Annotated in this window: 62 protein-coding genes, 2 tRNA genes and 3 pseudogenes; 41 read left to right on the forward strand and 26 right to left on the reverse strand. The window is 34.5% G+C overall.

Features of this window, described 5'->3' with window-relative positions:
- Nucleotides 1–133 precede the first annotated feature (133 nt).
- The 8 genes from EL158_RS03195 (at nt 134) to EL158_RS03230 (ending at nt 7252) form a co-directional block, all read left to right on the forward strand.
- Nucleotides 134–1786, forward strand: a complete 1653-nt coding sequence (locus EL158_RS03195; RefSeq protein WP_027304304.1) for an L-lactate permease — start codon at nt 134–136, stop codon at nt 1784–1786.
- 6 nt (nt 1787–1792) lie between these two features.
- A complete protein-coding gene (locus EL158_RS03200; RefSeq protein ID WP_126361486.1) occupies nt 1793–2533 on the forward strand; it encodes a (Fe-S)-binding protein in 741 nt (246 codons plus the stop codon).
- Nucleotides 2530–3951: a LutB/LldF family L-lactate oxidation iron-sulfur protein gene (locus tag EL158_RS03205; protein ID WP_027304302.1), complete on the forward strand. Its 1422-nt coding sequence runs from the start codon at nt 2530–2532 to the stop codon at nt 3949–3951. Before EL158_RS03200 ends, EL158_RS03205 begins: the two co-directional genes overlap by 4 nt.
- Nucleotides 3944–4600, forward strand: a complete 657-nt coding sequence (locus EL158_RS03210; RefSeq protein WP_027304301.1) for a LutC/YkgG family protein — start codon at nt 3944–3946, stop codon at nt 4598–4600. Before EL158_RS03205 ends, EL158_RS03210 begins: the two co-directional genes overlap by 8 nt.
- Before the next feature lie 131 nt (nt 4601–4731).
- A complete protein-coding gene (locus EL158_RS03215) occupies nt 4732–5367 on the forward strand; it encodes a bacteriohemerythrin (protein WP_027304300.1) in 636 nt (211 codons plus the stop codon).
- Nucleotides 5367–5978: a bacteriohemerythrin gene (locus tag EL158_RS03220; protein WP_027304299.1), complete on the forward strand. Its 612-nt coding sequence runs from the start codon at nt 5367–5369 to the stop codon at nt 5976–5978. Before EL158_RS03215 ends, EL158_RS03220 begins: the two co-directional genes overlap by 1 nt.
- Nucleotides 5979–6051: 73 nt before the next feature.
- Nucleotides 6052–6690: a hypothetical protein gene (locus tag EL158_RS03225; protein ID WP_126361489.1), complete on the forward strand. Its 639-nt coding sequence runs from the start codon at nt 6052–6054 to the stop codon at nt 6688–6690.
- Nucleotides 6623–7252 (forward strand): DUF2972 domain-containing protein, encoded by a 630-nt coding sequence (locus EL158_RS03230; protein WP_126361492.1) that lies wholly within the window; start codon nt 6623–6625, stop codon nt 7250–7252. Before EL158_RS03225 ends, EL158_RS03230 begins: the two co-directional genes overlap by 68 nt.
- Before the next feature lie 23 nt (nt 7253–7275).
- Here the strand turns inward: EL158_RS03230 and EL158_RS03235 are convergent, their stop codons facing one another.
- The 3 genes from EL158_RS03235 to mqnF form a co-directional block, all read right to left on the reverse strand.
- Nucleotides 7276–8346 carry a Cj0069 family protein gene (locus tag EL158_RS03235; protein ID WP_027304296.1) on the reverse strand — a complete coding sequence of 357 codons (1071 nt, stop codon included), beginning with the start codon at nt 8344–8346 and terminating at the stop codon, nt 7276–7278.
- A 63-nt stretch (nt 8347–8409) separates the two neighbouring features.
- Nucleotides 8410–9291: a signal peptide peptidase SppA gene (sppA, locus tag EL158_RS03240; protein ID WP_027304295.1), complete on the reverse strand. Its 882-nt coding sequence runs from the start codon at nt 9289–9291 to the stop codon at nt 8410–8412.
- Nucleotides 9279–10499 (reverse strand): aminofutalosine deaminase family hydrolase, encoded by a 1221-nt coding sequence (gene mqnF / locus EL158_RS03245; protein ID WP_027304294.1) that lies wholly within the window; start codon nt 10497–10499, stop codon nt 9279–9281. Before mqnF ends, sppA begins: the two co-directional genes overlap by 13 nt.
- Before the next feature lie 92 nt (nt 10500–10591).
- Between mqnF and aroQ the strand changes: the two genes are divergently transcribed.
- From aroQ to flaC, 22 genes are all read left to right on the forward strand, one after another.
- Entirely contained in the window at nt 10592–11062 is a 471-nt protein-coding gene (gene aroQ, locus EL158_RS03250; RefSeq protein WP_004274742.1) for a type II 3-dehydroquinate dehydratase, read from the forward strand.
- Nucleotides 11055–11534: a 2-amino-4-hydroxy-6-hydroxymethyldihydropteridine diphosphokinase gene (gene folK / locus EL158_RS03255; protein WP_027304293.1), complete on the forward strand. Its 480-nt coding sequence runs from the start codon at nt 11055–11057 to the stop codon at nt 11532–11534. Before aroQ ends, folK begins: the two co-directional genes overlap by 8 nt.
- A 3-nt stretch (nt 11535–11537) precedes the next feature.
- On the forward strand, nt 11538–12899 hold the full coding sequence (gene flhF, locus EL158_RS03260; protein ID WP_027304292.1) for a flagellar biosynthesis GTPase FlhF: 1362 nt from the start codon (nt 11538–11540) through the stop codon (nt 12897–12899).
- The gene (gene flhG, locus EL158_RS03265; RefSeq protein ID WP_027304291.1) at nt 12892–13758 is read left to right on the forward strand and encodes a flagella biosynthesis ATPase FlhG; all 867 of its coding nucleotides are present in this window, start codon (nt 12892–12894) and stop codon (nt 13756–13758) included. Before flhF ends, flhG begins: the two co-directional genes overlap by 8 nt.
- 9 nt (nt 13759–13767) lie before the next feature.
- Nucleotides 13768–14127, forward strand: a complete 360-nt coding sequence (locus EL158_RS03270; protein ID WP_027304290.1) for a hypothetical protein — start codon at nt 13768–13770, stop codon at nt 14125–14127.
- Nucleotides 14105–14800: an RNA polymerase sigma factor FliA gene (locus EL158_RS03275; RefSeq protein WP_027304289.1), complete on the forward strand. Its 696-nt coding sequence runs from the start codon at nt 14105–14107 to the stop codon at nt 14798–14800. Before EL158_RS03270 ends, EL158_RS03275 begins: the two co-directional genes overlap by 23 nt.
- Nucleotides 14800–15882 carry a flagellar motor switch protein FliM gene (gene fliM, locus EL158_RS03280; RefSeq protein WP_004274736.1) on the forward strand — a complete coding sequence of 361 codons (1083 nt, stop codon included), beginning with the start codon at nt 14800–14802 and terminating at the stop codon, nt 15880–15882. The genes EL158_RS03275 and fliM overlap by 1 nt, the downstream gene beginning before the upstream one ends.
- A complete protein-coding gene (gene fliY / locus EL158_RS03285) occupies nt 15879–16724 on the forward strand; it encodes a flagellar motor switch protein FliY (RefSeq protein WP_027304288.1) in 846 nt (281 codons plus the stop codon). The genes fliM and fliY overlap by 4 nt, the downstream gene beginning before the upstream one ends.
- A complete protein-coding gene (locus EL158_RS03290; RefSeq protein ID WP_027304287.1) occupies nt 16724–17392 on the forward strand; it encodes a hypothetical protein in 669 nt (222 codons plus the stop codon). Before fliY ends, EL158_RS03290 begins: the two co-directional genes overlap by 1 nt.
- The gene (locus EL158_RS03295) at nt 17325–17951 is read left to right on the forward strand and encodes a DUF2972 domain-containing protein (RefSeq protein WP_034955996.1); all 627 of its coding nucleotides are present in this window, start codon (nt 17325–17327) and stop codon (nt 17949–17951) included. The genes EL158_RS03290 and EL158_RS03295 overlap by 68 nt, the downstream gene beginning before the upstream one ends.
- A 59-nt stretch (nt 17952–18010) precedes the next feature.
- A complete protein-coding gene (locus EL158_RS03300) occupies nt 18011–19183 on the forward strand; it encodes a pyridoxal phosphate-dependent aminotransferase (RefSeq protein ID WP_027304285.1) in 1173 nt (390 codons plus the stop codon).
- A 74-nt stretch (nt 19184–19257) separates the two neighbouring features.
- Nucleotides 19258–19692 (forward strand): ribose 5-phosphate isomerase B, encoded by a 435-nt coding sequence (gene rpiB / locus EL158_RS03305; protein WP_004277111.1) that lies wholly within the window; start codon nt 19258–19260, stop codon nt 19690–19692.
- On the forward strand, nt 19692–20024 hold the full coding sequence (locus tag EL158_RS03310) for a hypothetical protein (protein ID WP_004277112.1): 333 nt from the start codon (nt 19692–19694) through the stop codon (nt 20022–20024). Before rpiB ends, EL158_RS03310 begins: the two co-directional genes overlap by 1 nt.
- Nucleotides 20021–20569 carry an adenine phosphoribosyltransferase gene (apt, locus tag EL158_RS03315; RefSeq protein WP_027304284.1) on the forward strand — a complete coding sequence of 183 codons (549 nt, stop codon included), beginning with the start codon at nt 20021–20023 and terminating at the stop codon, nt 20567–20569. The genes EL158_RS03310 and apt overlap by 4 nt, the downstream gene beginning before the upstream one ends.
- An 80-nt stretch (nt 20570–20649) precedes the next feature.
- The gene (locus tag EL158_RS03320) at nt 20650–21267 is read left to right on the forward strand and encodes a DedA family protein (RefSeq protein WP_225532304.1); all 618 of its coding nucleotides are present in this window, start codon (nt 20650–20652) and stop codon (nt 21265–21267) included.
- Nucleotides 21264–22715: a leucyl aminopeptidase gene (locus tag EL158_RS03325; protein ID WP_027304282.1), complete on the forward strand. Its 1452-nt coding sequence runs from the start codon at nt 21264–21266 to the stop codon at nt 22713–22715. Before EL158_RS03320 ends, EL158_RS03325 begins: the two co-directional genes overlap by 4 nt.
- Nucleotides 22712–23815, forward strand: coding sequence for a redox-regulated ATPase YchF (gene ychF, locus EL158_RS03330; protein ID WP_027304281.1), 1104 nt, complete (start codon nt 22712–22714; stop codon nt 23813–23815). The genes EL158_RS03325 and ychF overlap by 4 nt, the downstream gene beginning before the upstream one ends.
- Before the next feature lie 52 nt (nt 23816–23867).
- Complete coding sequence (locus EL158_RS08835) at nt 23868–23996, forward strand: hypothetical protein (RefSeq protein ID WP_263864754.1); 129 nt, start codon at nt 23868–23870, stop codon at nt 23994–23996.
- A gap of 14 nt (nt 23997–24010) precedes the next feature.
- Nucleotides 24011–25414, forward strand: coding sequence for a DUF8374 domain-containing protein (locus tag EL158_RS03335; RefSeq protein ID WP_167541487.1), 1404 nt, complete (start codon nt 24011–24013; stop codon nt 25412–25414).
- Nucleotides 25415–25491: 77 nt separating this feature from the next.
- Nucleotides 25492–26604 (forward strand): peptide chain release factor 2, encoded by a 1113-nt coding sequence (gene prfB, locus EL158_RS03340; RefSeq protein ID WP_027304279.1) that lies wholly within the window; start codon nt 25492–25494, stop codon nt 26602–26604.
- Complete coding sequence (locus EL158_RS03345; protein ID WP_027304278.1) at nt 26601–27074, forward strand: DUF4149 domain-containing protein; 474 nt, start codon at nt 26601–26603, stop codon at nt 27072–27074. Before prfB ends, EL158_RS03345 begins: the two co-directional genes overlap by 4 nt.
- A 29-nt stretch (nt 27075–27103) precedes the next feature.
- A complete protein-coding gene (gene flaC / locus EL158_RS03350) occupies nt 27104–27853 on the forward strand; it encodes a flagellin C (protein WP_027304277.1) in 750 nt (249 codons plus the stop codon).
- A gap of 9 nt (nt 27854–27862) precedes the next feature.
- Here the strand turns inward: flaC and EL158_RS03355 are convergent, their stop codons facing one another.
- From EL158_RS03355 to EL158_RS03380, 6 genes are all read right to left on the reverse strand, one after another.
- The gene (locus EL158_RS03355; protein ID WP_027304276.1) at nt 27863–28492 is read right to left on the reverse strand and encodes a YggS family pyridoxal phosphate-dependent enzyme; all 630 of its coding nucleotides are present in this window, start codon (nt 28490–28492) and stop codon (nt 27863–27865) included.
- A 19-nt stretch (nt 28493–28511) separates the two neighbouring features.
- A tRNA-Gly gene (locus tag EL158_RS03360) sits at nt 28512–28586 on the reverse strand.
- A gap of 64 nt (nt 28587–28650) precedes the next feature.
- Nucleotides 28651–30000, reverse strand: a complete 1350-nt coding sequence (locus EL158_RS03365; RefSeq protein WP_034955993.1) for an MATE family efflux transporter — start codon at nt 29998–30000, stop codon at nt 28651–28653.
- A gap of 163 nt (nt 30001–30163) precedes the next feature.
- A complete protein-coding gene (locus EL158_RS03370) occupies nt 30164–31330 on the reverse strand; it encodes a molybdopterin molybdotransferase MoeA (protein ID WP_027304275.1) in 1167 nt (388 codons plus the stop codon).
- The gene (gene murA / locus EL158_RS03375) at nt 31327–32583 is read right to left on the reverse strand and encodes a UDP-N-acetylglucosamine 1-carboxyvinyltransferase (protein ID WP_027304274.1); all 1257 of its coding nucleotides are present in this window, start codon (nt 32581–32583) and stop codon (nt 31327–31329) included. Before murA ends, EL158_RS03370 begins: the two co-directional genes overlap by 4 nt.
- Before the next feature lie 169 nt (nt 32584–32752).
- The gene (locus tag EL158_RS03380; RefSeq protein ID WP_027304273.1) at nt 32753–34150 is read right to left on the reverse strand and encodes a COG3400 family protein; all 1398 of its coding nucleotides are present in this window, start codon (nt 34148–34150) and stop codon (nt 32753–32755) included.
- Between the two features lie 29 nt (nt 34151–34179).
- Here EL158_RS03380 and tgt point away from each other — a divergent pair, with 29 nt between their 5' ends.
- Nucleotides 34180–35298 carry a tRNA guanosine(34) transglycosylase Tgt gene (tgt, locus tag EL158_RS03385; RefSeq protein ID WP_027304272.1) on the forward strand — a complete coding sequence of 373 codons (1119 nt, stop codon included), beginning with the start codon at nt 34180–34182 and terminating at the stop codon, nt 35296–35298.
- Nucleotides 35299–35334: 36 nt separating this feature from the next.
- Nucleotides 35335–35411, forward strand: a tRNA-Arg gene (locus EL158_RS03390).
- 1 nt (nt 35412) lies between these two features.
- Here the strand turns inward: EL158_RS03390 and EL158_RS03395 are convergent.
- The 7 genes from EL158_RS03395 to EL158_RS03425 form a co-directional block, all read right to left on the reverse strand.
- A complete protein-coding gene (locus EL158_RS03395) occupies nt 35413–36363 on the reverse strand; it encodes a KpsF/GutQ family sugar-phosphate isomerase (RefSeq protein ID WP_027304271.1) in 951 nt (316 codons plus the stop codon).
- Between the two features lie 9 nt (nt 36364–36372).
- Nucleotides 36373–38031 (reverse strand): polysaccharide biosynthesis/export family protein, encoded by a 1659-nt coding sequence (locus EL158_RS03400; protein WP_027304270.1) that lies wholly within the window; start codon nt 38029–38031, stop codon nt 36373–36375.
- Between the two features lies 1 nt (nt 38032).
- On the reverse strand, nt 38033–39154 hold the full coding sequence (locus EL158_RS03405) for a KpsE/RkpR family capsule polysaccharide export protein (RefSeq protein WP_004277129.1): 1122 nt from the start codon (nt 39152–39154) through the stop codon (nt 38033–38035).
- Nucleotides 39155–39156: 2 nt separating this feature from the next.
- Nucleotides 39157–39819, reverse strand: a complete 663-nt coding sequence (locus tag EL158_RS03410; protein WP_027304269.1) for an ABC transporter ATP-binding protein — start codon at nt 39817–39819, stop codon at nt 39157–39159.
- Nucleotides 39816–40598: a capsule polysaccharide transporter KpsM gene (gene kpsM / locus EL158_RS03415; protein WP_027304268.1), complete on the reverse strand. Its 783-nt coding sequence runs from the start codon at nt 40596–40598 to the stop codon at nt 39816–39818. Before kpsM ends, EL158_RS03410 begins: the two co-directional genes overlap by 4 nt.
- Nucleotides 40599–40660: 62 nt before the next feature.
- A complete protein-coding gene (locus EL158_RS03420) occupies nt 40661–41677 on the reverse strand; it encodes a DUF8374 domain-containing protein (RefSeq protein ID WP_027304267.1) in 1017 nt (338 codons plus the stop codon).
- A gap of 1 nt (nt 41678) precedes the next feature.
- On the reverse strand, nt 41679–42080 hold the full coding sequence (locus EL158_RS03425; protein WP_027304266.1) for a hypothetical protein: 402 nt from the start codon (nt 42078–42080) through the stop codon (nt 41679–41681).
- A 66-nt stretch (nt 42081–42146) separates the two neighbouring features.
- Here EL158_RS03425 and ciaI point away from each other — a divergent pair, with 66 nt between their 5' ends.
- The gene (gene ciaI / locus EL158_RS03430; protein ID WP_027304265.1) at nt 42147–42713 is read left to right on the forward strand and encodes an intracellular survival protein CiaI; all 567 of its coding nucleotides are present in this window, start codon (nt 42147–42149) and stop codon (nt 42711–42713) included.
- A 33-nt stretch (nt 42714–42746) separates the two neighbouring features.
- Here ciaI and EL158_RS08710 read toward each other — a convergent pair whose 3' ends face one another.
- From EL158_RS08710 to EL158_RS08730, 7 genes are all read right to left on the reverse strand, one after another.
- A complete protein-coding gene (locus tag EL158_RS08710; RefSeq protein ID WP_027304264.1) occupies nt 42747–43097 on the reverse strand; it encodes a (Fe-S)-binding protein in 351 nt (116 codons plus the stop codon).
- On the reverse strand, nt 43091–43216 hold the full coding sequence (locus tag EL158_RS08840; RefSeq protein WP_269470923.1) for a hypothetical protein: 126 nt from the start codon (nt 43214–43216) through the stop codon (nt 43091–43093). Before EL158_RS08840 ends, EL158_RS08710 begins: the two co-directional genes overlap by 7 nt.
- A gap of 50 nt (nt 43217–43266) precedes the next feature.
- The gene (locus tag EL158_RS08715) at nt 43267–43488 is read right to left on the reverse strand and encodes a hypothetical protein (RefSeq protein ID WP_027304263.1); all 222 of its coding nucleotides are present in this window, start codon (nt 43486–43488) and stop codon (nt 43267–43269) included.
- Entirely contained in the window at nt 43461–43607 is a 147-nt protein-coding gene (locus EL158_RS08720) for a hypothetical protein (RefSeq protein ID WP_225532219.1), read from the reverse strand. Before EL158_RS08720 ends, EL158_RS08715 begins: the two co-directional genes overlap by 28 nt.
- Nucleotides 43608–43757: 150 nt before the next feature.
- A complete protein-coding gene (locus EL158_RS08845) occupies nt 43758–44009 on the reverse strand; it encodes an FAD-linked oxidase C-terminal domain-containing protein (RefSeq protein WP_269470925.1) in 252 nt (83 codons plus the stop codon).
- Nucleotides 43957–44820, reverse strand: coding sequence for an FAD-binding oxidoreductase (locus EL158_RS08725; protein WP_027304261.1), 864 nt, complete (start codon nt 44818–44820; stop codon nt 43957–43959). The genes EL158_RS08845 and EL158_RS08725 overlap by 53 nt, the downstream gene beginning before the upstream one ends.
- Before the next feature lie 297 nt (nt 44821–45117).
- Entirely contained in the window at nt 45118–45285 is a 168-nt protein-coding gene (locus EL158_RS08730) for a hypothetical protein (protein ID WP_225532220.1), read from the reverse strand.
- Nucleotides 45286–45368: 83 nt separating this feature from the next.
- On the opposite strand from EL158_RS08730, the gene rimO reads away from it, so the two are divergent.
- A complete protein-coding gene (rimO, locus tag EL158_RS03440) occupies nt 45369–46679 on the forward strand; it encodes a 30S ribosomal protein S12 methylthiotransferase RimO (protein WP_027304260.1) in 1311 nt (436 codons plus the stop codon).
- Entirely contained in the window at nt 46672–47640 is a 969-nt protein-coding gene (gene tilS / locus EL158_RS03445; protein WP_027304259.1) for a tRNA lysidine(34) synthetase TilS, read from the forward strand. Before rimO ends, tilS begins: the two co-directional genes overlap by 8 nt.
- Here tilS and EL158_RS03450 read toward each other — a convergent pair.
- The 3 genes from EL158_RS03450 to EL158_RS03460 are packed head-to-tail and all read right to left on the reverse strand — an operon-like array spanning nt 47595 to nt 50143.
- A complete protein-coding gene (locus tag EL158_RS03450) occupies nt 47595–48323 on the reverse strand; it encodes an EI24 domain-containing protein (RefSeq protein ID WP_027304258.1) in 729 nt (242 codons plus the stop codon). The two genes, tilS and EL158_RS03450, sit on opposite strands and share 46 nt — an antisense overlap.
- On the reverse strand, nt 48323–49003 hold the full coding sequence (gene dut, locus EL158_RS03455; RefSeq protein ID WP_027304257.1) for a dUTPase: 681 nt from the start codon (nt 49001–49003) through the stop codon (nt 48323–48325). Before dut ends, EL158_RS03450 begins: the two co-directional genes overlap by 1 nt.
- 9 nt (nt 49004–49012) lie before the next feature.
- A complete protein-coding gene (locus EL158_RS03460) occupies nt 49013–50143 on the reverse strand; it encodes a class I SAM-dependent methyltransferase (RefSeq protein WP_126361495.1) in 1131 nt (376 codons plus the stop codon).
- Nucleotides 50144–50295: 152 nt separating this feature from the next.
- Between EL158_RS03460 and EL158_RS03465 the strand changes: the two are divergent.
- The 6 genes and pseudogenes from EL158_RS03465 to EL158_RS08735 all read left to right on the forward strand — a co-directional run.
- Nucleotides 50296–51089: pseudogene (locus tag EL158_RS03465) on the forward strand (class I SAM-dependent methyltransferase).
- Nucleotides 51090–51106: 17 nt separating this feature from the next.
- Nucleotides 51107–51891, forward strand: a pseudogene (locus tag EL158_RS03470) (class I SAM-dependent methyltransferase).
- Between the two features lie 9 nt (nt 51892–51900).
- On the forward strand, nt 51901–54234 hold the full coding sequence (locus tag EL158_RS03475) for a PEP-utilizing enzyme (protein ID WP_126361498.1): 2334 nt from the start codon (nt 51901–51903) through the stop codon (nt 54232–54234).
- Nucleotides 54225–54821 carry a gamma-glutamyl-CDP-amidate hydrolase gene (locus EL158_RS03480; RefSeq protein ID WP_027304251.1) on the forward strand — a complete coding sequence of 199 codons (597 nt, stop codon included), beginning with the start codon at nt 54225–54227 and terminating at the stop codon, nt 54819–54821. Before EL158_RS03475 ends, EL158_RS03480 begins: the two co-directional genes overlap by 10 nt.
- Nucleotides 54818–55582 (forward strand): phosphocholine cytidylyltransferase family protein, encoded by a 765-nt coding sequence (locus EL158_RS03485; RefSeq protein ID WP_027304250.1) that lies wholly within the window; start codon nt 54818–54820, stop codon nt 55580–55582. The genes EL158_RS03480 and EL158_RS03485 overlap by 4 nt, the downstream gene beginning before the upstream one ends.
- A 412-nt stretch (nt 55583–55994) precedes the next feature.
- Nucleotides 55995–56228: pseudogene (locus tag EL158_RS08735) on the forward strand (YqaA family protein); the annotation flags it as partial.
- Nucleotides 56229–56363: the final 135 nt, after the last annotated feature.

Here is a 56363-nt window from a genome sequence, read left to right on the forward strand (position 1 = left end):
AAAATAAAAAAAATTAAGAATTAAAAATAAATTCTTTATGTTACAGAATTATGCAAAAATTATGAAATGACTTTTACAAAAAATAAAATATTAAATTTTTTTGTGTAAATTCTATACAATCTTTATTGAAACTATTAAAGGAGCTTTGATGTATCAGCAATTAACTGACCCATTAGGAAGTATCTGGCTTAGTGCTTTGTTAGCATTTTTGCCTATTTTTTGTTTTTTGATTTGTTTGCTTGTTTTTAAGCTTAAGGGTTATCAGGCGGGTTTTATTACCGTGATTGTAGCGAGTGTAGTGGCATTTTATGCTTATGGTATGCCTTTTTCTCTCATCGGGGCTTCTTTTGTGCAAGGTTTTGCACAAGGAATGTGGCCTATTGCTTGGATTATCATCGCGGCAATTTTCCTTTATAAGCTTTCTGTAAAGTCTGGCTCTTTTGAAGTGATTAAAGAAAGCGTGATGAGCATTACGCCAGATCATAGAATTCAGGTAATTTTGATAGGTTTTTGTTTTGGTTCATTTTTGGAGGGTGCGATAGGCTTTGGAGGACCTGTGGCGATTACAGCGGCTCTTTTGGTAGGATTGGGACTTAAGCCTCTGCACGCTGCGGGACTTTGTTTGATAGCAAATACCGCTCCTGTTGCTTTTGGTGCGGTTGGGATTCCTATTATCGCTATGTCAAATTTGGTCGGTGTTGAGCAGTATGAAATTTCTGCTATGGTTGGGCGTATGCTTGTGCCTTTAAGTCTTAGTGTGCCTTTTTTCATCGTGTTTTTAATGGACGGCGTTAAGGGCGTGAAAGAGACTTTTCCTGCGGTTTTAGTAGCGGCTGTAAGTTTTACAATTACGCAGTTTATTAGCTCAAATTACTTAGGAGCGGAGCTTCCTGACATTGTTTCGGCTGTTGTCTCTCTTGCTTGCACAACGATATTTTTGAAATTTTGGTCTCCTAAAAATATTTTTAGACTTGATGATTTGACAGATTTTTCTCATCATACTCAATTAGAATTTGGTAAGGTTTTTAAGGCTTGGTTACCTTTTATTTTGCTCATTATTTGTATTATTATTTGGACTCAGCCTTGGTTTAAGGCGTTTTTTGATAAGGGTGCGGTGTTTGATTATACTAAGGTCGCCTTGTCTTTTAATAATATCGAAGGCTCTATCGTAGATAGTGCTGGTAAGGCTTTAAGCTTAAATATGGATATTAATCTAATCGCCCTTCAAGCTGGAACGGCTATTTTGGTCGCGGCACTTTTGACAATCTTCTTTTTACGCATTAAATCAAATATTGTTGAAGAAGCCTTAGGCGACACCTTAAAAGAAATGGCTATGCCTTGTATTACCATAGGCTTGGTTGTGGCTTTTGCTTTTATCGCTAAAAATTCAGGTATGAGCACGACCTTAGGAACAGCTTTTGCGACCACAGGCGATGCTTTTTCGTTTTTTAGCCCTGTTATAGGCTGGATAGGCGTTTTCCTTACAGGATCTGATACGAGTGCAAATTTACTTTTTGGACCACTTCAACAAGCCGCTGCTACAAGTTTGGCTGTGCCTGAAGCCTTATTTTTAGCGGCAAATTCCGTTGGTGGCGTGGTTGGTAAGATGATAAGCCCACAAAGTATAGCCATAGCTTGTGCGGCTGTGGGACTTGTAGGTAAGGAGTCTGATTTATTTAAATTTACGCTTAAATATTCTGTCGGCTTTATTATTTTGATAGGAATTTGGACTTGCATTATTGCCTTTTTAATGCCGGGAATTATCCCTGAAGTTATCGCTAAATAAGGATTGATGATGAAAAAAGTATATTTTTATGCGACTTGTCTTGGCACTGCTGCTATGCAAGAGACGATTTTAAATGCTATAAAACTTCTACGCCGTGAGGGTGTGGAGGTGATTTTTAAAAAAAATCAAACCTGTTGTTCGCAGCCAAGTTTTAATTCAGGCTATTTTAAGGAAAGCAAACGCATAGCGCTTTATAATGTGGATTTATTTGAAAAAGATTATCCCATTGTCGTGCCAAGTGGCTCTTGTGCGGGTATGATGAGCCACGATTACTTAGAGCTTTTTAAAGAGGATAGTGAATTTGAAAGAGTGAAGGAATTTTCATCAAAAGTAACCGAGCTTTCTCAATATTTAGATGAAGTTTTAAAGGTGGAATATGAAGATAAGGGGGATCCTGTAAGAGTTACTTGGCACTCAAACTGCCACGCCTTACGCATACAAAAAAGCATAGAAGCAAGTAAAAATCTCATCAAAAAGCTTAAAAATGTCGAGCTTGTGAATTTGGAGTATGAGGAAGAGTGCTGTGGCTTTGGTGGAACTTTTGCTGTGAAAGAGCTTGAAATTTCAAATGCTATGGCAAGAGCCAAGATTAAAGATATACAAAATACGGGCGTAAAATATCTTATAAGCGGTGATGGAGGCTGTCTTTTAAATATAGATGGCACTATGCGTAAAATGGGACTTGATGTAAGAGGACTTCATTTGTATGATTTTTTATTAAAAAGACTTGAGGGGGTAAGATTATGAAGACACACGAAGAAATAGTAAATATCAAGTTAAATGACACGCAAATGCGTGAAAATTTAAGCAATGCTATGCACACTCTGCAAAAAAATCGTCTTAAAGTAATCGATGATAAATTTAAAGATTGGCAAGGTTTAAGAATTAGAGCTAAACAAGCGAAAAATAACGCGTTGATGAGCCTTGAGGAAAGACTTTTAGAATTTGAAAAAAATGCTACAAAAAATGGCATTAAGGTGCATTGGGCAAGTAGCGATGAAGATGCTTGTGAGCTTATTTATGAGATAATGAAGCAAAATAATATTAGCAAAATCTTAAAGGGCAAATCAATGGCTAGTGAGGAAATAGGGCTTAATCACTACCTTGAAAAAAAGGACTTAAAGGCTATTGAGACGGATTTGGGTGAAGTGATTATCCAGCTTGATGGCGAAGTACCTGTGCATATAGTCGTGCCAGCGATTCATAAAAATCGTTATGAGATAGGCAAAACCTTTCAAGAAAAGTTAGGCGCAGAATTTGAGAGTGAGCCTGAAAAGTTAAATGCCATTGCTAGGAAATATTTAAGAGATGAATTTGAGGGCTTAAAACTAGGACTTAGTGGGGTAAATTTTGCTATGTCTAGGGAGGGGGCATTTTGGCTGATAGAAAATGAGGGTAATGGTAGAATGTGCACCACAGCTCCTGATATTCACATCGCACTTTGTGGGATAGAAAAGGTAATGGAGAGCTTTGAAGATGCGGCGACTATGGTGCATTTACTGACCCCTTCAGCCACGGGGCAGTTTATCCCAACTTATAATAATATCATCACAGGACCGCGTAAAAATGGAGATTTGGACGGACCTAAGGAAGTGCATATTGTGCTATTTGACCATCACCGAAGCGATATGTTAGCGCATAAGGATTATTATGAGGCTTTGCGTTGCATTAGGTGCGGGGCTTGTATGAATTTTTGCCCTGTGTATGATAAGATAGGCGGTCATAGCTATCAAACGGTTTATCCAGGACCAATAGGAGAGGTGATTAGTCCAAATTTATTTGGTATGGATCAAACAGGCGATATACTTAATTTTTGTTCTCTTTGTGGGCGTTGTTCTGAGGTGTGTCCTGTGAAAATTCCCTTAGCGGATTTAATAAGAAAATTGCGTTGTGATAAGGCAGGACAGGGAGAAAACCCTCCATTTGGTGCAAAGGAACATAATAAAATGGAGGCTTTTGCTTTTTCTACTTTTGCAAATTTAGCGACAAATGGTAATAAATGGCGTTTTTCTTTATCTAAAGGGCATTATTTTAATTGGTTTATGCAAAATTTTAAAGGCTCTTTACCTGTGATTAAAAAATGGAGTGCTTTTAAGGAATTGCCACAAATTAAGAAAGATTTGTATAAAGAAGTGCAAAATATCGAAGGAGTGGTTTATGAGTAGGATAGAAGAAATTTCAGCAAAAAGTAAAGAGGCTATTTTATCAAATCTCAAAAAAGCCTATGTTGATGAGGAATTTATAAGAAGTCCTAGCATAGACCCTGTGGGGCATATCGTAACAAGTGAAAAAATGCTTGAAGAGATGAAGCAAAAAATGAGTGATAATAAATATATAGTTGAGGAAAGCACTAGGGATAAGCTTGAGGAAAAAATCAATGAAATCGTTCAGAGCTATGGCTATGAAAGTTTGATTTATGGTGAGAGTTTGGGGCTTGATTTGGTTAAGATCAAGGCACAGAAGAAAATTTGCTTTGATAAAGAGATAGAAAATTTACGAAGCGAAGTTTTTCATAGTGATTTTTCCATTATACACGCACATTGCGGAGTGAGCTCTCACGGCGTAGCTTTGGTGCTTTCAAGCAAAGAACAGCCTAGAATGCTCTCTTTAGCACCTAAGCTTTGCATAATTTTACTACAAAAAGAAAAAATAGTAGCTAGCCTTAGCGAAGCTTTAAACCTAGTAAAACAAGAAAATGCAATCTTACCTAGCAATATTTTATTTATAGCAGGACCTTCACGCACAGCAGATATTGAGCTAGTTACCGTTTTTGGAGTGCATGGACCACAAAAAGCACATATTATTTTATACTGATGAGAATTTGGCAGAAATTGCCAAATTCTTTCGAAGCGTTTATTTTTTATTTGTGTTTTTTATATTCTTTTTAATTTTAATAGGGTTATAATTTCTTTAGAAATTTTTAAATTATTATTTAGGAATTTAAGTTGGATAAGTTTATTCCCGCTTGGGACGATAAATATAGCATTAATGATGAGAGAATAGATACGCAACATAAAAAGCTTTTTGAGCTTGCTGCTAAAGTGGAGAGTGCGGTTTATGGTTTTGCAAAACGCGATGAGCTAAAAGAAATTTTAATGGAACTTTTTAATTATATGAAAGAGCATTTTGCTAATGAGGAGAATTATATGTATGAAATTTCTTATCCTTATCTTAGCGACCACAAAATGATGCATAAGGTTATCATTGATGATATGTCTTATCTTATCCAGCACATTAAAACGACTAACGATCTTAAGGAAAAGCTTTATACCATAATGTCTGATTGGCTTTTAACGCACATTTTGCGTTATGATATGATGATAGGGCATTGGCTTAACGAGCAGAAAAATAATGAAGAAGAGGAATTAGAGCAAACAGAAGAAAATGACGAAGTAGTCGAAAAGCCTAAAATAATAAAAGAGACGAGATTTATTTATACTTGTCCTTGTCATTTAACTCACATTTTAAGCTATCAAGAGCATCTTGGAATTTCTATGCATAATAAAGTGCTAAAATGCAAAAACTGCAAAAAAGATTTAACTTATGTTACAACTGAAATCGTGGAGAAAAGGATAAACTAATGTTTCCAAAATGGAATGATAGTTATAGCGTTCATAATGCAAAGATAGACGAGCAGCATAAAAAGCTTTTTGAGCTTGCTGCTAAGGTTGAATATATGTTTGATAAGCCTGTTTATAAAAATGATATTAAAAATTTACTTGCGGAATTTTTTAATTATATGAAGGATCATTTTCACGATGAAGAAAAATATATGGAGCTTATCGGCTATCCTGAGCTTGAGGCACATCGTAAAATTCATAAAGAAATTATACAAATGATGATAAATCTTATTCAAGGCATTAAAACAACAAATGATCTTAAGGAAAAGCTTTATATGGTCGCTAAAAAATGGCTTTTAGAGCATATTTTATATGAAGATATGAAAGTGGAGCATTTTAGGCGTTCTTCTTTGAGTCATGATGATGGTGGTGATGTGAGTTTTGAGGAGGATAAGGACGAGAGAGATGACGAGGGGGCGATTTATCTTTATGTGTGTGATTGTGTAGGGCAAATCCACGATGTGCCTTTTGGAATTCATCAAAAAATACAATTAAAAGGTGCAAAATTTAGATGTAAAAAGTGTCAAAAACCTATACAATTTCACAAAAAACACTCCGCTGATAGTTTTTGATTTAAAAAGAGTGGTTAAAATGACACCTTTAAGGAGGCAAATTTGAGAAGATTTTTTAATCAATTAAAAACATTTGGCTTCAAAGAGCTTTATAGGCGAAAAAAAGAGAATAACAAATTCTATAACTAAGCGTTTTGGGGATTATTTACTCAAATTCTACCCCAAACTCCCACAAAATTATGAATTTGTGCTTTTAAATTACTCTGTAAGTGGGCATTTTGCTTTTTCAAGTTTTTTAGAATTATGCGGTTTAAAACATATTAATTTATTGCAAGATAATTATATGTATTATGACGAGGCAAGAAAAATGCTTAAAAATTCAAAGAGGCAAAATTTTCTTAGCATAAGCTTATATCGTAATCTTAAAAAAAGACTTAAATTTACAAAAATTTTATCTTGTAATTTTCCTCTTGTAATCTTACTTCGCGATCCCATTTCAAGACTTAAAACAAGTATTAATCACGGCTACCCTAAAGCTAAGGCTAGCAAGTTTGAATTTAATCTTAAAGATGATATTGATAAATCCTTACCTGAGATTGTATATAGCGGTGCTTTAACACCTCAAATCACAGATTTAGAAAAGATTTTTGATAAAAAATTCATAGACTTTAAATATCAAAGTAATCTTACTCCCTTTCTAACAAATGAGGGGGGGGGGGGGGGTAATCCGACAAATCATCTACATCGATACGCAGGATTTACAAGCAGATAAAGCCTTTAACACAATGCAAAGACTTTCTAAAATTCTTCATTTTAATCCACCTAAAGAAGAAGATAGGGCTAAATTTGAACGCAAGGTTTGGAACAATTATGCCTTGTTTTTACCTTTCACTTTATTTATAAACCATAAAGATTTTTCTTATCTTAAAGATAAAATTAAAATCATCATCACAGAAGAGCCTCTAAATCAACTAAAAGATATTAAAAATCTCTTCTTAAATGAAAATGATCTATGCTATAAACACCTTAGCATTAATGTAGAACAAAAACATTATGAGCTTATCAAAGAAGATAAAGAAATAAAAGAAAGATTAAAAAGCTATTTTAAAGAATTTGTCAAAGTGCTAGATGAAAAAGTAAGATTTAGAAAAGATAATGCTCTAAATGAAAATGATATGTTAGAATTCTTTAAAAACAATGCAAATTTAGCTTTGCAATTTAAAGCTTTATTAGATAGTGAATTAACCCACATTAAACAAACACACCCTGACATCATCGCTTCGTGGAAATATTACCAAGAATTTGAGAAAATTTGTGAGGGGTTAAAAAATTAAGGAGGCTTCACACCTCCTTTTAATTAAGCTTTTTTCTCGCTAACGATATCGACAATGTTATCGCCGACCATTAGAGCGATTTTCTCCATAAATTCCACTGGAGAAGTAAAGCCAACGCAAGAGCAGTTAATTTCACCTAAAATATAGCGATCCGCACCTTTTTCATCTGTATCGAGGATAAAATCCGCTGTCCAAATGAGAGGTAAGTCATAATTGCCAAGTTTATTTTTTATAGATGGAAGTTGTCCTAAGAACCAATCGATTAAATTTTTCCAGTCTTTTGGCTCATCGTAGCGGTATTTTGCCCCACTAAAAAGTGTCGCGGAAAAGGCATCTCCACCTTCAGCCGGTTTTTTATGCACGACATAAACAGGAGTTTTATAAAGCATTAAAATTCTTATCTCACCTTCTTTAATGCGTGGTAAAAAAGTCATATCTACAAGCATACCATTATCGCCTATGATATATTGCTCACAAAAGTCCATAAATTCGCCAAGCTTACGCGTTTCGCTGTGATTATCCTTTGCTTCTGTACAAATGATAGTCGTATCAAGTGGTAAGGAATCACAAGTATTGTAAGCCACGCCGTCTTCAAGTCTCACACGCCAAATTCCCTCGCCTGTCGAGCCACGATTTTGCTTTAGCACTCTTTCGCCTTTAGCCAAGCTTTTTGGGAAGGTTTCTTTAAAGGTCTTAATATCATAATAAGCATAAGTATCATCAGGAACCAAAGGTGTATCGGCTAGTTTAGTTAGTGCATCTTTAGCTCCATAACCTATCATAGCATCAGGGTGAGGCATACCTACAAGCCCATCCGCACAAAGCTTGCGAAGCACTTCAAAATAAAGTTTTTCTTCTTTTAAATTTCCCGGATTCACGCGAGAAACATAACCATCGGCTGTGTTTTTGACCTGCTCATAAATTTTATTACGCTCATTTTCATCGCGTAAAATGTCATCGGTAAAAAATATAACTTCAGCATTCCAGCCCTTAGCTTTTAGAGCATTTACCATAGGCATAGTATCTTTTCTATACCCATCAGGACCCTTATCACTTCCGCCTCTAGCTTCGAAAAAAACGATATTTTTTTTCATTATTCTCTCCTTTAAAAAATATTTACTATTATGACATAAAAAATTTGCTTAATATTAAATCCCTTAAAAAATTTGCATTTTGCTATTTTGCAAAAGATTTTTAGAAAGAGTGCTGAAAAATTGCACACTTTGTTGATTAAGTTTTTCTAAAAATTGATCGATTTTATCCGCTTCCTTCCATACAGGATTTGCGACCTTACTTAGAATTTCAAGTTCTTTTTTGGCTTGTTCGTAATTGCTAAGGGAGTCTATTAGACCTAAATTTTTGGCTTCATTTGCTAAAAACACCCTAGCATCTGCCCATTTTTCCTTCTCATCGACCTTTAGTCCTCTTTCTTTTGCTACAAATTCTACAAAAAGCATATAGCTATTATTAATGAGCCTTTGTAAATATGTCCTTTCTTCCTCACTCCACTCTCTTGTAAAAGTTCCAGCTTCTTTAAAAGTCCCTGCTTTTATGGTTTGTTCTTTAATGCCTATTTTTTGAGCCAATTCGCTAATATTCATACCTTGTGCAATGACGCCTATAGATCCTATAAACGCAGCAGGGTTTGCATAAATTTTATCCGCTGCGACTCCAGCTAAGTAACTTCCACTAGCCATAGTTCCAGCCGCATAAGCGACGATAGGCTTTTTTTCCTTTAAATCCTTAATGGCAAGTGCTAGTTCCATACTTGGAGCAAAAGCCCCGCCGGGACTATCGATGAAGAAAAGCACACCTTTGATATTTGGATCATTTTTAGCGTTAATAATTTTTTCTAAAACTGCTCCCGTGTCCAAAATCTCGCCTTTTAAATCAATGCGTTCTAAATTTGCCACAGAAACGCTAGAGCTAGGGCTAAAAAGCCAAACGAGTAAAAGTAAAAATAAAAAAGTTTTAAAATAGGTATTGATGTAAGAAATAATCTTAGCTATGCCACGAAAAAATAATGTTAAAATTTGCATTGTTGTCCTTTGATAAATAATTTTTGCACTTCTTTAGCATTGAGGATAAATTGCAAAGGAAGCTGAGAGTTATCACATTTTTCGATTTCAAAGACGCTAAAATCGGCTATTTTCCCTACGCTTAAAGTGCCCAGATTAAGATTTAAAGCCTTAGCTGGATAAAATGTCGCCATAAGTAAGAGTTTTTTAGCAAGTTCATTAAGTTCAAAATCTTTATGTATCAGTAAATTTGCACGCATTTCATCAAGCATAGAAAGGCTAATATTTGAACTTAAGCCGTCCGTGCCTAAGTGGATATTTAAGCCACTTTTAAGAACATTTTTAAGCCCTAGACTTTTTTGACTTAAGAGACGATTTGAAAAAGCACAATGTGTAATGGAGTGTAAATTTGGGTTTAAAAGTTCAAATTCTTTTAAATAAACACAATGTGTAAAAAGCGTTCTTAAATCTTTAAAAAGAGTGATAAATTCATCAATTGTATAAAGTGGCTTGGGATTTGGTGTGAAATTTCCTAGCCATTGTTTAAATTTGCCAGAAGCTTTTCTAAGCCATAAATTTTCAGCCTTGCTTTCTAAAAAATGTGTGCTTAAGAGCATTTGATGTTTTTTAGCTAAAGAAATTCCAAATTTAGCAAGTTCTAAATTTGTAGAATAGGGTGAGTGGATAGAAATAGCCGGGATAAAACGCTCATTTTTAAATTCTAAAGATTTTTGAAAACGCTTTAAAAATTCTTGTTTTTTTTCCGCATTTTGCGATTCATTTGTGCCTAAAAGCTCATTGAAAAAAATCACACGCATAGAGTGTTTAGCACAAGGTTTTAAATCGCTCCCAAAGCTTGAAATTTCGCCTATGGTTGCTGTGCCTGTTTTTTGCATTTGAGTTAAAGTGTTGGCTATAAGCTCCTCTTTTGCCTCTTCGCTCAAAATTTGCCTAGAATTAATCACGCTTTTAAGCCAGATGAAAAAGTCTCCAAAGTGTAGAGTATAGGCATTTGCACTAAATTCTAAATGCGTGTGTGGGTTGATGAAAGCGGGGAGTATGAGGGAATTTGGCTTGGTTTTAATTAGTTTGGCATTAGGATATTTTCGTTTTAAAATTTCTATTTTGTCGATTTCCAAAATCACTTCATCAAAAGCAAAGGCAAAATTTTCCAAAATTGTAAAATTCGCATCACATAAAAAGATTTTTGAAGCTGAAATAATATACACTTTTTTCCTTTCAAAAGACACATTGTAGCAAAAATTTATTTTAAAATGTTATAATATAAAACTATATTAAAAAAATTTTTAAGGGTTAAACAATGAAAATAATGGTCATACAAGGTCCCAATATCAATATGTTAGGCTTTAGAGAGGTCGGCATTTATGGTGCGATGAAAATGGAAGAAATCCACGAGCAAATGCAAAATGCAGCAAGTCAAAATGGCGTGGAACTTGACTTTTTTCAAAGCAATTTCGAGGGCGAAATTGTCGATAAAATTCAAGAATGTTTAGGCACTGTTGATGGGATTATCATTAACGCAGCGGCTTATACACATACTTCTGTTGCGATTCGTGATGCCATTTCTGCCGTAGCTTTACCGACTATTGAGGTGCATATTTCTAATATTTATCGTAGAGAAGAATTTAGACAAAAAAGCTTAATAGCACCAGTTTGTGCGGGGTCTATCGTGGGCTTTGGTCCTTTTGGTTATCATCTTGCTTTAATGGGTATTATGCAAATTTGTGAGCAAGTGAAAAATTTGAAGGCTATGCAGCAAAATAATGCTTAAAATTCAAGGTGCAAGAGCGGTTCAAAATTTTCGTTTTTTCCCTTTTGCAAGTCGAAATTTAAGGAATTTTAAATATTTTGCTTTGGTAGGTTTGGGGTCAAATATAGAAGATGAAAAAAGGCGTTTTAGAGCTTTGTTTAGACTTTTAATGGACGATAAAAGGCTTAAAGTTCTTCAAACCTCCCCCCTACTTATAAATAAGGCTTTTGGCTATGAGAGACAAAAGGATTTCACAAATGCCGTGCTTTTGGCACAGACAAATTTACACGCGAGAGCTTTTTTAAAAGTTTTGCTTTATTATGAAGTCAAGTTTAAGAGGAAGAGAACTTTTAAAAACGCTCCCAGAACGCTTGATTTGGATCTTTTGTATTTTTCACAAAAGACAAAAAAAGATTTTCGGTGCGAAGTGCCTCATAGTGGGGCTAAAGAAAGAATTAGCGTAATTTTGCCCTTGGGCTTAATGGAAGGATAGCAAGTGGGACAGCTTATTTACACCTTTACCGTTGAAGATACGGAAGAAATTATTCCAAAAGTTAAAGAAGATTATGGAGATAAGGCTTTAATTATCACAAATAAACAAATTCGTCCCAAGACTATTAATCGCAAAGGGCTTTATGAGGTTATGGTCGCTATTGAGGAAGCAGATTATAAGGAGCATTTAAAGGCTATGGGTAAGCCTATGCCACCTAAAAAAACCCAGCCACAAACTCCTAAACCAGCAGTAAAAGAAGAAGATGATGAAGCTGTGGAACTTGAATTTTCTAAAGCTTCTTTAAATGTGCAAAAAGAATATGAAAATTATACCAAACCTAAACCTAGCTTAGATGATTTTAAAGAAAAACTTTCGGCTGTTAGCTCTGAAATTTCTAAGGTTACAGGCACTAGCTTACCAGAATATCAAGCTCCAAATTTGCAATATAATAAGAAAATCGAGGCTTTTGAAAAGCAGATTAACACCCTAAGTGATAAGATGAATTTGCTTGTAGATATGATGTGGGACGATAAAGCGGAGGCGAGGAAAAATCTCATTATACCGCCTGAATTTGCGAGTATTTATAAACAGGCTAAGGAAAGTGGTATGCTTGAAACGCACTTAGAAGCCATTATGAAAGCGACCATTGAAAATATGCCAGCAACGATGAAGATGAATAAAGAAGCCGTGCAGAGGTATTTTCACTCTCTTTTGCGTAATATTCTGCCTTGTCGCGTAGAAACGGACATTAAAAAGCAAAAAATTATGATGCTAGTGGGTCCAACAGGAGTGGGTAAAACAACGACTTTAGCTAAACTTGCCTTCCGTTATGCTTATGGAGATAAGCGTTATAAAACTGGTATTATCACGCTAGATACTTATAGAATAGGTGCTGTTGAGCAGCTTTTTCAATATGCTAAAATGATGAAGCTACCTATCATCGATAGTATAGAGCCTAAGGACTTAGATGAGGCGATTAAGAGTCTTAGCAGTTGCGAAGTGATTTTGGTCGATACCATAGGAAATTCGCAATATGACCAAACAAAACTCGCCAAAACAAAAGAATTTTTAATACATTCTAATGCGGAAATTGATGTGAATTTAGTCATCTCGGCTAATACAAAATACGAAGATTTAATGGAAATTTATAAGAATTTTTCCTTTTTAAATATCGACACTTTAATCATTACAAAATTTGATGAAACTAAGGTTTTTGGTAATATTTTTTCTTTGATTTATGAGATTAATACTCCGCTTAGTTTTTTCTCTGTAGGGCAGGAAGTGCCTGATGACATTGAAGTGGCAAATAGCGACTTTTTGGTGCATTGTATTTTAGAGGGTTTTAAAGGTAAAAATAATGAATAATCAAGCAGGTAAATTGCAAAATTTGATGAAGCAAAATAAGGACAAAAAAGAGCAAAACACTCATTTTATAGCTATTACAAGTGGCAAAGGTGGTGTAGGTAAAAGCACGATAAGTGCAAATTTGGCAAATGTTTTAGCGAATAATAATTATAAGGTAGGGCTTTTTGATGCGGATATAGGTTTGGCAAATTTAGATGTGATTTTAAATGTGCGTATTCAAAAAAATCTTTTGCATGTTTTAAGGGGCGAGTGCTCTTTAGAGGACATTTTGATTGAAGTGAAGCCAAATTTGTGGCTTATACCGGGTGAAAGTGGTGATGAAATTCTAAAATATAGCGATAAAAATATTTATGAAAGATTTTTAAATCAGGCTAGTATTTTAGATGAACTTGATTTTCTCATCATCGACACGGGTGCCGGTATAGGCGGGAATATTTTAAATTTTTTAGAGATGGCTGATGAGGTTATTGTCGTTACTGTGCCGGATCCAGCGGCGATTACAGATGCTTATGCGACCATTAAAACCACTTCTAAAACTAAGGAAAATTTATTGATGGTTTTTAATGTGGTTAAAAATGAAAACGAGGCTTTAAAGGTCTTTGAAAATATCAAAAAAGTTGCAAATGCTAACATTAAAAATCCTTTAAATTTAGAATTTTTAGGACATTTAAGCGCTTCAAAAGAAGTGAGTAATAGTATTAAAAAACGCACCCTTTTTAGTGATGAAAATACTGCCTCAAGTGATGAGCTAAAGTCTCTAGCTTCCAAGCTTTTGTATAGATTGGAACGAAAAGTGCTTGATGATGTTTCAAGTCGTAGTTTTTCAAGCTTTTTTAGAAAAATTATAGAAAGATTTTAGTGAGAGATTATGAGACCTGAGAATTATGTAGCTTTTTTTACGGTTTGTGGCTTTTTTATAGGGCTTTCGTTTAGTGTGATTAGCGTTGATGAAGCTTTTGATATTTTGTTTTCTACTTGTTTTATCACTTTTATGTTTTATGTTTTTGTGCATATTGCCATTATGAATTTTATCGATCTCAAAAAGATTAGCGGACGAATTTTTAATAAGCAAGACTATGAAAAAACGAGCAACAATATTATTAACGACTTGGTTATTCGTGAGAAAAAAATGGATATTATCTTAGAAAAATTAAATGAAGAACGCGAAGAATTAAAGAAAAACGAAGCGAAGGAAAGACGCAAAAATGCTAAAAGAGCAGTCGCCTAGATCTTATGCGGATGTCATAAAAAAAGAGCAAGATGAGCTCGTCATCTCCTATATGCCAGCACTTAGGGCTATGGCATTTCGCTTAAAGGAGCGTTTGCCATCAAGCATTGATGTTAATGATCTTATTGGTGTGGGGATTGAAGAGATGATAAAGCTTTCACGCCGTTATGATAAGGATCAAAATGACAATTTTTGGGGCTTTGCGAGGAAAAGGGTCAATGGCTCAATGCTTGATTATTTAAGGCGACTTGATGTGATGAGCCGTAATAATCGCAAAATTTTAAAAGATATTGATGTGATTTTAGATGAATATTTTTTAGAAAATGAATATGAGCCAGATGATGAATATTTAGCTAAAAAACTTGAAATTGATGTGGATAGAGTAAGGGAAGTAAGAGCAGCTCACGCGATAAGCTATACTTTGCCTCTTGATGAGCAAATTGAAATGTATAGCGAAGATGAGACTTTGGAGAAGATAGAAAGAGGAGAACTTTTAGAGCATATTAATGAAATTTTAGATACTTTAAAGGAGCGAGACCAGCTTATTATCCAGCTTTATTATTATGAAGAATTAAGTTTAAAAGAAATTAGTGAGATTTTAAATGTGAGCGAGAGTCGCATTTCTCAAATTCATAAAAAATTACTTAAAAAATTGAGAGAAAGGTTAAGCTAATGGCAGAAATACTTTCCCAAGAAGAAATTGACGCCCTTTTAGAGGTCGTTGATGATAATACAGACACACCAGCACCTTCGAATTCTAAAGATGAAAAAGATGAAAGAAATATTGTCGTTTATGATTTTAAGCGACCTAATAGAGTTTCAAAAGAACAGCTTAGAACGATTAAGGGCATACACGATAAATTAGCTAGAAATTTAGCCTCTCAAATTTCATCAATGATGAGAAGTATTGTAGAAACTAAGCTTCATTCTGTCGATCAAATGACTTATGGGGAGTTTTTGATGTCTTTGCCAAGCCCTACAAGCTTCAATGTTTTCTCCATAAAGCCTCTTGATGGAAATTGTGTTTTGGAGATTAACCCAAGTATAGCCTTTCCTATGATAGACAGACTTTTAGGAGGGCAGGGCGATAGCTATGAGGCAAGTAGAGAGCTTACGGACATAGAATTAAATTTACTTGATAGCATTTTGCGTATTATTATGCAAAGACTTAAGGAAAGCTGGTCGACTGTAACTGAAATTTATCCAAGCATCGAAGCGAAAGAAAGTAGCCCTAATGTCGTGCAAATCGTCTCTCAAAATGAAATTATCATTATGGTTGTTATGGAGATTATCATAGGAAATTCAAGCGGTATGGTCAATATTTGCTATCCTGTTGTGCATTTGGAAAGTATTTTGAGTCGTTTGGCAAATCGTGATATTATGATGGGTGAAACTTCTGCGAAAAAGTCGCGTAACAAAGAGCTAAAAACTCTCATCGGTCGTGCGGAAGTCGTTTATGAGGCGATTTTGGGAAAAACTTTAATCAATGTCAATGAATTTTTAGAGCTTAAGCAGGGCGATATTTTAAGACTTGATAGAGAAGCTGATGATAAGGCTGTGGTAAGCATAGATAAAAAAGATGTCTTTTTGGCACAAATAGGCTTACACCGCTTTAGAAAGTCTATTAAAATCATCGAGCTTATCCGCACTGATAAAGATGAAATTAAAGAAATTTTGGAAAAATACGAAGAGGAAAGAAAGGCTAAAGCTAGCGTTTATGATGAAACTGAGGATTTGGAGGATGAGGAAATATGATTAATGAATTTTTAAAACTTTTTACCAATGAATGCGTTAGCACTATCGAGGGTTTGACGGGAAAAAGTGCTGAATTTAGTGAATATAAAGAATTTGATGTTAGTGCTAGCGATACGCTTAAGCCACCTTTAGTGTATGTGAATTTTGGTGTAAGTTCAGGTGGTCGCGTAGGTATTTTGGCTGGGGCTGTTTTGATGAGTGCCATAGGTGAGTGGATGATGGGTGAGGAGGAAATCACCAAAAACGACAAGCTAGGTGCTGATGAAATGGACGCCGCTAAAGAAGCTATACAAAATATCATCTCCGCTTTTACCACAAGCCTTGGCGCACAAAAAGAACTGCCTAAAATGGAATTTAGTTTAAGCTCTTGCGAATTTATTGAAGAAAGCATCGATTTAAAGGACTTTGTGAAGCTTTATAATTATGATATTAAAATTGAAGATTTGGAAGAGCAAATTTCTTTAGTGATGGATGATAAGCTTTACAAAACTCTCACAAAAAGTGGCGATGATGAGGCTACGACTCAACAAAAAGAGAGAGCGGTTGGCAGCGGTGAAGCTATGATGACGCTTGGAGAAGGGCTTAAAAATATCAATCTTATTATGGATGTGCGTTTGCCTGTGCGAGTAAGAATAGGTAATAAAAAAATGCTTCTTAAAGATGTGCTAACTATGGATATAGGCTCTGTGGTCGAGCTAAATCAACTTGCCAACGATCCCTTAGAAATTCTTATCGGAGATAAAAGAATCGCTTATGGTGAGGTCGTGATAGTCGATGGCAATTTTGGCGTTCAAATTACAGAAATCGGCACGAAAAAGGAAAGATTGGAGCAGTTAAGATAATGATAAAGCTTTTCAATAAAATCGAAGAATACGGCTTTAAAGAAATTTTACTCCGCAGGAAAAGAAGACTTATACACTCTATCACAAAAAGATTTGGCAAAATTTTGCTTAATTTTTATCCCAAACTCCCGCAAAATTATAAATTTGTGCTTTTAAATTACTCTGTAAGTGGGCATTATGCACTTATAAACTTTTTTAAAATGTGCGGTTTAAATTATGTAAGATTAGCTGAAGATAATTATATGGACTATGGTGAAACGAAGAGCTTTTTGCTAAATTCAAAGGGGGATAATATAGTCGGTGTGTGTTTATATAATAATATAAGAGAGCTTGACTATGCGAAATTTTTTTCTTACGATGCGCCTGTTGTGATAACCGTTAGAGATCCCATTTCAAGACTTAAAACAAGTATTAATCACGGCTACCCTAAAGCTAAGGCTAGCAAGTTTGAATTTAGCCTTAAAGATGATATTGATAAATCCTTACCTGAGATTGTATATAGTGGTGCTTTAACACCTCAAATCACAGATTTAGAAAAGATTTTTGATAAAAAATTTATAGACTTTAAATATCAAAGTAATCTTACTCCCTTTCTAACAAATGAGGGGGGGGGGGGGGGTAACCAGACAAATCATCTACATCGATACGCAGGATTTACAAGCAGATAAAGCCTTTAACACAATGCAAAAGCTTTCTAAAATTCTTCATTTTAATCCACCTAAAGAAGAAGATAAAGCCAAATTTGAACGCAAGGTTTGGAACGATTACGCCTTGTTTTTACCTTTTACTTTATTTATAAACCATAAAGACTTTTCTTATCTTAAAGATAAAATTAAAATCATCATCACGCAAGAGCCTCTAAATCAACTAAAAGATATTAAAAATCTCTTCTTAAATGAAAATGATCTATGCTATAAACACCTTAGCATTAATGTAGAACAAAAATATTATGAGCTTATCAAAGAAGATAAAGAAATAAAAGAAAGATTAAAAAGCTATTTTAAAGAATTTGTCAAAGTGCTAGATGAAAGGGTAAAATTTAGAAAAGAACACGCCCTAAATGAAAATGATGTGTTAGAATTCTTTAAAAACAATGCAAATTTAGCTTTGCAATTTAAGGCTTTATTAGATAGTGAATTAACCCACATTAAACAAACACACCCTGACATCATCGCTTCGTGGAAATATTATGAGGAATTTGAGAAAATTTGCGAGGGGTTTGGTTAAAATAGTCATTAAGATAGAAAATTAAGCTATAATAATGCAAATTTTTTCAAGGATTAATGATGTTAAGTAAAAAATCTCAAGTTTTAGAAGAGTCCATTACTTTGGCGATTACAGCCCTTGCAAATGAGCTTAAGGCTAAGGGCGAAGATGTGCTTTCTTTTTCTGCGGGTGAGCCTGACTTTGACACTCCACAAACTATCAAAAATGCAGCAATTAAAGCGATAGAAAATGGTTGTTCTAAATATACGCCAGTTGCAGGAATTAAAGATGTTTTAAATGCCGTAGCCACAAAGCTTAAAAGGGACAATGATTTATCCTATGAAACAAGTGAAATTATCACAAATGTCGGTGCTAAACATTCGCTTTTTCAATGCCTAGAATGTCTTGTTGATGAAGGTGATGAGGTGATTATCCCTAGCCCTTATTGGGTGAGTTATCCTGAAATGGTCAAATTTGCAGGTGGAAAGTGCGTTTTTGTAGATACTAAGGAAGAAAATGGCTTTAAAATCACAGCTGATGAGCTTAAAAATGCTTTGAGTGAAAAAACTAAAGTTTTTATTTTAAACACTCCCTCAAATCCTGTGGGTTGCGTTTATACAAAAGAGGAGCTTAGTGCTTTAGCTAAGGTTTTGGAGGGAACTAGAGTTGTCGTTTTAAGCGATGAAATGTATGAAAAGCTTCTTTATGATGGAGTGAAATTCCACGCTTTTGCCAGTGTGAGTGAAGATGCGATGAAACGCACTGTTACTATTAATGGCTTAAGTAAGTGCGGGGCTATGCCGGGATGGCGTTTTGGCTATATGGCAAGTAAAATTAAAGGTCTTGTTCCAGCTGTTAAAAAACTGCAAGGACAAAGCACTTCAAACATTTGCTCCATTTCGCAGTATGCTGCCATCCCAGCCTTGCTTGGCGAGTGTGATGAGGATATAGAAATGATGAGAAAAGCTTTTGAAAGACGCAGAAATGTCGCCCTTGAAATGTTAAGCAAAATGGAAAATGTCAGCGTTTATAAACCAAGTGGAGCTTTTTATCTTTTCATTAATATTTCTAAACTTGAAAAGGATTCTATGAAATTTTGTCAAAAATTACTAGAAGAAAAAAAAGTCGCCGTAGTGCCTGGTATAGGCTTTGGAATGGATGGCTATTTAAGACTTTCTTACGCAACAAGTGAGGAAAATATTATTAAAGGGCTTGAGAGGTTTGGCGAATTTGTAAAAAATTATAAAGCTTAATTTTGCAAGTTATTAGCAAAATGATAATTTTTACAAGCTATAATTTGAGCGTTATTTTATTTTTGGATTTGTAAATGCTAAGAGAACGCCTTTATATAGCAAGTGATCACGCGGGATATGAGCTTAAAACTAAACTTTGTGCCTTTTTTAAAGAGGTGCAAATTCCCTTCATCGATCTTGGGACAAACGATGAAAAAAGTTGCGACTATCCGGATTTTGCCCATTTGCTTACTAGTAAAATCGATGAAAAAAGTTTTGGAATTTTAATTTGCGGTTCTGGCATAGGAATTTCCATAGCAGCAAATAGGCACAAAAATATAAGATGTGCTTTGTGTAGCGAGAGCTTAAGTGCGAGATTAGCCAGAAAGCATAATGATGCGAATGTTTTGGCTTTTGGAGGGCGTCTTGTAGGGTTTGATTTAGCTGTGGATATGATTGAAAATTTTATCAAAACACCTTTTGATGAAGGAAGACATATGAAAAGAATTCAAAAAATTGAGGTAGATTGATGTTTTCGCAATGGTTTATTTTTACGATTTTAATTTGTGCGACAATTTATCTCATTGTGATGTTATTTTATTACAAAACCTTACTAAGCAAGGAAAAAAATTCTAAAGATTTTATCAAAAATAACTTAGATGATACAGAGATTGTTATTAGAAAGTTACAAGTTCAACTTCAAAGAAGTTTAGGAAATATTGACATTTTAACGGAGGAGCTTAACAAAATTAAGGCTGATTTGACTTCGCTTCGAACGAGGAATTCGCAGTATCGTTTGGAGAATGACAAATTAAGACAAAGAATTAAAGAGCTAGAAGCAAAAATTGAGGCATTACTATGAAAGAACTTAGTCAAAAAGAAAGAGATTTTCTTATTCAAAGTATTAGGGTTATCCCAAATTTTCCAAAAGAAGGGATTATATTTAGAGACATTACGACACTTCTTAATGACACAAAAGCACTTAGCTTTTTACTCAAGCACTTAGAAGATAGATACAAGGATATGAATTTAGATTTTATTGTTGGGACGGAGAGTAGGGGTTTTATTTTTGCCTCTATGATTTGCGCAAGACTCAATTTGCCTTTTGTGCCGATTAGAAAGCCGGGCAAGCTTCCTTATAAAACCTTTAGTTGCTCTTATGATTTAGAATATGGTAGCGATACCATTGAAATTCATCAAGATGCTTTTAGAGGTGTGGAAAAAGCTAAAGTTTTGCTAGTAGATGATTTAATCGCCACAGGAGGCACGGCTTTGGCTTCTTATAAATTAATTCAAAAAGCTGGAGGTATATGTGTGGAATCTTGCTTTTTGATTAATTTAAAAGATTTAAATGGTTGGAAAAAGCTCAATGCTCTTTGTCCTGTTTATAGCGTTTTGGAATTTTAGGAGGAGAAATGAAAAAATCGTTAAAATTTTTTATTTTTCTTGCTTTGCTCTGTTTAATTGCTTATGCGATTTATGGTTTGATGAAAAACGATTTTTCTTTAGAAGAATTCATTATTGGTATTTGGAATGATCATGTGGAGACTTGGGGTTATGCGATACTTTTTTGTTGGAGCATTTTAGAGGGAGAGCTAGGACTTATCTTTGCGGGGCTTGCCGCACACGATGGAAAAATGAGTGTGGCTTTGGCTATTTTTGTGGCAGGACTTGGTGGCTTTGTGGGAGATCAAATTTATTTTTATATCGGGCGTTATAATAAAAACTATATTCAAAAAAAGCTCCATTCTCAAAGGCGTAAATTCGCGGTGGCACATTTGCTTTTGCAAAAATTTGGTTGGCCTATTATCTTTATCCAGCGTTATATGTATGGTTTTCGCACCATTATACCGATGAGTATAGGCATCACGCGTTATAGTGCAAAAAAATTTGCCTTTATTAATCTCATTAGTGCTTGGGTATGGGCAGCGATAACCATACTTTTAGCATGGTATTTTGGTGATTTAATTCAAAGCTTTTTGAAGTGGGCTAAGGAGCATTGGTATTTGGCTGCCTTACTCATTGTAAGTTTCTTATCTCTCTTACTTTTTGGTTTTAAACAAATGGAAAAGGCAATTTTAAAGAAAAAGGAAAGAAAAAAATGAAAATAGAATTTGTGGAAAAAAATTTAAATGCAATCAAAGCAGATTTTGAATTAATTTTTATCGAAGCGAAAAATCAAAAACAATTAAATAATTACAAAGATTTTTTTAAATTGATGAATTATAAGGGTGATGGGGTTTGCTTAGATAGTGCTAATAAAAGAATTTTTGTCGAGCTTAAAGGCTTAGATTATGAGGATATTAGACTCGCTTTTTTTACTGCGATTAAAAGCCTTGAAAAGCTTAATATTAAAAGTATTAAAAGTCAAAGTGTGGTCGGCTCTTGCGTAGTAAGAAGTTTTGCTTGTATGGCGGAGGGCGTTGGGTTTGCAAATTATGAATTTAATCGCTATAAAAGCGAGAAAAAGTCTAGCACTTTAGAGCGTATTTTACTTTCTAAAGAGGAGTTAAATGCTAAAAAATTTAGCAAAGAAGAGGCTTTAATAGGACTTCAAAGAGGAGAGGTTTTAGCAAAAGCTTGTCATTTTACAAAAGATATTGTTAATGAAATTCCTCAAATTTACACTCCATTAAAAATGGCTGAAGATGCACAAAATTTAGCAAAAGAATATAAAGCTATCACTTGCAAAATTTATGATGAGAAATTTTTGGAAAAAGAAAAAATGAACGCTTTTTTGGCGGTTAATAGGGCTTCTGCATATCCACCAAGGCTCATTCATCTAAGCTATAAAAATCAAAAAGCCAAGCAAAAAATCGTTTTTGTCGGTAAGGGACTGACTTATGATAGCGGTGGGCTTAGTTTAAAGCCTGCTGATTATATGCTGACGATGAAAGCAGATAAGAGTGGTGCGGCTGCTGCTATGGGGATTATAAAGGCTGTGGCGGAGTTAAATTTGGAACTTGAAGTGCATTGCATTTTGGGAGCGACTGAAAATATGATAGGCGGCAATGCCTATAAGCCTGATGATGTGCTACTTTCTAGGGAGGGTGTGAGCATTGAGGTAAGAAACACGGACGCTGAGGGGCGTTTAGTTTTGGCTGATTGTCTTTCTTTTGCACAGGATTTAAAGCCTGATTTACTTATTGATTTAGCGACTTTAACTGGTGCTTGCGTGGTTGGGCTTGGCGAATTTACAAGTGGTATTATGGGAAATAATGAAAATTTGCAAAATGAATTTTATGAAGTGAGCCAAAAAAGTGGCGAATATGCTTGCGTTTTGCATTTTAATCCTCATTTAAGAGAACTCATTAAATCTAAAATTGCTGATATAAGCAACACAAGCTCAAGTCGCTATGGCGGTGCTCTTACGGCTGGAATTTTTTTAGATAGTTTTATCCGCGAAGAGTATAAGGACAAATGGCTACATCTTGACATTGCTGGACCTGCTTATTTGGAGAAGGCTTGGGGTTATCAAAGCTATGGGGCAAGTGCAGCAGGGGTTAGAATGTGTGTGAATTTCTTAATTTACCTTTTAAGGAAAGCTAAATGAGTTTAGCGGTTGGTATAGTGGGCTTACCAAATGTTGGCAAATCTACGACCTTTAACGCTCTTACCAAAGCGCAAAATGCTCAAAGTGCAAACTATCCTTTTTGCACCATAGAGCCTAACCGTGCTATGGTTGAAGTGCCTGATGAGCGTTTGAAGGAGTTGGCTAGAATCGTAAAGCCTGAAAAAATTCTCCACTCACTCATAGAATTTGTTGATATAGCTGGACTTGTAAAGGGTGCTAGTAAGGGCGAAGGCTTGGGAAATAAATTTCTTTCAAACATACGCGAAACAGAAGTGATTTTACACATCGTGCGTTGTTTTGATGATGAAAATATCACGCATGTCGAGGGTGGGGTTGATCCTATTAGAGATATTGAGATTATCAACACTGAGCTGATTTTAGCGGATATTGAGCAGCTTAGTAAAAAAATAGAAAAATTAAATAAAGAAGCAAGGGCAAATCAAAAAGGCGCAAAAGAGACCTTAGAACTTGCTAATGCACTTTTAGAGCATTTAAATAAGGGCTTTAGTGCTAGTAGCTATGAGAAAAGAGAAAGTGAGCTTTATCAAAATTTAATTAAAGAATTAAGACTTTTGAGTGCTAAAGAAGTGATTTATGGTGCAAATGTCGATGAAGAGGGCATTAATAAGGACAATCAATTTGTCCTAGCCTTAAAAGAATATGCTAAGAAAAACAATCAAGAAGTCATAAAACTTTGTGCGAAGATAGAAGAGGAGCTTGTGGGCTTGAGTGATGAGGAGGGGGCTGAATTTTTAAACTCTTTGGGAGTTAAAGAGAGTGGCTTGGCACAGATTATACGCACGGCTTTTTCTAAGTTGGGGCTTATTAGCTATTTTACGGCTGGAGAGATCGAGGTGCGTTCTTGGACGATAAAAAGAGGCTATAAAGCACCTAAGGCGGCTAGTGTGATTCATAATGACTTTGAAAAAGGCTTTATTAAAGCTGAAGTGATAAGTTATGAAGATTTTGTTAAATTTAAGGGCGAAAATGGCGCCAAAGAAGCTGGTAAATTACGCCTTGAGGGTAAAGACTACATCGTTTGCGATGGCGATGTAATGCACTTTAGGTTTAATGTGTGAAAATTAAATTTTTGAAGCGTGTTGGGTGATAATAAAATATATAAGGAAAAAAATGATGAAAAATGTTATTTTGTTGGGTGGGAGCAATAGCGTTATGCAAAATGGCTTACAAAAAGGACTTAAGGACGCCCTAATGTCCTGCGGGGGGGGGGGGGGGTGGAGTTCCATAATTTTGCCTTAGGTGGTTGCCGAAGTGTGCAAAAAATTTATGCTTTGACTAAAAATATAAATTTGATTGAAAAATCCAAATTAATTATTATAGAAACAAATATTAATGAACAATTAAGTTCTCTTCATGGTGTGTCTTTTGAAGCCATACAAAGAGATTTTAAATTATTTTGCAAAATGTTGGCTAGCTTAAATAAGCCTATACTTTTTATTATATTTCCTTTATATGAAGAGCCTTTTAAAAATAAATATTACGAACAATCTAAAATTAGAGCGATAAATAATCTTCATTTGTTGCAAATTAAAAAATATGCTTTCAATTTTATTAATATGCAACAATATTATGAGGAAAATGGCATCAAAGAATTTTTTAAGACTAATGATTGGTGGCATCAACTACCATCTATAATGAAAACATTAGGACAAAATATTATTTTTAATTTAAAAGAATTTAAAAGTGAAAATGTAGAAATTAATCAAATTCCAAATTTTTTCGCCGCTACTTTGCAGGATGTTTTTGAAAATGTTAATGAGCTTAAAAAAGAAGTGAAAAAAAATTCTTTATTTAAAGAAGAAGTATATAAGCTAAGTAAAAAAAGTAGATTGGTGTTTAAAAAGAAATTTCAAAATTGGATTTTGTTAGGATTTGGAGTATGGAATGGAAAGCTAGATGAGTTTGATGGTGGATGTGTCATAAGTCTTATTTTTGAAAATCAAAAAACTAAAATTGTTAAATTTTGTAGAAGCAATTGGTTTGTAATGCATGGATTAAAGGATGGTTTTTGTATAGATGAAGAGAGTTTTTTGTATTTCAATGCCGATAATGAAAAGCAAACTGAACCTAGTGATAGTGCTGGAGTTTTTTTAGATCTTGATTATGCTAACACTTTAAATGTTGCTAATCTAACAAATCAAATTCTCCTCGTAAAACCAGATGAAAATTTTAAAATCGATGCCCATTATGATTTTAATGTATTAGCAAATTTAGAAGTGCAAATAGATGAAAAATATAATTTCTCTCACCTTATCCCTGATGTGGTGCTTTTTAAGGAAATTATCGAGGAGTATAATGCTAGAATGGACCCAGTTAAAATCGCCCCTCTTCAAGCTGAAATCAAAAATTTAAAGCTTGAACTCCATCAAAAAAAGCAAAATCCTATACAAACGCACCTAGCTTACAAATTAGGTCGTGCTATCATAGAAAATTATCGAAGTTTTTGGGGATTTTTAGGACTTCCTTTTGTGCTAAATTATATTGCTAAAAAGCACAAAAAAGAAGCAAACATTCTACCTTGTGATGAAAATGAAAAACAAATTTTAAGTTACCAGTTAGGACTTGCTTTCATAAAAGCCCATAAAGCTTGGTATAAGGGAGGTTATATGTGGTTTATTTTTAGAGCTTTAAGTTTAAAGAAGCAATTTGGACGCTAATTCGTTTGTAGAAAAATATTGATGATTTGAAAAGCCTTAAACTAAATTTGCTACAATGCAATTTTTAAGGAAAAACTATGGATAATTATGAATTTAGCGAACTTTTAAAAAGCCTTGAGCAAAAGGTTAAAAACATAGCCTCCATCATAAAGCCTGATGAGCTTAGAGTAAAGCTTAGTGAGATTGAGACGCAAGAAAATGATCCAAATTTTTGGAATAATGCCAAAAATGCCGCCATTTTGGGTAAGGAAAAGACCAAAATCACAAATTTGCTTAAAGCCTATGAAAATGCTTTCAACGCCTTAAACGACGCGAGTGAGCTTTTTGATATGGCAAATAGCGAGAGTGATGATGAGACCTTAAAAGCCCTTTTTGAAGACGCACCAAAGCTAGAAGATAGTATTACAAGTCTTGAAATTTCTATGCTTTTAAGCGGAGAAAATGATAATAAAAATGCCATTGTCTCCATACACCCTGGTGCTGGTGGGACGGAGAGTAACGACTGGGCGAGCATGCTTTATAGAATGTATTTGCGTTTTTGTGAGAGAGAAGGCTTTAAGGTCGAAACTTTGGACTTCCAAGAAGGCGATGAAGCAGGACTTAAAGATGTGAGTTTTTTAGTCAAGGGTGAAAATGCTTACGGCTATTTAAAGGCAGAAAATGGAATTCACCGCCTTGTGAGAACTTCGCCTTTTGATAGTGCTGGGCGTAGGCATACGAGCTTTTCTAGCGTTATGGTAAGTCCTGAGCTTGATGATGATATTGAGATAGAGATAGAGGAAAAAGATTTGCGTATCGATTTTTACCGCGCAAGTGGAGCTGGGGGTCAGCATGTTAATAAAACTGAATCTGCCGTGCGTATCACTCATATCCCTACTAACATAGTCGTGCAGTGTCAAAATGATAGAAGCCAGCATAAGAACAAAGCCACAGCCTTTAAAATGCTTCGTTCTCGCCTTTACGAGCTTGAATTGATGAAGCAAGAAGCAGTAGCAAATTCAGGAGAAAAAAGCGAAATGGGCTGGGGACATCAAATCCGCTCTTATGTGCTTTTTCCTTACCAGCAAGTCAAAGATACAAGAAGTAATGAGGCTTTTTCAAATGCGGAGGGAATTTTAGACGGAGATATTAAAAAAATGATAGAGGGTGTTTTAATTGCAATGAAGGCACAAAATAAGGAGGCAAAATGAGAGCAATTCATCTCTTTTTACTTGCGGCTATGATAGGTGTGGAGCTTATTTTGGGTGTGGTGGTCGCACCTGTTGTTTTTTATCCACAAAACTTAATTGGCGAAAATGTTTTAAGCCATTTTCAAAGTGGGCTTATGATGAGTGATATTTTTGTTAAAATGGGCTATGTCTTACTTGCAGTAGCACTTTTTAATGCCTTATATGAGCTTATTAACTTTTTTAAAAAAGAGGAGAAATTTCAGCTAAGATTTTCCAAATTTGCTCTTTCTATCATCATTTTAATTCTTGCTTTATTTTTTGTATTTTATTTTACCGCTTATATTTTAGAAGCACAAAAAATGGGCGAAAGCGTCATTAAAACAACGGAATTTCAAAGTATGCACGAGGCAAGTGAAGTTGTAATAAAAATTATCGTTTGTATGCAAATATTTTTGTATTTTTTAAGCTTTAAAATAGCTAAAAAAGACTAAAATTTGAAAAATTAAAGGAGGTAATTGATATGAAAATTAACAATTCTAATGCAATGCAGCAAAATCATTATTTAAATAATGCGCAAAAATCGCAAGATAAAGCTTTAGAAAATATCGCAGCGGTGAGGGCTATTAGTGGGATAGATAGTGCAAATTTAGCAATTGCCGATTCTTTAAGATCTCAGTCAAGCACCATAGATCAGGGCGTGGCAAACGCCTATGATGCCATAGGAGTTTTACAAATTGCCGATGCGAGTTTGACAAATATCTCTCAAAGTGCGGATAGGCTTAGTGAGCTTTCTGTAAGGATGAATAGTGGCATTATGACAGATGCGCAAAAAACTATGCTAAGAGGTGAGGCGACGCGTTTGACAGAGTCCATTAATGATTCTTTTAATAACGCGACCTTTAATGGTAAAAATGTTTTTCAAACTATGGAATTTGTGGTAGGAAGTGGGACAGAGACGACAAATTTAAATTCCCTAAGCACAGATGGCTTAAGTATTGATAATCAAGAAAGCATTACAAGCTTTACTGACCAACTTGGAAGTTTAAGGAGTGAGATAGGATCTGGCATTAATGCCCTTACTTCTAACATTAACTCCAGTGTGCAAAATAGCATCAATACCAAAGCCGCAGAAAATAATTTGCTCAATAATGATATGGCAAAAAATGTTAATGACTTTAATGCAGCGTATTTGAAAGAAAATGCCGCCGCTTTTGCAGCCGCACAAAGCAATATTATGCTTCAGTCTAAAATCGCTAGTCTTTTATACTAAAAGCCCTTTTTAAGGGCTTTTAAAAAGTATGCTCCCAAGTCTTAGCATATTTGACCCACATTTTAAAGCCAATTCAAAATCATTACTCATACCCATAGAGCAAATGTTTGCACCGTGTTTTTGTAATTTTTCATAAATTCGGTAAGTGTCCTCAAAGCTTTTTTGAATCTTTTTTACATCATCACTATGCGTTCCTATACACATCACACCTTTAAGATTTAAATTTTTACACTCTTCTTGAATTTGCAAATATTCCTCAAAAGCTTTATTTAATTCGATCCCACTTTTATTTTCCTCAAAAGCACTATTAATTTCAAGCAGGGTATCAAGGGTGTAATTGAGTCTTTTATCAACAGCTTTGGCTAATTTTAAAGAATTGCAACTTTGCCACAAAATAGGGCGTTGTTTGATGAGAAGATTGATTTTATTGCTTTGTAAAGTGCCGATAAAATGCCATTTTATTGTTAAATTTTCATCTTTTAAAAGTTCTTTTTTTTCACTTAGGGCTTTGACTTGATTTTCTCCAAATTCGCTAATGCCCTTATGATAAAATTCTTTGATAGTGTTAGCATCGACATACTTACTTGCTGCTATAAGGCGGACATTTTTTGTTTTTTCTAAGATTTGTTCTAATTTCATTTTGACCTAAGCTTAAAAGTGGAGCGGGAAACGAGATTCGAACTCGCGACCCCAACCTTGGCAAGGTTGTGCTCTACCCCTGAGCTATTCCCGCAAAAAGAGTGAAATTATAATATAAAAAAAATCATTTTGTCAAGCAAAAAGCCTACCAATTTGCATCAGTGAGCAAATTTGCTTGCTATTTGCGATTGGCTAATTATGCTTAAACTCTTTTTAAGAAAATAAAAACTTAAGAAAAATACGCAAAAATCAGCCAAAAATGGACTAATCCACACTCCATTTAAGCCCAAAAAATAAGGCAGAGTAAGGATAAAAATAAGAGGTGCGAAAAGATTATTTATAAGACTTAAAATGAGGGAAAAATAAGCCCTATTAAAAGCCGTTAGCACAGAGCCTATAAGGATATTAAACCAAGCAATAAGAAAAACAAAAGAAAAAATATATAAAGCTTTGGTGCTAAATTCTAAAAAAGATTCATCATTTTTTTGGGTAAAAAATCCCACTAGAAATTCCCCATAAAATATATTTAAAATAAAAACACAAACGCTAAAAGAAAGGGTAAAAATAAACATAGTTTTAAGTATGGCTTTGAGGTGTTTAAGATTTTTTTGGGCAAAATGATAGCTTAGGGCTGGTTGCATAGCCTCACACATCGCAAGGGTTAATAGAGTGATAAAATTATCAATATAAAGTATGATAGAGTAGGTAGCCACAGCTTTCGCACCTGCTAGATGAAGGAGGATAAGATTAGCAAAGATACCAAAAATCGAAGCGGAGATATTGCTAAAAAATTCGCTACTTCCATTATAAATAATATTTTTTAAAGTTTTAAAAGAAAGATAAAGGGTAGAAAATTTCAACTGAAGTTTTTGGCCAAAAAAAGGATAAATATCCAAAAAAGTTCCAAGAGTAAAACCTATACAACTAGCCAGTGCCGCAGAAAATAAACCCCAACCAAAAACCACGATAAAAAGATAATCCAAAATGATATTACTTAGTGCTACGATGATATTTACTATCATAGAATGCGTTGTTTTTCCGCAAATTCTTAGATAATTATCAAGGGCAAAATAAGGGGCAATAATGGGCATAAATAGGGCAAAAACTAGAACAACTTCTTCGCAAAGCGTTTGAATATGGGGCGTTGTATCCAAAAAAGAAATTAAAAGTGGCGATATAAAATAGGCTAAAAAAGCCATAAGGGTATTAAGGGCGAAAATAAGAGCTAAGGCTGCGGTTAAAATGCGGTTAGCTTCTTTAAATTTAGCTAGGGCTAATTTCATCGAAATTTGCACCGATGAGCCTATGGCTATCATATCGCTTAATGCAAAACTTATCATTACAAAGGGCATTACTAAACCAAGTGCAGCAAGAGAATCGCTACCTAGATATTGCCCCACAAAAATACCATCAATAATAATATAAACAGAAAAGAAAGCCACGCTAATGACATTAGGCACGGCATATTTACAAAAAAGCCTTAAAGGGCTAAGATTGAAATTTGACATAAATATCCTTAATATTTTTAAAATGTTAATTTTTGATAAATATTAAGGGGGCTAATGGAGACTTTGTAAAGCTAGAATATAACGCTTGATGAAAGAAAATAAGATATTTTTGTAAGTTGATTTTCTAAAATTCATAGGTGTTATTTAATCCAAATTTAGCAAATTAAAGGTAAATAAGCTGGACACTTTCACCTTTTAAAATGCTTTCTTGCTTCTCATCGCTAATAAGCAAAAATGTGCTTTTAACAAGTGGTAAAATCATAGCCGAGCCAAAGTGATTATTATTAAAAGGCGTAAAAATGCCATTTTCTAAATTTCCTAGGATAAGATTATTTCTCCCCGCTTTAAGCTTTAAGTCTTGACCCATAAGGGCATTTATTTTGCACCCTTTTTCTAAATTTCCACTGAGTAAATTTAATATCTTTGTTGCAAAAATAAAGCAAGAAAGAAAAGCCGCCATAGGGTTTCCTGGTAAGATTAAGATGAGCTTATTATCTTTTTGATAAAGCTTAGTTGGCTTTGCAGGACGCGCTTTAATTTCATTAAAAATTTCTTTAAATTCAAGCTCTTTCAAAGCCCTATCCATAAAATCCGCCTCACCTACACTAGCACCTCCACTTGTGATGATGAGATCAAATTGATTATTTTGCAGAGCTTTTTTTGTGGCATCAAATTCATCTTTTATAATGCCAAGATAACAAGGATCATAGTCCTTTAGCAGAGCTTGCACGGCTAGAGCGTTGGCATTATAAATACTAAGTTCGTCGCACATCTGCCAAGGCTCTTTGAGCTCATCTCCGCTTGAAAAAATGGCAATTCTAGGCTTTCTTATTACTTTTATTTTATAAATTCCTTGTGCGGCGAGCAGAGTTATCATCGCAGCATTTAATTTTTGCCCTTTTTTGAGTAAAAGCTCCCCTTCTTTTTGCTCTTCGCCTTTAAAACGAAAGGCATTAAATCGCTTAGGCTTTGTTTTAATCACCAAAAAGCCATTTTCTAAATTTTCATCTTCAAGCATTAAGATCGTGTCTGCGTTTTTAGGCATTAAAGCACCTGTCATTATTTTAAAGCATTCATTTTTCTCAAGTTTATAAGGCGTTTTATCACCCGCTAAAATCACTCCCATAATCTTTAGCGGTGCGTTTATATCATCATAATTAAAGGCATAGCCATCAAGTGCCGCATTATCAAAGCTTGGTAAATTCTTTTTCGCATATAAATCACAGGCTAAAACTCTGCCAAGTGCGTTTTCTAAACTTACAATTTCACTTTCTTTTAAAGGCGTTATATGCTTTTCTAAAAGCTCTAGGGTTTCAAAAATATTTTTCATTCTTCAAGCCTTGTGATATTTGCACCTAGTGCTTTAAATTTTTCTTCTAAATTCTCATAACCTCTATCTAAATGATAAATTCTATGCACCCTGCTTGTGCCTTTTGCAGCAAGGGCGGCTAAGATGAGTGCTGAAGACGCCCTTAAATCAGTCGCCATAACATCAGCAGCGTTTAGCTCTTTGCCTCCAGTTATAGTAGCAATATGTCCATTAAGTTTGATATCCGCTCCCATTCTTAAAAGCTCACTGACATGCATAAAACGGTTTTCAAACAACCTTTCATCAATGATACTTGTGCCATTTGCTCTAAGAGCCAGTGCCATAAATTGCGCTTGCATATCGGTAGGAAAGCCCGGATACTCGCTTGTAAGAATTTCCACAGGTTTGATTTCTTTAGCGGGAAGCAAGGTAATGCTATCATTTTCTATACTTATACCAAAGCCCATTTGCTCTAATTTTGCTAAAGCGGCGCTTAGATGATTTGGATTAACCTTACAAACGCTTATTTTAGAATTGACAATAGCCCCCGCACAAAGATAGGTCCCAGCCTCTATTCTATCGGGTATGACGGCAAATTCTTTAAATTCTAAACACTCTCCACTTGTGCCATAAATTTCAAGCTCATCGCTACCTATGCCTTTAATATCAAGTCCAGCCTCCTTTAAAACCTCACAAAGTTGCACCACTTCAGGCTCTTTAGCCACATTTAAAAGCCTTGTTTTGCCACTTGCTAATGCTGCTGCCATAATGATATTTTCACTCCCTGTAACGGTGATTTTATCAAAAAGCACTTCCGCACCCTTTAAAGCTCCACTTGCGACTACATAGCCTTGCTTGATTTGGATATTTGCTCCCATTTTTTCTAAGGCTAAAAGATGTAAATCTATGGGTCTTTGTCCTATGGCGCAGCCTCCGGGAAGGCTCACTTCACAATGTCTAAAACGCGATAAAAGCGGTCCAAGTGTGAGTATAGAGGCACGCATTTTGCGGACGATGTCGTATTTAGCTGTGGTTTGATTAAGTGTTGTGGTATTTAAAAGGGCTTCGTGTTTCTTTAAATCTGCTTTAGCGCCTAAATTTTGTAAGAGTGAGATGAGGGTTTTAATGTCTTCGACTTCAGGAACATTCGAGATAACGACTTCATTTTTAGCTAAAATACTTGAGACGATGAGTGGTAGGGCGGCATTTTTCGCGCCGTTAATTGTAACGCTTCCGCTTAGATGATTTGTGCCTTCTATTTGTAAATAGGTCATATAAATTCCTTGTTGATTATGCTAAATTACAATTTTTTGTTATTATTTTTTCTTTCATCATACCAAAAAATAATAAATTATTAAGATAATGTTGGAAAATAAAAGTGCTTCAACTTCCATAGAAAAAAGTTAAATTTACAATATAGCGCAAAATGCTATGGAAGATTGATTAGCTTATTGGTATGAAAAGTTGGTAATTTTTGCTAAGTTTATAATAGTTTCTATTTAAATCCATACTCCAAATTCGACCAATATTAGACTCTAAAAGCTCCGGGGTAAAGCTGACAAATTGTAATAAATTCTCTCTATACTCAAGATTTAAGATAGGATTTTGCGTATGATTTTGAAAAAGTTCTATATTTTTATCATAGAGTTTAGAAAGGCTTTTAACATAGTCTTTTAGCTCGTTATTTTCCTTATGATTTGGTTGATAATAATAAAAATTTACCTCTAGTTTTAATTGCTTACTTAAATCTACAATCACATTAGCCTGATTTTCTATTTCATTTTCATAAGAGCTTAAGATGACTGATTTTTCAAGGCTTTCAAAGTCTTGTGTGCCGATTTTTAAAATGGGAATTTTAAGCTCAAAAAGCTCTTTCTTTTCTTTTTCAAAATGCTTATAATCCGTGATAAAAACGCCTACATCATTTTGCTCCAAGAAGCTTTGAATTTTTTTGAAATTTGTATTTTCAAAATCAAAAAAGATATTTTCGTATTCTAAGGCAAGGGTTTTAAGCTCATAATAAATTGCATTTAAGGTAGGATTGATAATTCTTATAAAAAATTTTCTTGCATTTGTTTTTTTGATGAGGCTTAAGGTAGTGTTTAGGAGTAATTTTTGTGTGTTTTGACTCATATTTTTCATATCGATAATGGTGTAAATATTAGTCCCAAAAGGCACGGGAAATTGTCCTGTGCTAGCCTTTACATTATGAAAAACGCTTTGTAAAATAGCAGGATCGCCTACGATTAAAATGCTATCTCCCGGTTTTAAAATTAAAGAAGGTTTAATGAAGTGAATTTTTTCATTACGATACACTAGCACGATACGCCATCTTTTTTGCTGGATTGAGCCTATGTGTCTATAAGCAAAAATTGAACCTGCTGGAATTTTAATCTCCATAATTTCTCCCACTCCAAGCCCGATATATTGTGCTGTGAGTGCGACATCTGGTAAAAAATCAATGAGTCTTTTGCTTAAATTCATTCTTGCATCAATGAGGTGGCAGAGTTTATCATTGATACCAAGTCCCCAAAAATCCATAATGTTAATTTCTAAATTTAAATCAAGCCCCCTTAAAACTTCGTAAGTTTTTTTTGTCTCAAATTCGTCTTGCATATAGATAAAAGCTTGTTTGTAGGGCTTCATAATACGCTCAAGCCTTGCACTACTTGTAGGGTCAAATTGATGTAATTCTAAAAATTCATTTTCTTCTTTTAAATTAACGCTTTCATCTTTTTGATAAACGATGGTGAAAAAATAACTCAAGCTTTTTTGAAAGCAAAGCCTTTCTAAGAAATGCTTTGCTAAAATACCATCGATAATAATTAAAATATGATTCATACTACACTCCAAAAAGGAAATTATAGCAAATGGAATTTAAACTAAAGTATAAAGACAATAATGCAAGGGTTTGTGAGATAAAAACGGCACATAGTTCATTTTTAACGCCCATTTTTATGCCAGTTGGCACAGCAGCAGCGGTAAAAAGCCTCGATGCTTATGATATGAGCGAAATTTTAAAAGCAAAAATTATTTTAGCAAATACCTATCATCTTTATTTGCGTCCTAGCTCAAAAGTGATTAAAAATTTGGGTGGTTTGCATCATTTTACGCAATTTCCGTATAGTTTTTTGACAGATAGTGGTGGCTTTCAAGCCTTTTCTTTAAGTAAAAATTCAAAGCATTTTGAAGAAGGTATTAAATTTAAAAGTCATATTGATGGGAGTTTGCATCTTTTTACACCTCAATCTGTGCTTGAAACGCAGTATGATTTTAATAGCGATATTTGTATGGTTTTAGACGATTTGGTCGCTTTGCCTTCAAGTAGAGCTAGGGTGGAACTTTCTGTTGAAAGAACGATAAAATGGGCAAAAGAGGCTATTGATTATCACAAATTTAAGCAAAATGAGGGTGAGGGCTTAACTCAAAATGTTTTTGGCATTATCCAAGGAGGGACGGAATTTGACTTAAGGAAAAAATGTGCCTTAGAGCTTTGTGAGATGGACTTTGACGGACTTGCCATAGGAGGACTTAGTGTAGGTGAAGAAAATGCTTTAATGTATGAGGTAGTCGAAAATTTAACCCCCTTTATGGACGAAAATCGTCCTAGATATTTAATGGGTGTAGGGACTCCTGAAGATTTGGTGGAAAATGTCGAGCGTGGGGTGGATATGTTTGATTGTGTGATGCCGACAAGAAATGCTAGAAATGGCACTTTTTTTACAAGTTTTGGGAAATTTAATATTAAAAGGGCTGAATTTATAAATGATAATGAAAGCATCGACAAAACTTGCTCGTGTTATACTTGTCAAAATTATTCAAGGGCGTATTTAAATCATCTCTTTAGGGCTAAGGAATTGACTTTTTTTAGGCTTGCTAGCTTGCATAATTTGCATTATTATCTAAATTTAGTTCAGCAAATGCGAGAAGCCATAATGAAAAATCAATTTAGCGAATTTAAGAGAGAATTTTATGCAAAAAGAAGCTAAATTTAAGTAAATTTTTGTATAATCTCGTTTTTATTTGCGCTCTTAGCTCAGCTGGATAGAGCATTTGATTGCGGTTCAAAAGGTCAGAGGTTCGAATCCTCTAGAGCGCGCCACTCAAACATTTCCTATCGCATAAAGTTGGATAATGCCCACGACTCTTCCATTTTTACCCACAACAATTTCTTTAATTTTATGTTTTAACATTAATTGTTCAGCTTCTGTTGCCATAGCTTCTTGGTCGATGATTTTGGGATTATGACTCATAATTTCTTTAGCTTTAAAGTCAAATCTAGGTTTGGCATTTGCCTTAAGTGCGCGGCGTAAGTCTCCATCTGTAATGATTCCAACAAGCTTATCATTTTCTAAAACAATGCAAAGTCCTAGTTTTCCACTTGTCATCACATCGACAAGTTCATTAAATTCGGTTTGAGGATTTACGATAGGGAGTTTTTTGCTAACCATTAAATCCTTAACTTTAGTTAAAAGCTTTCGTCCCAAACTCCCACCCGGATGAAAAAGCGCAAAGTCATCAGGCTGAAATTTTCTAGCCTTCATTAAGGCTGCTGCTATGGCATCTCCCATTACTAAAGTGGCTGTTGTGGAGGACATAGGGGCGAGTTGTAGAGGGCAGGCTTCTTTTTTGATGGCTATATTGAGAAAAATTTCAGCTTGCTTGGCGAGGGTTGATTTGACATTGCCAGACATTGCGATGAGGGGAATTTGCCTTCTTTTTACTGCTGGGATAATTTTTAAAAGCTCTTCTGTTTCACCTGAATTTGAAATGGCGATTAAAACATCTTCGCTTGTTATCATTCCCAAATCCCCGTGTAAGGCTTCGCCCGGATGCATAAAAAAGCTTGGAGTTCCTGTGCTAGCTAGTGTGGCAGCGATTTTGGCACCTATATGCCCTGATTTACCCATACCGCTTATAATGCAACGCCCTTTTATATTTAAAATAAGCTTAATGGCTTTTGAGAAATTATGATCTAAATTTTCACTTAAATTTCTAATCGCCTCTGCTTCTATCTCAAAGACCTCTTTGGCTATTTTGAGCATTTCTTTCATCTTGCTTCCTTAGAGATTAACCACGACATTTGTGGCTATGGCTATTTGATAAAGAATTTGCGTTAGCATAGAAAAAATTTGCAAATTTTGACTATCAACTTTTGGAAGCACCAAAATGGAATCGCCCGCTTTTACATCTATACCAGAGCGATATTTTTCCGCCTTGCCATTTGTGCGTATTACAAGCACTTTTGAGGTATCTGCTCTATCGCTATATCCTCCAGCTAAATTAATATAATATCTTAAATCTTCTTTTTTACCATATACAAAGGCTCCGGGTAAAGAGACTTCACCTTGAACGATAACAAGATTATTTTTACTTGGGATATTAATGGTATCACCATCTTCTAAAATTAAAGATTTGTAGGAATTTGCATCTTCAATGATGATTTGTCCTTTAGGCTCAGCCTTTTTGGCTCTTTCTATAAATTCAAGTATAGTTTTAGCTTGTGTAGCACGGATAGCTGCTTGCTCGGAATTGACAGAAGAGCTAGTTAATGCTAAGGTCTCAAGCTCTTTAAGCTGGGCTGCGATGAGTTCTTTTTGTGTTCTAGCGACACTTTTTCTAAAGACTTGTAGGGCTTTCATATTTGACATTGAATTTGCCATAATTAACCTTGAGATATCTTCTAAAGTTGTCCCCTTTTTAACCACTAAAGTGCCTAAGCCATCGTGTTCTCCACGAATTTTAATGCTAATATTTGTGCTGATGTATTCCGGACGAAATTCGACTTCATCGCCTGTTTTTAGGCTTACTTTGGAAAAATGCGTTTTGTTAAAAGCTTTTACCTCAAGCTTATGCTCGTCTGCGTAGCTTCTTACCACAGCGTTTGTAACTATGGGTTTTGCTCCTGAAATTCTGGCTAAATCGCTTAGTGTTTTAATATCACTTCCTAGTTCAAATCTAAAGGGTTTTTGCACATCTCCACTTACAAAGGCATAGCTAGCGACATTTCCTACTAAGATGACATCTCCACTTCTAAAAGGAAAAAGCTCTAATTGTCCTTTAAGTAAGAAATTGTATAAATCTATATTTCTAATAATTTTATTATTTCTTAAAATTTGAATTTCTCTAAAGCTACCATAGTCTAAGTTGATCCCACCTGCCTTATCTAAATATTGTATGATGGAATCAGAGCTTAGACCCTGATAAAGACCTGGAGCATTTACGCTTCCTGTTACAAAAACGCTAACGTTTTGATAGGCGTTCATATCTGCATAAACGAAAACATTATTTTTATAAATTTTATTGACGGCTGATTTGATTATAGGCACTAAGGAGCTATTTTTCACTCCTAGCAAATTTACAGCTCCAACCTTAGGGATAAAAATGTTCCCTTGAGAATCGACTACCAAAATTTGTGCAAATTCCACAGCACCCCAAATTTTAAGGCTTATTTGATCTCCAACGGCTATTTTATAGTCTGGATTATAAACCCTTTGTGTGTAATTTTTAAAATTGCCATTAAAAAGGTGTGAGCCAAAAACAGGAACTTGCATAGGGTTTATATTTGAGGCGCTTACATTATTTTCATTTTGTCGTTGAGAATAAGCCGAACTTGCGTTACTATCATAAGTTGCACCCTCATTAACGCCTATAATTTGCGATACATCGACTGCGCCAAAAGCCAAAATAAAACTTGTCAATAATAAAGCTATTTTTTTCATTTTAATATCTATGCTCCTCTATAATCATTTTTACAAATTTAGTAATGCCAAAAATTAAAGATAAAATTAAAAAAGCTGTGAGTATGCCATAAAGTCTTTCTGGATACCTCGCACTTTCTGGTAAATTTGGGCTTTGCACGATGACGAGTTGTTTAATTTTTCTTGCGGCTTCTATCCTTGCACTTTCATAAGCCTTAAGTGCGGTTTCATAGGCTTGTTGAGCAAATTTTGCTTCTATGGTAAGGTTTTGAAATTTCGCAGCCATATCATTGAGTTTTTGGGTATTTGAATTGTTTGCTGAAATTTTTGCCATTTCGCGTTCTAATTGTTTTTTAATAGCTCCAATTTCAGCTTTTAACGCTACAACTTCAGGTGCACTATCATTCATATAGCTTTGTAAATTTAAAAGTGCAGCCTCTCTTTGAGCCAAATTTACTTCAATTTGCGCAATTAGCTTTGATTTACTTTCGGCTTGTTTGAGTGGGTCAAAAACCCCATATTTGTTTTGAAAAGCTATGAGAGCATTTTGTGCTTTTAGGTATCTTTCTTTGTAAGTATTAACTTCCTCTTCGGCAAAACGCATTTGCTCTCTTGCTGCTTTGTGAGAAATTTCATTGATAAATTTTTCACTTTCTTCGACTATACTTTGAGCGATGATTTGAGCGGATTTTGGGGTAAAGGCTTCAACTTCGACATTTAAAAGACCTGTTTTGTCATCGACTTTAAGTTTAACGCGACTTTTAAAGAATTTAAGATAGCTTTCGCTTGAGCTAGAATCAAAAATGCGGTAGGGTAAATCGACAAATTGTTCTTGATAAAGCTCCCTAAGCTTAATGCTTTCTTCTAGTTTTTTAAGCAAATCAAGAGAGTGGATATAGCCTCTTAGGTATTTCATATCTTCATTATTATTTGAAGTGGTGCTAAGTAAAGATAAGATCCCGCCAGCTTGAATACTTTCTCCGCTAGTGGAACGCACACTAAGACTAGTCGAGCTTACATAGCGATCTGCTGCGATAAAAACATAATAAATCACTACAAAAATCATCAAAAACCATACGATTTTAAATGAATCTAAAATGCTTAAATCCTTAATCTTGTCTATTAAAGTTTTACTTTTTTTCATAATTATGCTTTTCCTTGATATACAGCTATGCCCTCATCGACATCATCATAAACCGTAATTTTTCCATTTTTCATAAAAATAATTTTATCACACCATTCTTTAATTTCGGCTACATTGTGTGAAACCATAATGACCTTAGAGCGTGAAAGCCTCTCTTTGTAAAGCTTAATGCTTTTTTCTCTAAATTGAGGGTCGCCCACAGCCCCAGCCTCGTCTATTAAATAATAATCAAAGTCAAAAGCCATACTAAGTCCAAAGGTTATCCTTGCTCCCATACCAGCAGAATAGTTTTTCATCGGCTCATCAAAAAATTTACCAAGTTCAGCAAATTCTTCGACAAATTTAACTTTTTCTAGCAATTCTTCACCCTTATAGCCATAAACTCTAGCGACAAATTTGGCATTATCTCTTGCACTAAGTGAGCCTTGTATGCCACCGCTTAAGCCAAGGGGCCAGGAGAGCTTTTTGTTTGTGATAATTTTGCCTCTATCTGGAAGTTCCGCTCCGCTTAAAAGTTTCATTAGAGTTGATTTACCTGCACCATTTCCACCCATTAAGCCTATACTGCAATTTTCAGGGAATTCAAAACTAAAATTTTTAAAAACATAGTGTCTTCCGCCTGCAAAAAGTGGGTAAGATTTGGTTAAATTGATAAGCTTGATCATTGCTTTCTCGCTGCGGTTAAGGCTTGTCTATTATGATGATAGAAAAAAAGTCCCACAAGAAGTAAAAGCATAATGCAAACTATAGGATAAGTGTAGCTATAATCATCTTGTAAAGGGTAGGAATCAAAAAAATTATATTTTAAAAGCTCCATAATATGAAGCAAAGGATTATAATAAAAAAGGTCTAGCAAGGGCTTAGGCATAAGCCAAGTGGGGAAAATCACCCCAGAAGACCAATAAAAAACGATACTAAAATACATCAAAAGCGTTTTTAAAATTTCAAAAAAATGACTTAGTATCGCAAAGCAAAGTCCCAAAACAAAGCCAGAAAGCATCAATAAAAAAACGCAAAACATGACATTTAAAAAATACACAGGCAAAACATCAAAGCGTAAAAACCACCCCGCTATAAACAAAACGCAAAAGAAAATCACAAAATAAATGCAAAATTCAAGCATAGTCCTAGCGATAAAAACATGGATAGGCTTAACGGGCTTATAGGCAAAAAGTCCCAAATTTGCACTAATGCCGTTCATAAGCTGCGTTACTATACTTCTAAACATAAAATAAGGCACTATGCCAGAGATTAAAAACATAAAAATAGAAATTCCATCGGGCATAACTTGATGATGATATTCCCTAATAATCGTAACAATGGTCGTAATCACCAAAACTATACTCAAAGGCTCTCCTACGACCCAAATATAGCCTAAATAGCGATTCGCACCAAAGCGAGTTTTAAGCTCTCTAAAAAATAAAGCATAAATGACATTTAGCATTAAAACGCAATTCCTTATTTATAATAAAGCTCCAATTATAAAGAAAAAAATTTAACAAAAAGCTAAAGGCTTTTTTTATAAGATAAAAGCCTAAATAAAATAAAATTGATTAAGCCCAAATCACCACTTTTTTTATGAATTTCTATGATTTTAGCTCCTAGTTTGTAGGTGGGGGAGTTTTTGATTTTGATAAATTCTGGGTAGTCTTTGCAAAGAGATAAATAAAGATAATTTGAATTAATTTTTTCTTGATTGTTGAATTTTTTCTTGATAATTGTTAAAGTAAAAATAAGAAAAAAGCGCTCTTTAAAACTTTCACATTGCATAGCTATTTCGCCTATTTGATAGCTTAGATGCGATTTTATCACGCTTACAGCTGTTAAAGTGCTATCTTTATCGACCCAGCCTAGTCTAAAATTCTCTCTTTGTAAGAAAAAATCTCTATGAAGAATATAATTAATAGGGATAAGAAAAATTTTTTGTGGATTAAAAACATCTAAGATAAGTGGCAAGGGCTTAATATTACCAAACCATAATAAATCTCCCTCACAAAGTAATCTTCTATCATCGACAAGCATTCTTCCAAAGGTATTATGTGCGGCGAAAATGTGCTTTTTGGGTAAAGAGACGCTTTTTAAGGCTTCATCTTTTTGATAGGCGTTGATAAAGGAGCTTAAAATTAAAGGCGTGTGAAAGTATAAATCAGGTCTTGTAACCATAATATAATCATAAGAGATATTTTGCTCTTTTTCATATTCTAAGGCGAGTTTTTGAGACCTTTCTATGGAAAGGTGCATACCTCTATCTTGCATTAAGGTTTCAACAAGCATTTTTTTGGGCTTATAAATTTGCTTCACTTCGCAGATTACTTGCTCGGTAATTTTTACCCCGTCCATTTTTTTATTTTGTTCGTGCCAAGCAAAATTTGCCTTTTCAAAAGTATCCCAAGTGTGGATAAAAATGTCAATTTCCTCCCACATTACATCCTCTAAATTTGGTTTTAATACATTTTCCAAAAAGCTTTCATAAGTTTGCTTATAAGTTCTTAAATGTCCCATAAAACAGATTGCAAGTTTCATTTTACCTCTTAAATTCAAGTTTTTTTTCTAGCATTAGGGTATTATCCGTGAGCTTAGCCCAGCTAAGATTTAAGGCATAAATTTTAGCATTACTAAGTTTCGCAAAGGGAAATTTGGCATAATAAATGTCCTCTTGCTTCTTTGTCGCTTCTTTAAAGATAGCCTTAGCTTGTATGCCTTTTAAAAGGGCTATTTTGCTTTCTTTAGCGATATTTACGGCGATATTTGGATTTTTGGAGGCTAGTTTGATGTGCTTAGTTTCTTCGTATGAGGCGATGATAAGGGCTAAATTTTCCTCATCAAAAGCATAAAAAGCACTAGCACTATAAACACCCTCATCATCACACACCGACAAGGATAAAAGCTTATTTTTTTGTAAAAAATGTAAAATTTTTTCGTTCATTGAAAAATTATACTTAATTTTTTTAAAAAAATGCCGATATGCTTTATAAAATTTAAAGGAGCTAAAATGCAAATTGATGTGAGTAAAAATCAAAATTTCTCCCTTGACTACACAACTAAAAGTGGCAAAAAACTAAGCCTTGATATGTATGATAATCAAAGTATCAATTATAGTAAAGACGACAATTCTAAAAATTTGAGCTTAAAAAGAGAGTATGGATTTAGCTTTACTTTTGAGGGTTCTAAACTCACACAAAATGAACTTGACGAGATTAAAGACGCGATGAAGGAAGTTGAGCCTATGATACAAAATTTCCTAGCAAATTCTAAGGTTGGGGAGCTTAAGCCAAAAGATTTGATACAAAGTGCTATGCAAATGGCAAATGTCCTCCCAACTCCAAAAGATGAAAATCATCAAAACGCCATTATGAACGGCTTTACAAATAAGCTAGAAAATTTGCTTAATAAAAATCAAACTCCAAGCAAGGAGCAAAATGCAACCTTATTAGAAGATAGTAAAAAATTACTCGATGAGGTTTTAGAACAGATGAAAAAACAGCTTGAAAAAATGCAAGAAAAAGCACAAGAACAAAACGCTACACAAAAAGACTCAAATTTCGATTTTTACGCTTAAAATTTGTAAGGGGAGCCAATCCTCCTCCCTTATTTAATCGCTTAATTCATCTAATAAATAAATTAAATGTTGCCAAGAATGTCTTGTAGTATCGCTTAGTCCTATCTCACAGGTGCTTGAGCTTGAATAAAATCTTGTGATTTTTAAATTTGCAAAATAATTTTTCAAATCTTTAAGAGCGTTAGCGTTTAATTTAGGCTTTATAAAGCTCTTATCTCCAGCAAAGCCACAGCAATGCGTTTGACTATGCTCATAAACCTTGCCTTTCGTGCAAATTTGAGCTAGTTTTCTTAAGGACCCATCAAAACCGCATTTTTTAGCAGAGCATACAGCATAAAGCCCTATATCTTCGTTAAGTGGCTTAATATTTAGCTTATTTAGCATTTTTTTTCAATAAATTCACTCATATCGTAAATTTTTAGCCTTTTGTCTAATTTTGAAACTAGCTCCGCACTACACGCACTATGATCGCACACTAAAGGGATTTTGCCATTTTCACTCAAGCTTAAAAGCTCGTCTTTAAATGACTTTAAGGGATTAAGCTTGGGCGTTTTTATGGTGTAGTTTTTAAAGGCTTTTCCCGAGTGATATTTTCAGGATAAAGCACGCTAATATCAGCCTTTTTACAAAGACTTTCAAACACTTCTTGCAAAGCTCTTTTGTCCTTAGCCAAAGAAGAGGGCGCAAAGGCTCTATTTAAACAAGAGCTTAGATAAATCACGCTTTTTTCACTTTTAGGGTTTGAATTTAGAGCGTGATGATTTGCATTAGGCATAAAATAGGCACTATGGGGGTGTGAAATTTTTGATTAAGACCTAGGCTTAGTTTTTTCAGTGTTTGTTTGCCTAGGGTTTTTTGACCAAATTGAGCTAAATTTAAACCAAATTTTGCCATTTTGACACTTTTATCTAAATTTTTTTGCTAAGTAATTTGCTATGAAAAGCCCTTTAGCATTTTGATTATTATAAGCGGTGGCGATTTTCGCACTATCGATTTCTAAAGGGCAAAAAGAAGCACACATTGAGTAACTAGCACAGGTTTTTACTACGCCATATTCATAGCCTTTTTGAAGTTCGCTAAGCTCAAATTCCTCTTTTTTGCTTTTAGGCGTTTAATTTCTCTATGCACGGCGATTCTTTGGCGTGGAGTTAGGGTTAAATTTTTGCTGTGAATTTCTTTATCATCGTTGATAATAACGCCCGGATTAATTAAGCCTTTAGGGTCAAAAAGAGCTTTAATTTTTCTATGAAATTTGTAAGCTTTCTCTCCCCACTCTTGCTCGACAAAAGCTGCCATCATAGCTGTGCTCTGCCTTAATACTTCCTTTAAGAGAGATGACAAGATCGACTAAATCTTGCATAAATTTTTCAAAACTTAGCCTTTGTTTTTTATCATCTAAAAGAGGCGTGATGATAAAATGCACATTTCCACTTAAAGCGTGTCCAAAAATAATGCTCTCAAAGCCGTGTTTTGCAAAAAGTGTGGAGATATTTTCTATACCCTTTGCAAAATAATCCATCTCAAAACACACATCTTCAGTGATGATAACGCTACCTTTAGGGCGTTTAGACGCAGAGATAGGGAGTAAGCCTTTACGAATTTTCCACCACTTTGCTTGGATAGTGCTATCAAGGCTAAATTTAGGTTCAAAAAGGCAAGGAGCGTCTTTTAGGGCATTTTTAATGAAAACGATATTATTTAAAAGTTCTTGCTCATTATCACTTTGAAGTTCAATTAAAAGAGCGCAATTTGGACTTTTTAAAGAGCTTGGCATATCGCAAAGTCCTTTTGTAAGATCCAAACAAGCCCAGTCCATAAGCTCCACATCAAAGACTTTATCCTCGTAATAAGAGAGAATTTTAACAGCCTTAGAAGCTAGATTTAAATTTTCATAAAAAAGCAAACTAGTAGCCTTAAAAGCATAATCCTCGCAAGTTTCATACTCCACCCTACTTACAAAGCCCAAAGTCCCCTCAGCCCCTATGAAAATATGATTTAAAATGTCTATTAAATCACTAAAATCACACAAAGAATTTAGCCCATAGCCTGTGGTATTTTTAATGGCAAATTTACGCTTAATTTCTTTAAGCAAAAAAGGATCTTGCATAAGCTCTTCTCTTAAAGCTAAAAGCCCATTTTAAGACTTTTGCGTGAGCTTTGAAATTCTTTTAGGCTTTCTTCTTTGCTCGTGTCAAGGATAAAGCCGTCATTTAAGATAATACGCACAGATTTTATGGTTTGATAGCTATTTTGCTTAACTCCACACTCACATCAAATGAAATGTCCGCTTGCTTTAATTTCTTTAAAATTATCCACACAAAGCACTAAACACTATCACTTAAAGCCTGTCCGCAAAGGCTTGTTCCGCTGCCTTTAAAGGTTAGGGGGATGTTTAATTTGTCGCTTAAACGATGATTTTTTGCACTTCTTCTTCGTTTTTAGGCTTTAAAACAAGCTTAGAGATATAGCGGTAGCAAGAGGCATCAAGCCCGTAAGCAAAGCGGTAAAGATAAGAGTCATAAAGTCTATCTTGTAAAAATTCTTGGCATCGTTTTTTGAAAAGCTTTAGCATAAATTTCCTTTCAATCGTTTAATGAATTGTACTTTTTAGCTATAATATAAAGATTAATTAAGATTTATTTTATAAGGAAAAAAATGCCAAATTTATATCTTCACTCACTAGGGTGTAATAAAAATTTAGTCGATAGTGAAATTATGCTAGGACGCCTTGAAAATTATACTTTGTGTGATGAGCCTAAAAGAGCTGATGTTTTGATTGTCAATACTTGCGGTTTTATAGAAAGTGCAAAAAAAGAGAGCATAGAAGCGATTTTGAATTTGCATAAAGAGCGTAAGAAAAATTCCTTGCTTGTCGTTACGGGCTGTTTGATGCAACGCTACAAAGAAGAGCTTATGAAGGCTTTGCCTGAGGTAGATTTATTTACAGGGGTTGGCGATTTTGAAAAGATCGATACGCTCATTTTAAAAAAACAAAATTTATTTTCAAACTCGACTTATTTGCAAGAAGAGGGGGTTAAAAGAGTTATTACAGGCTCAAATTCACACGCTTTTATAAAGATTAGCGAGGGTTGTAATCAAAGCTGTGCCTTTTGTGCTATACCGCATTTTAAGGGACGCCTCAAATCGCGTGAAATTTCAAGTATCATAAAAGAGCTTGAAAGCCTTATATCTAGGGGCTATAAGGACTTTTCTTTCATCGCGCAGGATAGCTCGTCTTATCTTTTTGATAAGGGACAAAAAGACGGGCTTTTGCGTTTAATTGAGGAAGTAGAAAAATTAAAGGGCATAAGAGCAGCGCGCATTTTATACCTTTACCCTAGCACCTTAAGCGAAGAAGTGGTGCGTAAGATCATCGCTTCTAAGGTCTTTGTGAATTATTTTGATATGCCTTTGCAACACATTAGCGACAAAATGCTAAAAGTGATGAAAAGAGGCAGTAAAAAGGAGCAAATTTTAAAGCTTTTAAAGATGATGAGGGGGGCTAAGGATAGCTTTTTACGCACAGGTTTTATCGTGGGGCATCCGGGGGAGAGTGAAGAGGATTTTAGGGAGCTTTGTGAATTTGTGGAGGGCTTTGACTTTGATAGAATTAGCGTATTTGGCTATTCTAAAGAAGAAGATACTCTAGCCTTTGAAATGGAACAAGTGCCTAAAAAAGTCATCAATGCCCGTCTTAAAATTTTAGAAAAAATTGTCGCAAAAAGCCTTGAAAAAAGCTTTAAAAAAGAAGTCGGTCAAAAACGCTTAATCGTTTGTGAGGGTGAAAGTAGTGAGGGGGAATTTTTTATCGCTGGGAAAGATTTGCGTTGGGATAGGGAGATTGATGGCGAAATTCTTATTAATGAAAGCCAATGTGGTATTTTGGAAAGAGGTCAAATTTATGAATGTGAGATTACACAAGCACTTGATGTAAAACTCATAGCTAAGGCTTTAAAACTTGCCTAAATTAAGCTTTTTGGAGCATTTAAGAGAGCGTAAAAATTTACTTGCTTTTAGTTATGGTAGTGATAGCACGGCTTTATTTTATTTGCTTGAGCGTGAAAATATCATTTTTGATATGGCTTTGATTAATTATAAGACTAGGCAAAATAGCGATTTGGAGGAAGAAGAGGCACGCCTTTTAGCAAAACGATTTCATAAACAAATTTTCATACAAACAGCACCTCGATTTAAAGGAAATTTTGAAAAAAATGCTAGGGATTTTCGTTATGCTTTTTTTGAAAAAATTTGCATTGAAGAAGGTTATGAAAATTTGATCTTAGCACATCAGCTTAATGACTTGTTTGAGTGGTTTTTAATGCAGCTTAGTAAGGGTGCTGGAGCAATGGAGCTTTTAGGTATGAGTGCTTTTGAAAAGAGGGAAAACTACACACTTATAAGACCCTTGCTAAATGTAACTAAGGAGCAAATTTTAGCCTTTTTAAGAGAAAATAAACTCAAATATTTTGATGATGAGAGCAATAAAGACTTAAAATTTAAAAGAAATTTCATAAGAGAGCATTTTAGTGATGAATTTTTGAGACATTTTAGCAAGGGTGTGCAAAAAAGCTTTAGTTTTTTAAGGGAAGATTTAAAGATTTTAGGAGAAATTGAAGAGTTTGAGGGGATTTTAATCTGTGCTAAAAATGCAAGTTTGATCGCTAAGGCGTGTAAAAAACTAGGCATTGTGATGAGTGAAAAACAAAGAAGAGAAAGTCTTAGGGGAGATTGTGTGATAAGTGCGAGAGTTGGTGTAGTATATATGGAAAATAGGGCTTTTGTGTTTCATTATGAGTCTTGCGAGAAGCTACCTAAAAGCTTTAAGGAAAGATGTAGAAAGCTGCAAATTCCCAAGCTTTTACGCGCTTTTTGTTTTAACCATCAAGTAGAACTTGAAAAATTATCAAGCTTTGGACTTAAAAAATAAATTTTTTGATAGCTTAGGTGGATTAAAAAAATCACGAAAAACAACTGCAAAACAAGCCCAGCAAGAGGAAAAGAAGCCAAAAGGTAAAAAATGAGCGTGTGAAATTTAAATTCAAAAGGCGTGAATTTTTGCTCTTTGAATTTCTTTTTATCTAAAACGGCACTTAAAACCTCTAAAATAAGGGCATTATGAAAAAGATAATAAAAGGCTAGAAAAAAGGCTACTAAATTCACAAAAGGGATAAAAAATAAAATTAAAGCCAAGAAAAAAAGTGGGATAAATTTCAATAAAATTTTAAACAATTCTAGCAATAAAGCCACATCTCCCATCTTCTCTTTAGGCTCGTGGTGATAATATTTAGCGTTGATTTTAGCAGCAATTTTGGGTGTAAAAAAAGAAAGGATAAAAAGCGAAATAGCACTAGAAGTAAAAATCACAAAAAAACCCACAATTAAAAAATTGAAACTATTGATGATAAAACTCACAAAAGCAAAAGAATAAAGCCAAGCAAAAAAGCCCTCACTTTCTGGAGTAAAAAATGCGTCAAGGTAAGCCTTTATACTCGTAAAAGAATAATAACCCACAATCATCATAAAAGAAAAGCCTATCAAAGTGGAGAGTAGGGCGTATTTAAAAAATTCAAAACGCGTATAGTCTTTAAAACTTAGCCAAAAAATATTCATTAAAGTGCCTCATAACGCTTTTTAAGCTCTTTGTAAATGGCTTCATAGCTTAAGGTTTGGTTTAAAATTTCGTTTAAAATTTCATTATCTTCTTTATCGTTCCATAGTTTTTTATAAAGTCCCTCTTTGTAGCCGTGTGCTTGTCTAAAAGCGTTTAGGACATTTTTTCCAATGTAGATTTTATAAAGATTTTCTAAATTTAGCCCACACTTAGCACAAAGGATAAAAAATGCCGATAAAAGCTCACCTATATCAAAGCCAAAGCCGCTACATTTATGGATAATTAGCTCAATATCACTAATAATTGCATACATATCCTCATCACTCGGCGTTCCCTTTTCTTTTATGAAATCCTTAAAAGCACTTACAGAGCTAAGTTCCATAGCGATGAAGGAAAGCTCCTTTTTGCCCTTTTCTTCAAGCAAAAGACTTAGGATAAAATGCCAAATATCCACAAGTTCTATGCGGACATTATCCCAATTTGTTGGATTTTTAATGCTTTTCCAATGCTTCCACGCAAAAGAGTCGATTAGCTCGGCACACTCCATATAAATGCACCGCCTCCAACTTATGAGCTTACCCTCTTTAGTATAGCCATTTTCCCAGCCTTTTCCGTTTGTTTCGTCGTTTAATTTTTGTTGAAGTTTAAGCATATTTTCTAGTAAATCGGTATTTTTCATCATCTATCCTTAAGTGATAATTTCAATTTTTTCATTTAAATTTAAAATCCCCTTTTTAATCTCATCATTATAAATCCCCGCATTTAATATAAGCAAAACATCGCTTTTATCTTTTAAAATTTCAGGCGAGAAAACTTTAAATTGAGTTCCATAAAGTCTTTTGCCCCACTTGGCAGGGTCATTATCTAAAATCCCCTTTATTTTAGCACTACAAAGCCCATTATAAAGCAAAAATTGTGAAAAAAGATGCGCTCCAAAAAGATAAATTTCTTTTGTGCTTTCATTAAGAAGTTTGTTTAAAGTATCAATTTTTTCTTTATAAAAGCTCATCATATCTTCAAATAACGCCTTATTTTTAGAAAATTCGTTTTCTAAAATCACCTTGTCAGTTTTTATATTTTTGTCAATTTTAAGCGCATAAAAAATGCTATGCTCCCCAAAATAATGCTTTTTAAGGATTTTAAAGCCATTTTTAGCACTTAAAAATTCCAAAATTTTTTCGCTTAAAAAAAGCGTATGTTCAAAGCAAAGGCAATTAACAAATTTATTTTCTAGCCATTTTTGCATATTGGGGAGACTAAAGACCATTACCCCCCCCCCCCCCCCCAGCATTTGAGCACACTCGTTTAGGAATTTGTTTGGCTCATAAATGTGTTCAAAAGTATGAGAGTGCGCTATAAGGTCAAATTTTTTACCCTCCAAAGCCTTCTTTTCAAAAAAACCATCGATATAATTAATCCTTTCATCTTTAGCGCTTGAATTTGGTTCTATGATGGTATATTTTAAGCCCTCATCAAGCTTTAGGCACTCTTTTGCAAGTTTGCCGTGTCCTCCGCCTATTTCAAGCACGGATTTAGGCTTAAAGCTCATAAGAAAATTTGCAAATTCTTCGTGATGTTTTTGCCATAACGCTCCAACTGCACCAGCTCCGTGTCCGTTTTGATAAAGTAAATCAAGAGGGATAAGCTTTAAAAGCTCTATGCTTCCACTTTCAAAAATTCCAAATTCACAACGCGCGATAATGTCCTCCTCCTCTTTTTCGTTCGTGCAGCCACAAAAAAGTGGGAAATCATAGCTTGCAAGCACTTCGCAATTTTTCTCGCCTGTTATGGCACTTTCTTTTCTTAAAATATAATCCATAAACGCTTTCCTTAAGTTATTATAATGGCGTAAATTTAAGCTTTTGTTTTTAACGATTGATTAATATTAATCTTTTACAATTGCGAAGTTAAGAGTTTATTTTTTTTTTTTTTTGTATAATCTCGTTTTTATTTTATTTATAAGGATAAGTGATGAAACAAGGCGATTTTACCGAGGTTGCGAAGCATTATATTAACAGACCTGCTTATAGTGCATTTTTGCTTGAAAAATTGATAAAGTGTATTAATGATACTAATAAGCCTTTAGAGGATTTAAATGTCGTAGAAGTAGGTGCTGGCACAGGTAAGCTAACTAAAATGTTAGCTGAGATTTTTAAGCTTAACATCACTGCTGTGGAGCCTAATGATAATATGCGTGAAGAGGGCATTAAATTCACGCAAAATTGTTCTAATATCTCTTGGAAAAAGGGTAGTGGCGAAGAAACGGGCGTAGAAAGTGGCGTGGCTGATTGGGTGATTATGGCAAGTTCTTTTCACTGGACTGATCCTAATAAATCTTTACCTGAATTTGCGCGTGTTTTACACGGGGGGGGGGGGGTGTCCCCGGCGCAGGTTATTTTACCGCCATTTGGAATCCACGCCATATAGCAGAGGGATCGCTTTTTGATGAGATTGAAAAGGAGATTAAGCATATTGTTCCAGAGCTTACTCGTGTGAGTTCTGGCACTCAAAATGTGAAAAAATGGGAAGAAATCCTCGTTTCAACAGGGGATTTTAAGGACTGCTTTTTTATGGAGTGCGACTATACGGAAACTTGGAGCAAAGAACGCTACCTTGGTGCGTGGCACTCGGTAAATGATATACAAGCCCAAGCGGGTGCTTCCAGATGGCAAGAAATTTTAGAGATGATAAGTCATAAAATTTCAAAGCTTGAAAGCATAGAGATACCTTATAAAATAAGAGCTTGGACTGCTAAAAAAGTTTAAGATTAGAGGAGAAAATTATGGAAAAATTAGTTGAGCAAGTATGGGATTATACTAAACACGCGAAGTTTTATTCTTATCGCCCAAATTATGCGCCAAAGAGCATTGATATGCTTGTTTGTCTAGCACACGGGGGGGGGGGGGTGTCCCCGGCAACTCTAGCTTAAAGGTCGCTGATATTGGTGCTGGGACAGGAAATTTAAGCATTATGTTACTTGAAAGAGGGTGTGAGGTCGTTTCAGTCGAGCCAAATGACGCGATGAGAGAGATAGGCATAGAAAGAACTCAGGGGCAAAATATCAAATGGGTGCGTGCCACAGGCATAGACTCTACACTTAAAAGCGATGATTTTGACTGGGTAACCTTTGGCTCAAGTTTTAATGTAATGGATAGAAATGAGGCTTTAGAAGAGGCACATCGTTTGCTTAAAAAGGGCGGTTATTTTTCTTGTATGTGGAATCATAGGGATTTAAACGATCCTATGCAAAAGATCGCTGAAGACACCATAATGGAATTTGTGCCAAATTATACAAGAGGCACGAGAAGAGAAGATCAACGCCCTATCATTGAGAGTCGTAAGGATTTGTTTGATAATATCATTTATTTGGAAGAGGATTTTTATTTCCACCAAAGTATAGAAAACTACATCAATGCTTGGAAAAGCGTGAAAAATCCTTACTGGGATTTAGAACAAGCCGAAGGTGTAGAGCTTTTTGAAAAAATTGCTTCTAAAATTCGTGAGCGTTTGCCACAAGAATTTGACATTAAATACACCACTCGTTGCTGGAGTGCTAAGAAAATTTAAAGGATAAAAATGGCTTTGAAATTTCAAACTAAGGCTAGAAATTTAGCTTCTTTGGAGGGGAGATTAAAATCTGCTAAAATTTTACCTATGGTGCTAACGACTTTGGAAGATTTAGAAAAGGATACGCCAAAAATCCTTCAAGCAATAAGAAATTTAAAAGCCACCAAACTCATCGTTCGCTCTTCTTCTAGGGCGGAGGATAGCACGAAAAATTCAAATGCCGGGGCTTTTTTAAGCCTTGCAAATATCCACGCACATAACGAAAAGGAACTTTTAAACGCTCTTTTTAATGTGGGGCATTCAATGCCCTCCAAAAAAGATGAAATTTTAATCCAACCCTGCCTTGAAAATATAGAACTTTGCGGTGTTGGTTTTAGCGTAGATAAGGATAATTTTTCGCCTTATTTTTGCTTACAATATGACAAAAGTGGCTCAAACTCCTCTATAACAGACGGCAGCGCACAAAATGCCCTGACTTATTTTCACTACCGAGAATCTTTGAAATTTAAAGACGAGGAAACTAAAAGGGCTATTAGCCTCATTAAGGAGCTTGAAGCACTTTTTGCGTGTCAATTTTTAGACATTGAATTTGCTTTTGCAAATTATAAGGGCAAAAGGGAGCTTTTTTGCCTACAAGTAAGACCTTTGGTGATGGAGGGAAAGCTTAATTTATTTCACTCTTTACCTAAAGAAGCTTTAGAGAGATTTTACAAACGCTTTTTATCTTTACAAGAGCCTCGCCCTAGAATTTTGGGAGAAAAGGCTATTTTTGGCGTGATGCCCGATTGGAATCCTGCTGAAATTATAGGACTGCGTCCAAAACGCCTTGCTTTTAGTCTTTATAAGCAAATTATTACGGATAATATTTGGGCGTATCAAAGAGATAATTATGGCTATAAGGATTTGCGCTCTCACCCGCTTATCCACTCATTTTTAGGAATTCCTTATGTCGATGTGAGGCTTTCTTTCAATTCTTTTGTGCCAAAAAGCTTAAATGAAAAATTGGCAAATAAGCTTATTAACTATTATCTTAATGAGCTTGATTTAAATCACGATTTACACGATAAGATAGAATTTAACATCGTTTTTTCCTGCTATGATTTTAACACCCCACATAAGCTTAAAAAGCTCTTAAAACACGGATTTAATGAAAATGAACTTAAACGCCTTGAATTTTCTCTTTTAGAGCTGACAAATAATATTATCAATCCAAAAGGACTTTATTTAAAAGACATACAAAAAGCTAAAAAACTTAATGATATTTATGCAAAACTTACAAACTCGAAGCTTTCTTTACTTGATAAAATTTACTGGCTTTTAGAAGAATGTAAGCGTTATGGCACTTTGCCTTTTGCAGGGGTGGCTAGGGCTGGATTTGTCGCGATGCAAATGCTTAATTCTTTAGTAGAGATAGGCTTTTTTACACAAAAGGAAAGGGCGGATTTTCTTAATTCTCTTCAAACTATAAGCAAAACCTTAAGCTTAGAAAGTGAGAGTTTAAATTCTAAAACAAAACCAGCATTTTTAAAGAAATTTGGACATTTAAGGGCTGGCACTTACAATATACTTTCTCCGCGTTATGATGAGAATTTTAATGCTTATTTTGAACTGAAACAAAACGAAAATAAAACGAAAACAAAAGAGAAAAAATTTAGCCTAAGTGCAAGCAAAAAGGCTAAATTTGAAAGTCTTTTAAATGAGCACGGATTAAGTGTTGGGACGGATGAGTTTTTTAGCTTTTTAAAAGAGGCGATTGAGGGGCGTGAAATGGTTAAATTTGACTTTACCAAACTTCTTTCCCAAGCCATTGTTTTTATAGGGGAGCTTGGGGAGTATTATGGTATAGATAAAGAAGATATGGCACATCTTGATGTATCAGCCGTGCTAAATCTTTACTCAAGCCTTTATTCTCAAAGCCCAAGAGAGCAATTTATAAGAGAGATTGAGCATAATAAAAAAGAATATGAATTAACCAAAAGCATCAAGCTTCCGTCTCTTTTAAGCGATGCGGAGCAAATTTTTTCCTTTTTTGCGGCAAAACTTTGCCCTAATTTCATTACGCAAAAAAGCGTTGTGGCAAATACAGCTAAGGAAAATGAGGAGGATTTGGAGGGTAAAATCGTGCTTATTTATGCGGCGGATCCGGGATATGATTATCTTTTTGCTAAAAAAATCGCAGGTTTTATCACTTGCTATGGTGGAGCAAATTCACATATGGCTATACGTGCTTCAGAGCTTGGACTTCCTGCTGTTATCGGTGTGGGTGAGGTTGAATTTGAAAAATATCTTAAAGCAAGCCGTCTTAAGATAGAGTGTGAAAGTGAGCAAATCTTTTGTTTATAGGAATTTCACAAAGACTGCTTTTAAATGAAAGCTATTATGAATTAAGAGAGGCTTTAGCGCTTGAGTGGGGCGAATTCTTTAGAAAAAATTTAAGCTCTTTTTTACCTCTACCTTTAAGCTATGAGGTCGATTTTAAACTTTATGCCCCACATTTAAAAGGCGTGATTTTAAGCGGAGGGAATGATTTAAACTCGCTTAATCCAAACGAGCTTTCTTTAAAAAGAGATGTGTATGAGGCGAAAATTATTTCTTATTGTTTTAAAAAAAACTTGCCGCTTTTAGGCATTTGTAGGGGAGCGCAAATGATAGCACAGCATTTTAATTCTACCTTAAAACCCTGTCAAAATCACATCGGCACACATCAAATCACAACTAAAAAAGGCGAATTTGAGGTCAATTCTTTTCATAATTTTTGCATTGAGAATTTGGGAGAAAATTTAAAAGCTTTAGCCTTTACAAAAGACCAAAGCATAGAGGCTTTTAGGCATAAGAAGAAGCATATTTATGGTATTATGTGGCACATTGAGCGTGAAAAGGGCTTAAATGAAAATGCTATTTTTAAAAAATGGCTTAAAGGAGTGAAATGAAAGCGTTAATTTTGGCAGCTGGCTTTGGCTCAAGGCTTATGCCCCTGACTGAATTTGTGCCTAAAACTATGGTGAAATATCAGGGCAAAACTTTGATAGAATATGAAATTACAGCACTTAAAGAGGCTGGAGTGAGTGAGATCGCTGTGATTGGTGGATATTTAGCACCTATTTTAAGGGAATTTGTGGCTAATCTTAGCGTTAATACTTTTTATGAAAATAAAAATTATGATAAAACAAATATGCTTATGACGCTTTTTTGTGCGAGAGATTTTATGCAAAAGTGTATTGATGAGAAGCAGGATTTAATCATCTCTTACGCGGATATAGTCTATTTTAAAGAAAGCGTTGCGAAGCTAATGGAAACTAAGGCGGAATTAGCCATAGTTGTGGATAAGGCTTGGCGAAAGCTTTGGGAAAAGCGTTTTGAAAATCCTCTAGAAGATGCCGAAACGCTTAAAATAAGAGATGGTAAGATCAAAGAGCTTGGAAAAAAGCCTTCAAGTTATGATGAGATTGAAGCACAATATATAGGGCTTTTTAAAATTTCTCATCATTTTTTACCCCAGCTTTTAGCCTTTTATGATGGTTTAGATAGGGCGGTTTTTTATGATGGTAAAGACTTTGAAAATATGTATATGACGAGTTTTTTACAAGCTTTAATCGATAAATTTGATAATGCTTTGGCGGTGGAGATTAATGGAGGGTGGTGTGAAATTGATTTTAAGAAAGATTTGGAGATAGAATTTGTAACCCTATAATTAAATTGCTAAATTTAATTTCAATAAAATTAATGTCATTTTATTCTGTATAATCTTTTCTTATCTCATTTTTTAAAGCTCTTATGATTTGTTTCATTTCAAATTTTCTAAAATGTTTGGAATCGTGATAACAAATCGTAAAGAAAAGATTAAATCTATTGCTGTAAATTTTGGAAAACTTAAAATATTCGTCTCTATTCTATAAATAAGCTTTGTTTTTTTAACTTGATCTTGTGTTGTCATTTTCAAAATGGAACCTTCATTTACAAAGTCAAAAGTTACTATTTTTACAAGCCATAATGTGTTCCATTTTATTTCGACTTGTTGATATTAATATAAGGAAAATTTATATTTTAATTAAGAAGATATAGAGATTGTTGTGGAGAGTGAAAAATTTATTTAATCTTTCAGCAAAGAAAAAATCCTACAAAAATACTTTGCCTCATCTTTAAAAAAACTAGAAAACTACACCCTAAATTTTTATAAATTAGGATGGCTTTTTGCTTTTTTAAGTTTTTTACCCTTAGTAGGAGATCTTTTTGCTTTAGGACTTGGCTTTGCTAAATATCCTCTTATAAAAACAGCCTTTTTTATCGCTTTGGGTAAATTGAGTCGTTATTTTTTCTTAATTTCCCTTAGCTCTTAAATGATGAAAGCTCTCAAAGGCTTACATTTATCTCAAATTTATAAAAAACACTGATAGAAAAAAATAAAGTATAAAGCAAATTAGAAATAATAAAACAAAGAAAAAGATTAAAAATTGTCATAAAAACATTATAAC

It is taken from the genome of Campylobacter upsaliensis (assembly GCF_900637395.1).
Lineage (GTDB): Bacteria > Campylobacterota > Campylobacteria > Campylobacterales > Campylobacteraceae > Campylobacter_D > Campylobacter_D upsaliensis.

Coding starts and splice junctions, on each gene's coding strand:
- EL158_RS03290 (WP_027304287.1), top strand. CDS start 16,724: ATGATAAAGCTTTTCAATAAAATCGAAGAATACGGCTTTAAAGAAATT.
- aroQ (WP_004274742.1), top strand. CDS start 10,592: ATGAAAATAATGGTCATACAAGGTCCCAATATCAATATGTTAGGCTTT.
- EL158_RS03460 (WP_126361495.1), bottom strand. CDS start 50,143: ATGGATTATATTTTAAGAAAAGAAAGTGCCATAACAGGCGAGAAAAAT.
- EL158_RS03450 (WP_027304258.1), bottom strand. CDS start 48,323: ATGAATATTTTTTGGCTAAGTTTTAAAGACTATACGCGTTTTGAATTT.
- EL158_RS03220 (WP_027304299.1), top strand. CDS start 5,367: ATGTTTCCAAAATGGAATGATAGTTATAGCGTTCATAATGCAAAGATA.
- prfB (WP_027304279.1), top strand. CDS start 25,492: ATGGATAATTATGAATTTAGCGAACTTTTAAAAAGCCTTGAGCAAAAG.
- EL158_RS03370 (WP_027304275.1), bottom strand. CDS start 31,330: ATGAAAAATATTTTTGAAACCCTAGAGCTTTTAGAAAAGCATATAACG.
- EL158_RS03425 (WP_027304266.1), bottom strand. CDS start 42,080: ATGAACGAAAAAATTTTACATTTTTTACAAAAAAATAAGCTTTTATCC.
- EL158_RS03235 (WP_027304296.1), bottom strand. CDS start 8,346: ATGAAAAAAAATATCGTTTTTTTCGAAGCTAGAGGCGGAAGTGATAAG.
- EL158_RS03405 (WP_004277129.1), bottom strand. CDS start 39,154: ATGAAAAAAAGTAAAACTTTAATAGACAAGATTAAGGATTTAAGCATT.
- EL158_RS08845 (WP_269470925.1), bottom strand. CDS start 44,009: ATGGCAGCTTTTGTCGAGCAAGAGTGGGGAGAGAAAGCTTACAAATTT.
- EL158_RS03310 (WP_004277112.1), top strand. CDS start 19,692: ATGTTTTCGCAATGGTTTATTTTTACGATTTTAATTTGTGCGACAATT.
- rpiB (WP_004277111.1), top strand. CDS start 19,258: ATGCTAAGAGAACGCCTTTATATAGCAAGTGATCACGCGGGATATGAG.
- folK (WP_027304293.1), top strand. CDS start 11,055: ATGCTTAAAATTCAAGGTGCAAGAGCGGTTCAAAATTTTCGTTTTTTC.
- fliY (WP_027304288.1), top strand. CDS start 15,879: ATGATTAATGAATTTTTAAAACTTTTTACCAATGAATGCGTTAGCACT.
- EL158_RS03325 (WP_027304282.1), top strand. CDS start 21,264: ATGAAAATAGAATTTGTGGAAAAAAATTTAAATGCAATCAAAGCAGAT.
- flhG (WP_027304291.1), top strand. CDS start 12,892: ATGAATAATCAAGCAGGTAAATTGCAAAATTTGATGAAGCAAAATAAG.
- EL158_RS03400 (WP_027304270.1), bottom strand. CDS start 38,031: ATGAAAAAAATAGCTTTATTATTGACAAGTTTTATTTTGGCTTTTGGC.
- kpsM (WP_027304268.1), bottom strand. CDS start 40,598: ATGCTAAATGTCATTTATGCTTTATTTTTTAGAGAGCTTAAAACTCGC.
- EL158_RS03300 (WP_027304285.1), top strand. CDS start 18,011: ATGTTAAGTAAAAAATCTCAAGTTTTAGAAGAGTCCATTACTTTGGCG.
- rimO (WP_027304260.1), top strand. CDS start 45,369: ATGCCAAATTTATATCTTCACTCACTAGGGTGTAATAAAAATTTAGTC.
- murA (WP_027304274.1), bottom strand. CDS start 32,583: ATGACCTATTTACAAATAGAAGGCACAAATCATCTAAGCGGAAGCGTT.
- EL158_RS03395 (WP_027304271.1), bottom strand. CDS start 36,363: ATGAAAGAAATGCTCAAAATAGCCAAAGAGGTCTTTGAGATAGAAGCA.
- EL158_RS08715 (WP_027304263.1), bottom strand. CDS start 43,488: ATGCCTAATGCAAATCATCACGCTCTAAATTCAAACCCTAAAAGTGAA.
- EL158_RS08835 (WP_263864754.1), top strand. CDS start 23,868: ATGATGAAAAATGTTATTTTGTTGGGTGGGAGCAATAGCGTTATGCAA.
- EL158_RS03320 (WP_225532304.1), top strand. CDS start 20,650: ATGAAAAACGATTTTTCTTTAGAAGAATTCATTATTGGTATTTGGAAT.
- EL158_RS03380 (WP_027304273.1), bottom strand. CDS start 34,150: ATGAATCATATTTTAATTATTATCGATGGTATTTTAGCAAAGCATTTC.
- fliM (WP_004274736.1), top strand. CDS start 14,800: ATGGCAGAAATACTTTCCCAAGAAGAAATTGACGCCCTTTTAGAGGTC.
- sppA (WP_027304295.1), bottom strand. CDS start 9,291: ATGCAAATTTTAACATTATTTTTTCGTGGCATAGCTAAGATTATTTCT.
- dut (WP_027304257.1), bottom strand. CDS start 49,003: ATGAAAAATACCGATTTACTAGAAAATATGCTTAAACTTCAACAAAAA.
- EL158_RS03365 (WP_034955993.1), bottom strand. CDS start 30,000: ATGTCAAATTTCAATCTTAGCCCTTTAAGGCTTTTTTGTAAATATGCC.
- EL158_RS08725 (WP_027304261.1), bottom strand. CDS start 44,820: ATGCAAGATCCTTTTTTGCTTAAAGAAATTAAGCGTAAATTTGCCATT.
- EL158_RS03200 (WP_126361486.1), top strand. CDS start 1,793: ATGATGAAAAAAGTATATTTTTATGCGACTTGTCTTGGCACTGCTGCT.
- EL158_RS03420 (WP_027304267.1), bottom strand. CDS start 41,677: ATGAAACTTGCAATCTGTTTTATGGGACATTTAAGAACTTATAAGCAA.
- EL158_RS03410 (WP_027304269.1), bottom strand. CDS start 39,819: ATGATCAAGCTTATCAATTTAACCAAATCTTACCCACTTTTTGCAGGC.
- EL158_RS03295 (WP_034955996.1), top strand. CDS start 17,325: ATGAGGGGGGGGGGGGGGGTAACCAGACAAATCATCTACATCGATACG.
- EL158_RS08710 (WP_027304264.1), bottom strand. CDS start 43,097: ATGCTAAATAAGCTAAATATTAAGCCACTTAACGAAGATATAGGGCTT.
- EL158_RS03205 (WP_027304302.1), top strand. CDS start 2,530: ATGAAGACACACGAAGAAATAGTAAATATCAAGTTAAATGACACGCAA.
- tgt (WP_027304272.1), top strand. CDS start 34,180: ATGGAATTTAAACTAAAGTATAAAGACAATAATGCAAGGGTTTGTGAG.
- EL158_RS03270 (WP_027304290.1), top strand. CDS start 13,768: ATGAGACCTGAGAATTATGTAGCTTTTTTTACGGTTTGTGGCTTTTTT.
- EL158_RS08720 (WP_225532219.1), bottom strand. CDS start 43,607: ATGGCAAAATTTGGTTTAAATTTAGCTCAATTTGGTCAAAAAACCCTA.
- flaC (WP_027304277.1), top strand. CDS start 27,104: ATGAAAATTAACAATTCTAATGCAATGCAGCAAAATCATTATTTAAAT.
- ciaI (WP_027304265.1), top strand. CDS start 42,147: ATGCAAATTGATGTGAGTAAAAATCAAAATTTCTCCCTTGACTACACA.
- EL158_RS03230 (WP_126361492.1), top strand. CDS start 6,623: ATGAGGGGGGGGGGGGGGGTAATCCGACAAATCATCTACATCGATACG.
- EL158_RS03345 (WP_027304278.1), top strand. CDS start 26,601: ATGAGAGCAATTCATCTCTTTTTACTTGCGGCTATGATAGGTGTGGAG.
- EL158_RS03355 (WP_027304276.1), bottom strand. CDS start 28,492: ATGAAATTAGAACAAATCTTAGAAAAAACAAAAAATGTCCGCCTTATA.
- apt (WP_027304284.1), top strand. CDS start 20,021: ATGAAAGAACTTAGTCAAAAAGAAAGAGATTTTCTTATTCAAAGTATT.
- ychF (WP_027304281.1), top strand. CDS start 22,712: ATGAGTTTAGCGGTTGGTATAGTGGGCTTACCAAATGTTGGCAAATCT.
- EL158_RS03485 (WP_027304250.1), top strand. CDS start 54,818: ATGAAAGCGTTAATTTTGGCAGCTGGCTTTGGCTCAAGGCTTATGCCC.
- EL158_RS08730 (WP_225532220.1), bottom strand. CDS start 45,285: ATGCTAAAGCTTTTCAAAAAACGATGCCAAGAATTTTTACAAGATAGA.
- EL158_RS03210 (WP_027304301.1), top strand. CDS start 3,944: ATGAGTAGGATAGAAGAAATTTCAGCAAAAAGTAAAGAGGCTATTTTA.
- EL158_RS03475 (WP_126361498.1), top strand. CDS start 51,901: ATGGCTTTGAAATTTCAAACTAAGGCTAGAAATTTAGCTTCTTTGGAG.
- EL158_RS03275 (WP_027304289.1), top strand. CDS start 14,105: ATGCTAAAAGAGCAGTCGCCTAGATCTTATGCGGATGTCATAAAAAAA.